Source organism: Halomonas alkaliantarctica (assembly GCF_029854215.1).
Taxonomy (GTDB): Bacteria; Pseudomonadota; Gammaproteobacteria; order Pseudomonadales; family Halomonadaceae; genus Vreelandella; species Vreelandella alkaliantarctica_A.
Genome location: NZ_CP122961.1, coordinates 4,188,062 through 4,228,891, shown reverse-complemented (window position 1 = coordinate 4,228,891; position 40,830 = coordinate 4,188,062). Strand labels below are relative to the sequence as shown.

Genomic DNA, 40,830 nt, shown 5'->3' with positions numbered 1-40,830 from the left:
TCATCTCACCATCGGTTGAAAACGGCCGACCATTGTAGCGCCCAAAGCCTCGGTTATCCACACGGGTTTAACCCTCAATATTGACCTGTGGACAACTTGCCATGAGCTTATGGGAAAACCCTGTGGAGGGACGGGGATAATCGTTAATCACGCGCCTTACGCACGGGTTAACCACAACCAGCCAACACCTTTTGGACGGCTTATACGGAACTTACACACAGATTTTTAATTACTATAACTATATGAAATTTAATATTTAAAACCACTTATCCACAAATTGTATCCCCACTATTAATAACAACAGGTTTAGAACTACCTATTAGTAATAATAGTGACCTTATTGATCATTACTCTTGCCACATCAAGCAAGCTGGCTGCGGCGTGATAAGGCTTTTTGTGCAAGGAAAAATTGCACCCAGCAAAGGAAGTCTCTACAATTTCCGGTCTTGAATTGAATCTCCCCGGCTAGTTCCTCACTGGACCGGGCTTTTTGGAATTCACTTTCCGTCCTAAACCACGTGGGAATAACGAGTTATGAAACGCACTTTTCAACCTAGCGTTCTCAAGCGCAAGCGCGCGCATGGCTTCCGTGCTCGTATGGCAACCAAAAACGGTCGCGCCGTCCTCGCACGTCGCCGTGCCAAAGGCCGCAAGCGTCTGAGCGCCTGATTTCGGATTGCGTGTGCCGCAGCAAGGCTTTCCCCGGCAGTTACGGTTACTAAATGCTGGGGATTTTAGTCACGTGTTCGAGCAAGCCGACCTAAAAGTGCATGGCAAAGGTATGATGGCGTTAGTCCGCTTGAGTACTCGGGGACACCCCCGCCTTGGACTGGTGGTCAGCAAAAAGAATGTTAAACGCGCTGTAGATCGCAACCGTTTCAAGCGTCTGGTTAGAGAATCCGTTCGTCTTCGTCAAGATCACTTACCCTCTGTGGATATAGTGGTATTGGCACGACGTGGCGTTCAGGATATCGATAACGACACCTTACATCGCCAGTTGCACGGCATGTGGAAGCGACTTCAGCGTGACGCACAGGCGATGATCGCAGTACCAACGCCTAAGCGTGACACGTGACCTTTGGTGCACTCCTCGCCGCTCGACCTCGGCCTGCCAACTGGCAGGCTTTCGTGTGTCAAGAGTCGAGCAAATGACACTGCGCCATTAGCATGTTCACCACCCAGCGGGCAGAACCCTCATGGACGTAAAACGACTTTTATTACTGATTCCACTAGCCGTACTGGCGTACTTGCTAGTCATTGAGTGGAATCAGGATTACGGGCAGCCGAATTACGATTCAGTGCCTGAAGTAACTCAACGCAGCAATTCGGCGCCTACTAGTAATGTTGAAGATGATGAAGGGGGCTTAGCGGTTCCGAGTACGTCTTCACAGCAGAGTGCGGTGGGTGAAGGTATTCCTGATACCGAAAGCGAGACATCAAGCCGCGATTTCATTGCCGTCACCACCGACGTTCTCGATGTACGTATTGATCCACACGGTGGCGATATAGTTTATGCCGCGTTACCGCAGCACAAATTATCACTCGATTCAGACCGAAACTATGTTCTGTTATCCGATAACAGTAGCCGTAGCTACGTGGCTCGATCAGGTCTGCAGCTTGATGGCCAAGCTAGCCGCATCGCGTTCACGCCTGAAAACTCAGAGTATCGTTTAGGCGATAACGACAAAGAACTAAACGTTGATCTAACCGCTGACGTCAACGGCGTTGAGGTTATTAAGCGACTTACCTTTGAGCGCGGCAGCTACGCAGTCAATGTCAATTACTACTTAGCCAATAACACCGATGCACCGGTTAGTGCGCGCTTTATTGGTCAACTGGCACGCGACAATAGCCCTGATCCATCGAGCGGCGTTTCTATGGGCATGAAGTCCTATTTGGGGGCCGCTTACTCAACGCCGGAAGCTCGCTATGAGAAGATCGATTTCGAGGATATTCAAAGCAATAACTTTGAAAACCGCGAAGCGCAGGGCGGCTGGATAGCCATTATCCAGCACTACTTTGTATCGGCATGGGCACCCGAGCAGGACCAACAAAACCTTTACTACGTTACCACTGACTCCAGCAACCGCAGCGTCGTAGCCTTTGCTGGCCCCACTAGCACGGTTGCAGCTGATGGCGAAGCATCCCTGGGGGCAACCCTCTATATGGGGCCGAAGGTGCAGGACTACCTAGAGCAGGTTGCACCTAACCTTCGCTTAACCGTGGATTACGGTTGGCTATGGTTTATCGCCAACCCCCTCTTCTGGCTACTGGATCATATCCATGAAATCGTCGGCAACTGGGGTTGGTCGATTGTCCTATTGACCGTACTGGTCAAGACGGTGCTTTTCCCACTTTCCGCCAAAGCTTACAAATCCATGGGTCGGATGCGTAAACTTGGCCCGGAAATGCAGCGCCTGAAAGAGATGTATGGCGATGACCGGCAAAAAATGTCGCAAGAGATGATGAAGTTCTACCAGAAGGAAAAAATAAATCCGCTGGGAGGCTGTCTACCTATTGTGATTCAGATGCCTGTCTTCATCGCTCTCTACTGGATGTTGCTGGAGTCGGTTGAACTGCGTCACGCGCCATTTATCTTCTGGATTCAGGATCTATCGGTGAAGGATCCGTACTTCATTCTGCCGATTCTGATGGGCATTTCCATGTTCGTTCAACAGATGTTGAACCCAACACCTCCGGATCCTATGCAGGCGAAGATCATGAAGATGCTCCCCATCATCTTTACCTTCTTCTTCCTGTGGTTCCCGGCCGGCCTGGTTATCTACTGGGTGGTCAACAACATCATTTCGGTAGCGCAGCAATACTACATTACGCGTAAAATCGAAAATGATCCGAGTATCGGCAAGGGCATGAAAACCAAATAGACTGCCTTTGTCATTACCCTTCAGACCCCCGCCTTGAGCGGGGGTCTGGCGTTTTAAGGTCGACAAATCCAAACTATGTAGATCGATGCTAGATCGATCAAATGCTACTTCTGCCAATTGACTAAGAGATTCACCATGGCCGAACGTCTCTACACGCCTGATACCATTGCGGCGCTGGCAACCCCCCCAGGACGTGGCGGCGTGGGTATTATCCGCGTCTCCGGCCCCGCCTGCCGCGCAATCGCTCAAGCCATGGTAGGGCATTGCCCTACTCCACGATACGCTCACTATGGCCCCTTCCAAGGCGTAGAAGAGAGCATCGACGAAGGCATCGCCCTGTTCTTCAACGGTCCCCACTCGTTTACCGGTGAAGACGTACTCGAACTCCAGGGGCACGGCGGCCCGATCATTATGGACATGCTGCTTGAACGCTGTGTGGCCTTGGGTGCCCGTTTGGCACGGCCCGGAGAGTTTTCCGAGCGGGCGTTTTTGAACGACAAGCTCGACCTGGCCCAGGCGGAAGCGATTGCCGACCTCATCGATGCCACCTCACGCTCAGCAGCTGAAAACGCCGTGCGCTCACTACAGGGCGAGTTCTCAAAGCGTGTCTCTGCGCTGGTGCAGCGCTTGATCGAACTACGCGTGTACGTTGAAGCGGCAATCGACTTCCCCGAAGAGGAGATCGACTTTCTTGCCGACGGCCATGTTGCCCAGCACTTAAGCAGCGTCCAGCAAGCGCTGAGCGACGTACGCCAGGCAGCAGGCCAAGGTGCACTGTTGCGAGAAGGGATGAGCGTGGTCATTGCCGGGTGGCCTAATGCGGGTAAGTCGAGCCTGCTAAATGCGCTGACCGAACAAGATACCGCCATTGTGACGGATATCGCGGGGACGACCCGGGACGTACTCCGTGAGCATATTCATATCGACGGTATGCCGCTGCATATTATCGACACCGCAGGATTGCGCGATACGCCCGATGCGGTGGAAAAAATTGGTGTCGCCCGTGCCTGGGCCGAGATAGAAAAAGCCGATCGGGTGTTGCTACTCGTTGATGCCAGTACCACCACTTCCACCGACCCCATGGCTATCTGGCCCGAGTTTGTCGCTCGCCTACCCGACCAGACACGCTTAACCCTGGTGCGAAATAAAATAGATACCAGTGCCGAACCGGCGGGTATTGATTTATCCACAACCACGCCTATCGTCAGGCTCTCGGCAAAAACCGGTACGGGTGTGGATAACTTAAAGGCTCATCTGAAGGATGTGATGGGCTTTGCCGCCACCACTGAGGGTCGCTTCTCCGCTCGCCGGCGCCACCTGGACGCCCTAGACCGTGCCATGGCAGCCCTTGATACCGGCCGCGCTCAGTTGGATGGCTATGGCGCAGGCGAACTGCTGGCAGAAGATTTGCGCGACGCCCAACAGGCCTTAGGCGAGATCACTGGCGAATTCAGCGCCGATGATTTACTGGGCGAGATTTTCGGCAGTTTTTGTATCGGCAAATAGCGCTACATGTTTACAACCACTACTCTCCCACCCACCAATCCGACTGATAGCGACTGTCGGCACCTAGCAGCGGGGTAATTTCCGCCATCGCTGCTGCCAGGCGGTTATCCAACCCCCAGGGCGGATTAATCACCAGCATACCGCTACCGAACATGCCATGGGCCTGCTCCCCTGATTCGCGCAGCAGCAGCTCGCTGCGCCATATCTTGCGTATTCCGCTCTCCGCAAGGTTGCTTAATAGCGTGTAATGATGGCCTACTGGTAACAGCGGATACCAAATCAATACCACCCCATGGCGCGCTTTTTCTAGCGTATAAACCACTGTGTCAGCAACTTCCTGGTACTCCGCTTTACGCTCATAGCTGGGATCGATCAGCACACACAACCGCGGGGATGGAGCGGGCAACATAGCTTTTAGTCCGGCCAAACCGTCACCAAACACGCGCTTTGCGTGCGGTGGTAACCCTTGAGTACTCAGCTGCTCATGCTCGCCAGGATGTAGTTCAAACAGCGTTAGTCGATCTTGTTCACGCAGAGAGTGACTTAACCACCAAGGAGAACCAGGGTAATGCGTCAGTGATGCTGGAGAAGATTGAGCACTTGTTAACACCGCTTTCCAGGCGCTCAGTAACGTGTCATTCAGTCCTGTATGAGCTTGCCAGAGTGGCCAAATACCCTCGCGATACTCTTGCAGCCGTTGTGTCTCTTGGGCATTAAGCGGATAGAGGCCTCTACCCGCATGAGTATCAACATATGTAATAGCGGTTTTTTTACGTAATAAGTGCTCAATCACCGCATATAGGGTCAGATGTTTATGCACATCGGCAAAATTACCGGCATGGTAGGCATGTTGGTAAGACAGCATGGAGACTCATCGACAGGTAAATGAAAAAAAGCCCGCTATGTGAGCATAGCGGGCTATAAGCAGCAATAGCTAGATTAAACTAACAGTGTATTAACCTTGGCCATCGCCGGTTGCAGTTAGAGTAATCTCTACACGACGGTTCTGAGCACGGCCCTGCTCATTGTCGTTGCTAGCGACCGGCTGAGTGGCACCATAGCCAGAGGTAATAAGGCGCGAGGATGAAACCCCATTTTGAGATAAGTAACTACCCACTGCTTGAGCGCGACGCTCGGAGAGACGCTGATTATAGCTAGCATCGCCGGTGCTATCGGTGTGGCCTGCGATACTAACGCGAGTGTCTTGGTACTGAGTGAGAACATTAGCGACTTCATTAAGAGAACCGCGCGCTTCACTGGTCAGCTCAGCTGAGTCAAAACCAAAGGTGACACCGCTAGGCATATTGAGCACGATATCGTCGCCACGGCGATCAATCTCAATGCGTGAACCTTGCAAGTTTTCACGCAATTGCTGCTCCTGGCGATCCATGTAGACACCAATGCCAGCACCGGCAGCCGCACCTACGGCAGCACCAATTAATGCACGGTCACGGCGGCTAGTACTACCGTCGCCAGACAGAGCACCGGCAGCAGCACCCACAGCAGCACCAATACCAGTACCCATCGCGGTGCTAGAGCGCTGCGTTTGGCCACCGTAAGGGTCCGATGTGGCACAACCTGCTAATAAAATAGCGGCTGCCAGCGGTGTCAGTAGTCGAGAAATACGCATCACTCACTCCTTGTTTATATTAGGGACATCTTTGTTTCATTACTGGTCAATCTTCACTAATTAAAGCCAGCAACTCATTCAAGAATAATAGACCTTGAGGCGAAGCACGCAGTTTTTCAGGCATTTGCATCAAAAGTCCTTTTTTCTCCGCGGATTGTAAACGCGTGAGTAACATTGCCGGAGCCTGCCCAGTGTTGGCCCTCCATGTATCCAACGCAACCCCGTCAGTAAGCCGTAGAGCGTTCATGGCAAACTCCAACGGCAGCTCATCCGCTTTTATCGGCTGCTTCCCGGCGATAAAGCCACGCAGATCATCTGTGCGTTTTAAATAAGCGTCCGGCTGGCGAGTTTTCCAGCGCCGCTCTATGCGCCACAACCCATTTTCGTCAATGTGGCTAAGCTTGCCGTGGGCTCCAGCGCCAATTCCCAGATAGTCACCAAACTGCCAGTAGTTAAGATTATGGCGGCTCTGGTGACCAGCGCTAGCGTAAGCCGAAATCTCGTAGCGCTTAAAGCCCGCCTGCTCCAAAAGCTGATGCCCCGTGTCCTGAATATCCCAAAGCGCCTCTTCCTCTGGCAGTACAGGAGGCTGGGAGTGAAAGGCGGTGTTCGGCTCAAGGGTCAATTGATACCAAGAGAGATGTTCAGGTGCCAATGCCAGCGCTTGCGCAATATCATCCATCGCCAACTGGGGTGTTTGGTCGGGCAAACCGTGCATAAGGTCAATATTAATGTTGGTAAAGCCTGCCTGGCGCGCCTGTGCTACCGCCGTGATCGCTTCGTCACCGCTATGTATACGCCCCAGAGCATGCAGTTGATCGGGCTGAAAACTTTGAATACCCAGCGAGAGGCGATTTATGCCTGCTGTCCGGTAACCAATGAAACGCTCTTGCTCCGTGGTACCTGGATTCGCCTCTAAGGTAATCTCAATACTATTCGCAAAGGGTAAACGGGCTTCGATCTCTTTCAATAATCGGTCATAAAACGCAGGCGACAGCAGGCTGGGTGTCCCACCGCCAATAAAGATCGTCTGAATTTCCCGGCCAGCCGCCAGATTAAGATCGTTATCCAAATCTTGTAACAGCGCCTCTAAATAGGCAGCTTCAGGTAAATCCCGTGGTGTAAAACCGTGCGTGCCCGGTTCATGAGAATTGAAATCACAATATGGGCATTTACGGACACACCAGGGCGTGTGGATATAGAGAGAGAGTGGCGGCAGCGTATCAGCCATGCGCCACCTTCAGCAGCTCCACTAACCCCTGCAACGCGCGACCACGATGGCTAAGGCGATTTTTGCTTTCGCTGGGCAGCTCGGCAACGCTCATGCCCTGATCGGGTAACCAGAAAAGCGGATCATAGCCGAATCCTTCCTTCCCACGGGGATGAGCAAGTACCTCACCTTCCCAACTGCGTTGCACGATGATCGGTACCGGATCTTTCGGATGGCGCAAATAAACAAGCACACACCAGTAACGTGCGCTTCGTTGGCCTTCCGCAAAGTCACTTAGCGCGGCTAACAGGGTTTGATTATTTTTCTCATCACTTCTGGGCTCACCGCCATAGCGGGCGGAATAGATTCCAGGTGCACCGTTCAGTGCGTCTACTTCAAGCCCCGAATCGTCGGCTAATGCGGGTAATCCACTTATAAGGCTCGCTTCACGCGCTTTTAAAAGTGCATTTTCGACAAAGGTAAGCCCCGTCTCTTCCACATCCGTAACGCCAAAATCCGCTTGGGGGCGAATATCGAACCCCAAGGGTGAAAGTAATTGATTGAATTCTATTAATTTTCCTGCATTGCCACTGGCAAGAACAAGGGTATTGACGGCGGCCATGGTACGCACTCCATACAGTGGAACATCAGTTTACGCGCTCAGTGGTCGTACCAAAAGCCATCATCATGTTACTCAACGTATCTAAAAAATATCTGTTAAACCATTTGCTAATTTAAATGTTAATACTTGTTTTAAAAGTAAAAAATAATCGTACGAAAACATGATCGACTAATATAAATTGTTTTTACCATATTTTTAATAACAAAACTTTACGTTTCGTATCTTATGGTCAACAATTCAAAGGGTACCTGCTCACTCTTTCTTTCCACGAGGGCACCCCAATGTCGCAGGAAAAGTCTACCGGAACGGTTTATGTCGTTACCGAAAGAAGTCCCCAAGCTCAGCTGTTCGCTGAATACTTGAACAAGCACACCGGCTGTCAAATTAGTATCCACTCTCCCCACGCGACGTTACCTATTTCCGCTTCGGGCAACATGTTGATTCTGATTGATAGCGATCATATCGGCGTTGATGCACTGCCGGAGTGGCAAGATAAGTTACCCGATGCGTTAACGAAAACGCCTCTCGCCGCCTTCAACATTCACGATATGGATCACGCGCTTGAAGCACTGTCATGTGCGCAGCTAAAAGGCGTTTTTTATCGCAATGAAAGCCTTGAGGTGATCTGTAAAGGCATACACGCGCTGCTTGAAGGGGAGCTGTGGATGTCGCGGGATTTAATGGCGCGGTTGATTCTGTTTTATCGCAAATACCAAAGTAATGCCTTCCGCCCAGCCTGCGGGCTCACTAACCGGGAAATGGAGATTATTTCTTTGCTTAGCGCAGGCTCCTCCAATCAACAAATTGCTGAAAAGCTATTTGTTAGTGAGCACACCGTTAAGTCACATCTTTACAACATTTTCCGCAAAATTAACGTTCACAACCGTATCCAAGCGCTCAATTGGATTCATCAAAATTTGGGTCCGATTCTGCCCAATATTGAAACCGCGCGCAGCCTACAGCGGCATCGTCCCCGCTAAAGAGAAAGGTAAGGGTAACTGTTATGTCATCAATACACCGTCTATCAACCAGCTTTCTCATCCTGGCGATGTGGGTCATGTCATCTTTAGTAGTGGCAGTGGCAAATGAACCAACGGGTGCGTTACCCACCAACGAACAAGAAGCGATTGACGCTATTAATCAGCTCTCGAGCCCAGATGGACCTAAAGTGCAAGGCAACACTAACGGGGGAAGCGAGCTGACAGGTGTGTTGGTAGATCGAACGATCACCATGGCGGGTAAAACCTTCTATCGCGCCTTTAGCCAACGAGCACTGGATAACCTGATTATCGGCAATGCCACTATCACCATTAAAGAGCGACCGGATGCACGCTGGGGTAGCCAAATATGGGTGATGGAAGGCAACCGCATGTATTTCCGTACACAGCTCTCCCCTAGGATCAGCGAAGCTGACCGGGCCGCAGGAGAAGCCGTGCAGACCGTCGAAGAAGCATTACTGCGCCAACAGTTGGCATCAGCGCTTAATTCAGACAAAGACTTGGGAACAGAGGAGCTACGTTAATGAAAAACATATTAAAGAAAGCAGCAGGTAGTGCCCTTGCAACCGGCCTCCTAGTAAGTGTGATAGCACCGCAAGCAAATGCCGGGGAGCTAGTTTATCAGCCGCTTAACCCATCGTTTGGCGGTGACCCCTTTATGGGTAGCTATTTACTCGGTAAAGCACAGTCGCAAGACACCAATACGGACCCTAACGCGAGAGGTATTGAGTCACTCTCATCCACTGAACGACTTATCCAAAGTCTCGAAAGTCGGTTGATCTCCCAGCTCATCAGTGACGTTGGTGCTGGTGAAGTCGATGAAGGCGCATTTGATAGCGGTGAATTCAGCGTAGTGGTTCGCGATGAAGGCGGACAACTCGTTGTCAGGGTAGTCGATAAAGTGACGGGAGATGTTACCAATATCAGCGTGGGGGGCTTGTTTAACCCTTAATATGTTACCTGTTTTTAAACTAAGAAAAACTAATAAAGCTGTTAGTCAGCCTACTTAATACGATGTGGGATTCAGGGGATCATCATGAAAATTATCGCTACGCTACTCATGGTCAGCTTACTCAGCGGCTGTGCCGGTATGGTTGCAACGTCTGAAAACTTGGAAGGCGCGCAAGCAACGCTGACACCAAGAGGGGCAACATACCAAGATCTGGTCTCTTTGCCACCGCCGGCAGGGCGTATATTTGTATCTGTTTATGACTTTCGAGATCAAACGGGTCAGTATCGACCTGCTCCGGCCAGCACTTTCTCAACTGCTGTAACGCAAGGCGCAGCGGCCATGCTCACCGGTGCATTGGCGGACTCGGGCTGGTTTATACCGCTCGAGCGGGTTGGTTTACAAAACCTGCTTACTGAAAGACGCATTATCCGTGCAGAGTTTGAGCGCTTCGGCCAGCCCGATACGCTGCCATCATTACGCGCTGCTTCAGTGATGCTGGAAGGCGGTATTATTGCCTATGAATCCAACGTTAGAACGGGGGGGGCCGGCGCGGAGTATTTTGGGATTGGCGCATCCGGCCAGTATCAAGTTGACCAGGTAACGGTGAATTTGCGCGCGGTTGAAATATCAACAGGTGAAGTACTAGCGAACGTTACCACCACGAAAACAATTTACTCTAAAGAGATGCGAGCAGGGGTATATCGCTTTATCGATTTTCGTCGTTTGCTAGAAGCTGAAGTGGGACTTACCACGAATGAACCCGTACAACTCGCAGTCATGTCCGCAATTGAATCAGCAGTAATTCATCTGGTAGCACGTGGAGTGGAAAGTAACCTCTGGAACCTTGGTAACAATGTTAATTTTCAAGATACCATTTTGGCTGACTACTTAGATGCCCCAGTTCCTTTGTTATAAAAGAGCTAAAGTATTTAATTAAAAATAAGATAATGCTAATAAAAATTCAAAAAATAGGTAAGGGCTATGCAAATTGCATGGCCCTTTTTTTACCTCAAATATCTTTATCTAAGTATTAGAAAACTAGTTCTTAGATTAATTTAAAACATGGAAAAATACACCATACAAATAAGAAAACATCTGATAGCGGAAATTTTCAATTAGTCCAAACTCAACACAAGAAATACAAATTGATACAAAGTGTTTCAGAGGGAAATATTATGAAACTGAATTACTCCTCAACCAAGCAAGCTGTGCTAGCAGTTATCCTGCTGACGTCAACCATTTCAGTTTCATCAACAATTAGCGCAGACAACAGCCGAGTTGAACAGTTTTCTAAGCAAGTTGCCGCTCAACACAACCAAGGTAACTACAGCATTATTGCGCAAATAGGTAACAACAATCGTACCCATGTTTCGCAATCGGCTAGTTATCAAGCGGGGAATTTCTCTAGCATCTATCAGCTAGGAAACTACAACACAGCAACAGTCACTCAAACCGGCGGCAATAACATTAGTAATATCTTACAAATAGGTAAAAATCATAAAGCAGATATTACTCAGTCAGGAAGGGCATCAAGAGAACTAAATTCTTATGTGCGTCAGCTTGGCAATCGGAGTGACGTTCAGATTTCACAATCGGGGAGTGGCTACCGTGGCATTAGTGTTGAACAACAAGCGTTTTCAAGCAATGCACGCCCAGTCACCGTCGAAACCTACTGAGCAACAAACGTTGTCTCAGTAATAACTAAAGCAAGCATGACATAATGGGGAAACACCATGAAAACTCAAATCACCACTATCGCTGCCGCCGTTGCCTTCGCTATGAGCACTGCTGCTTCCGCACAGTACTGGTCAGCTGGTAGCGATTCCACGATTTATCAAGATGGCAATAACAATACTAACGACGTTACCCAGTGGGGATCGCAAAACTCACGCATCTACCAAGAAGGTAGTTATAACTCTGCTACCATAAATCAAGATGACATCTCTGGTGTTGCTACAACGCTACCTGGTCTTAATGACTCTGGAGTAGAGCAATTTGGTAACGGTAACTCGGCTGACGTTACTCAATTAGGCACCATGAACGACTCGACAGTATATCAAGAGCGTAATAATAATAGTGCTTCCGTTGACCAAGAAGGTTATAAAAATGTTTCAGTAGTAGAGCAAATTGGCGACCAAAATAACGCTGATATTACTCAAGATGGTAAATTCAATGATAGCTACGCTTATATTGAAGGATTCGGTAACGACACTAACGTTAACCAAGATGGTATGGGAAACAAATCAGTAGTAGAACAAATCGGTAGTTTCAATGATGCTGAAATCACACAGAATGGCTCATATAATGATAGCTATGCCTACATGGATGGTAACGCCAATGACGCTATTGTTGGCCAAAGCGGTTACTCGCTAGAGAGTACTATTCTAGCCAATGGTGATAACAACACCTATAACGTAGCTCAATCCGGCTATGGTCATGAGTCTTACATCGAAACTTACGGCAGCTACAACACCAACACTGTTGATCAAAGCGGTACCTTCTGGGGTCAACATACCTCTAGCATTGTTACCTATGGCAATGGCAACGTTAACACTGTGAGCCAAGGCAATTAAGCAAAAAGATATTACATTAGATACTCACTCGATGTGCATGCAAACCGCCCCAAAGGGGGGCGGTTTGTTTATGGCTACCTGAAAAGGAGCCGTTAACGAATCATAAGCGTTAAGGTACCCCCCGCTCCTTGAGTAGACGAACGTGAGTGATTACTGCCTTTTTGAATATCCACCTCCAACCGCTCATCGTCAGTTAACAGTTTCACGGTGCCTTCAAGTTCTGTACCGGTAAAGGTGTACTCAGCAGGCACTGTCCCGCTCTCTTCAACGTGCTCGGTGGTTTCGCCTTCGTGGGTAATCCGCCAGTGGGCGGAAAACTCTGCGCCCGGCGAACCGCTCATGGTGATATGGATCTGGGTCATGTTCTGCTCCTGAGGCGTCTGTGCAGCGAGCGGCAAGCAGGCTAGCAGCCCCGCCGCGCAGATCACGTATCGCCAAGCTGCTGGTCGTATCATGAGTGTAACTCTCATCTAAGCAAGAGCCGCTCAAGGTGAGCGGCTCTTGCAGTATAGCGGGCTTTTTGTTACTTGCTGTTACATAACTGCAAAGGCTTTTTCTGCGGCATCCAGGGTGAACTGGATGTCTTCGGGTGTGTGCGCGCTGGACATAAAGCCTGCTTCGTAAGCAGAAGGCGCTAAATAAACACCGTGATCAAGCATCGCACCAAAGAAACGACGGAAGGCATCCGGGTTACAGGCGGTGGCTTGGGCAAAGTTATCTACACGGCTTTGAGAGGTAAAGAAGAGCCCAAACATACCGCCCGCCGACTGCGTCATCATCGGCACCCGTGCGGCATTGGCACGCTCCTGAAGGCCAGTACAAAGCGTGTTAACCCGCTGGGTAAGCGCATCGTGAAAGCCTGGTACCTGTAGCTTGGTAAGCAGTGCAACGCCTGCGGCCATGGCCAGCGGGTTACCCGACAATGTGCCCGCTTGGTAAATCGGCCCCAGGGGGGAGATGTTTTGCATTATCTCGCGCTTGCCACCAAAGGCGCCCACAGGCATGCCACCACCGACAATTTTTCCCAAGCAGGTTAGATCGGGCACTATACCGTAGTGGGCTTGGGCACCGCCCAATGCCACTCGAAAACCGGTCATCACTTCGTCAAAAATCAGCACGCTACCGTACTCGTTACATACCCGACGCAGTGTTTCCAAAAAGCCCGGTTGAGGCGGAATACAGTTCATATTGCCGGCAACGGGTTCAACGATAATGCAGGCAATCTGATCACCAATTTCGTTGAAACACGCCTCAACCCCTTCAGGGTCGTTAAACGAGAGAGTAATGGTGTGTTCAGCCAGCGACGCAGGCACGCCCGGCGAGCTGGGTTCGCCGTGGGTAAGCGCACCGGAGCCCGCTTTAACCAGCAGCGAATCAGAGTGGCCGTGGTAGTTACCCTCGAACTTAACGATCTTATCGCGGCCGGTGGTACCTCGTGCCAAGCGTATCGCGGACATAGTCGCTTCGGTGCCCGAGCTGGTCATACGCACCATATCCATGGAGGGAATCATTTCGCAGATCAAATCTGCCATGGTGGTTTCGACGGCGGTCGGGGTACCAAAAGAAAGGCCGTTGTCTAATCGCGCTCGCACGGCTGCCAATACGTCTTGGTCGGCATGCCCAGTGATCATGGGTCCCCAGGAGCCGACATAGTCCACGTAACGATTGCCTTCGACGTCAAACAGAAAGGCACCTTGAGCACGCTCCATAAAGACCGGCGGCCGGTGTAACCCTTTAAACGCCCGAACGGGTGAGTTTACCCCGCCCGGTATATGACGACTGGCAAGTTCAAACAGTTCAGCTGATGTAGTCATGGCATCCTCTCGGTCAATGGCGTACAGAAGATAGGATCAAAAACGGATAGCCCGTGGAATACGATGTGGCAAACACTGGCCGCTAGGCGGTTGAAATCCTTGGGACAGACTTTGCCAGGTAAAGCGCTGCGCCTGCTCACAAGCAGTTGGTAAACGCTCACCAACGGCAATACGGGCGGCAATGGCCGATGCCAGCGTGCAGCCAGAGCCATGGAACAGTTCGGGCAGGCGCGGCCACTGCCACTGGCGAGTGGTATCGGGCGAGTGCAGGGTGTGCACTACCTGCTGCTCATTGCCGGGCAGTGGCTCATCCGTGGCCGTGACCAGGATAGCTTGGCACCCCTGTGACATCAGTGCCACCGCGCGGGCCGTATCATCGAAAGGAGTGATGATGTCGGGCGTAAGCTGGGCTAACTCAGCACGATTCGGCGTTAATATATCCACAAGCGGTAGCAAACGATCAACAAACAGTTGACGCAAAGCAGGTGTGGATAACTCAGTTCCGCCACCGGCTTTAAAGACCGGATCGGCCACCACGGGAATGCCTGGAAAACGGCGAATAATTTGCTCCGCTGCGCGCAGGGTGTCTTCATCAGCGAGTAGACCAAGCTTAATCGCCGCGACCTGCATCTCACTAATTGCCTCTGCCATTTGGCGCATCGCAGTCGGATCAGCAGGGATCACGCGTGTCACATTATGACAATTTTGTACCGTCAGCGCAGTGGGGATCGTTACCGCCCAACCACCACAGGCTGCAATGGCTTCACTGTCAGCGATTAATCCTGCCCCACCAGTCGGATCATGCCCGGCGAGCACCAACACCACGGGAGGAAGTGGTTGACGCATCAAAAGGGCTTCACAACGGCGAGAATAATAATCGCCACCAGCGCAATCACCGGCGCTTCGTTAAACCAGCGGAAAAACACATGGCCTTTGGTACAGCGATCCTGGGCAAACTGCTTCAAATAGATCAAACAAACATGATGATAAGCGATAAGCAGAACCACCAGCGCCAGCTTGGCGTGCATCCAGCCCTGGCTGAACCATTCGGGCACTAGATAGAGCATCCAGCCACCAAAAATGAGCACCGCAATCATGGATGGAGTCATGATGCCACGGTAGAGCTTACGCTCCATGGTTTTGAAATAGTCGATGGCCTTTTCATCGCCGTTATCTCGCGCGGTGGCGTGATACACGTACAGGCGGGGTAAATAGAACAGCGCAGCGAACCACGTCACTACGGCCATTAAATGAATAGCCTTTACCCATAGGTACATTGTCGCTCCTTAAAGAGATGAATCCTGCTCGCGTTTATCAGTGCCAAGGGCATCGGCGCCGCGTGGGTCAGTGTAGTGATAATAACGCTCGATGGCCCCACGGGTGATAATACCTGAAATACGCCGTTGCTTTGGTCGATAGCCATGAACGACGTAGAGCGCCCCGAGGGCGTTATCCTGTAGTTTTAGAAACGCTTCAGAAAGTGTCGCCTGTAAACCAATGGGCGCCAGCTCCAAACGCTGCCCAGGGATTTCGAGTAGATCAATCAACTCATCTGCAGGCGGCTCTTCCCCCTGTAGCGCCTCATCGTGCTCAAGTAACCAGCGTGCCAGTTCAGCGGCTTTTAGCGCCAACACAGGTTTTTCTTCACTGGAGCGCTCGATCACTAACCACACCGGGTTGGTTTCTAATAAAAGTCGCGCTCGATCAGGTGTGATCATTCGCTCGGTGCGCACCAATTGACGCTCCATCACCGCAGGCACCGAGACCCGGGAAAGTGCCTGCATCAACGGCTGCTGAAGCGGGTGCAGCCCGTAGCGCACCGTGCTGATAAAAAAGCCTTCACAGCCAGTCAATTGACGCGAGGTTAAACACGCCACTACCACCGCCAACATGCCGGGAAGCATAATGCTCGGCGTATGGGTTAACTCCAAAAGCGCCATGAGCGCAGCCAGGGGCGCTTGTAACACCGCCCCCATCATTGCAGCCATACCTAGCATCGCGTAAATGCCCGGATCTGCGGCTTTATCGGACCAAAGCCAGCCCCCCAGTAAACCAAACAGCGCGCCTGTAGCAGAACCTATGACCAACACCGGGCCGATAATACCGATGGGAACACCGCCAGCGACCGTTAGCGCCGTAATCAGCAGCTTGATGATCATCAGTGCCAGCAGCACTTTAATTTCCAGTTGGTTATTGAGCGCCGCCGCCACGCTGTCGTAGCCGATACCCTGAACCTGGGGGAACCACCAAGCCACCGCGCCAGTTGACACCCCCACCAAACCAAGACGCACCCAAAGTGGCCACTGCATAATCCGCTGACTGCGTGAAATATGAATAAACAGCCCGGCTAGCAGCCCAATCACCAGTCCGGTAACCACAATCCACGGCAAGTTGATCAGTGAGCCCAATGCTATCTCGGGGATACGGAAAGCGGGTTCGTTGCCATACGCTAACTGCGCCACCAGTGCGCCCATGGTAGAAGCCAAAATCACGGGCATAAAGCTCATTAAGGTGTATTCCATCATCACCACTTCCATGGCAAAGATGACGCCCGCGATAGGCGTGTTAAAAGAGGCGGAAATAGCGGCTGCGGTACCGCACGCCACGAGTACTCTAAGGCTATTATTAGGCAAGCGTATCTGCTGACCAAGCCCGCTAGCCGCCGCTGCCCCCAAGTGAATCGCCGGCCCCTCACGGCCTGCGGAGAGACCACCCAGGACGGATATAACACCTACCCACCACTGGTTGAGCCAGTTACGCAGGGGAAAACGGCCTTGGTGGTAGCTAAGCCGCTCAATCACATGGCCAACACCAAGCTTACGTGCCGCCGGTTTTTGCCTATACAGCAGCACTCCTACTAGCGTTACTGCCAGCATGGGTAAAAGCGCGCGCAGCCACTTCGCCATGCTTTCAAACGCTTCTGGGTCTCCATCAGTCATGTAGAGCGCAGCGCCTGCTTCCAATAGCAGCCGAAACGCCACCATCACAGCGCCGGTAATAACACCCGAGACTAGCCCCAGTACACATAGCTGTGGAAGGGCGTCGACGTTGGCTAGCTGACGACGAAAACTCTCTAAGGTAAAATCCGATCGGGAAAAACGCGCCACAGCGACCTTCCTTGCTCTTGTATCGATACACTCTTGTGTATCATAGCTGGATACGCTTAAACAGCTTGGTGTCCTATGCTTAAGTTAATAGCGAATTTGGTTTTCTACTCAGCGGCATCCGTAAGGAGTGATTTGTGATTAAGGTCGGCATTGTGGGCGGTACAGGTTACACCGGCGTTGAACTACTACGGCTACTCGCCCAGCACCCCCAAGTTAACGTCGCCATGATTACCTCGCGCTCGGAAACCGGCGTCAAGGTGTGCGATATGTACCCCAACCTGCGCGGCCATTACGATACCTTGGCGTTTAGCGAGCCGGACGCTAAACAGTTGGGCGCGTTGGATGCGGTATTTTTTGCCACACCCCATGGCGTTGCTCACGCACTAGCCGGTGAGCTACTCGAAAACGGCACTCGGGTGATTGATCTATCGGCCGATTTCCGGCTGCGCGATGCCGATGAGTGGAGCCGCTGGTACGGACAGGCCCACGGCGCCCCGGAATTGTTGCAAGAGGCAGTATATGGGCTGCCGGAAATGCACCGGGAGAAAATCAAAAACGCACGTTTAATTGCGGTTCCCGGTTGCTACCCCACCAGCGTTCAGTTGGGCTACCTGCCGCTTCTGGAAGCAGGTTTGATCGACCCAGGCCAACTCATTGCTGACTGCAAATCCGGCGTTACCGGCGCAGGCCGCGGCGCTAAAGTAGGCTCACTGCTCGCCGAAGCCAGCGAGTCGATGAAGGCCTACGGCGCCTCGGGCCACCGCCATTTGCCGGAAATTAGTCAAGGACTTAGGGATATCCAGCAATCCACGGTGGGTTTAACCTTTGTGCCGCACCTAACGCCGATGATTCGGGGTATTCACTCCACCCTTTACGGCCAGCTAACCGCTGACCCCGGCGATCTGCAGGCACTCTTTGAGCAGCGCTATGCCGACGAACCCTTTGTCGATGTGATGCCAGCGGGAAGCCATCCTGAAACGCGCAGTGTCAAAGGCATCAATACCTGCCGCCTGGCCGTCCATCGCCCCGGCAATGGCAACACCGTGGTCGTGCTATCGGTGATCGATAACCTGGTCAAAGGTGCTTCCGGCCAAGCGATCCAAAACCTCAACCTGATGTTCGGCTTTGACGAGAACACCGGCCTTACCGCACCAGCACTGATGCCCTAAGGTTTCACTAATTCCCAGCAATAGTTGACCAATTTGCTGGGAATTACCCATAATCACCCCCCAATGCCGATTTATTCGTTCTTTAAGCTCGCGGGAGGTACCCATGAGCGGTGCAGAAGCCTTTGTTCCTACTCCACTACTGCTCTCTGATAGCGCATGCAAACGTATTAATGCGCTGATTGCAGAAGAGAATAATCCATCCCTTAAACTGCGGGTCTACGTGACCGGTGGCGGCTGTTCTGGTTTTCAGTACGGTTTCGATTTTGCTGAAAACGTCGCTGATGATGACACCGTTATTGAATTTGGAAACGCTTCCTTAGTGGTTGACCCCCTCTCTTACCAGTATTTGGTAGGTTCCACCGTCGACTACGAAGAGGGTCTGGCGGGCGCACGTTTTCGTGTTCAGAACCCTAACGCCACCACCACCTGCGGCTGCGGCGCTTCCTTTATGGTCTAAACAGCGTTGGCCCGCAGCGCTCCTCGTGACTTGACGCCTTGACGGATTCTCGCCAAGGTTAATAGGTCAACAACGGCTTAAATAACGGTTTATAAAGAGCAACAAACGGTAAAACCGCTTTGTAACCCGCCACCAGCCACATAAAGCACGGGGAAATTTATGAAAGTAGCACTACCACTCAGCCTAACCAAAACAACGCTGGCGCTTGCACTGGGATTGGCCAGCGCCACTGCCGCCATGGCCCAAACGCCATCGGTGAACGTGGCCACTGATCCAAGCTTTGTGCCGTTCGAAATGATGGATCAAGAAACCGGCGAAATGGTCGGCTTCGATATGGATATCATCAACGAAGTCGCCGAGCGCGCAGGCTTTGAAGTCAACCTCACGACCATGGAGTTCTCCGGCATTATTCCCGCCGTGCAAACCGGTAGCCAGGAAATCGCCATTGCCGGTACCACCATTACGGAAGAACGTGCCGAAGTTGTCGACTTCTCCGACCCCTACTACGATTCCGGTCTTCGCATTATTGTGCGTGCCGATAATGACAGTGTCGAAACGCTAGAAGACCTTCAGGATCTAGCCGTTGGTACCAAAATTGGTTCCACCAGCTACGACTACCTGCAGCAAGAGCTTGGCGAAGAGGCTGACATCACCCCCTTCCCGGGTACTGCCGACATGTACATGGCGCTGCTAGGCCGCAACGTTGATGCGGTGCTCTATGACGCCCCTAACGTCGCCTACTTCTCGCAAACCCGTGGCGAAGACCGTACCAAGGTTGTTGGCCCGCTATATGAAGGCCAGCAGTACGGCATCGTCTTCCACAAAGGCAGCGAGTGGGTGGAACCCACCAACGAAGCCCTCGCCGCGATGAAGGAAGATGGCACTTACGATGAGATATACACCAAATGGTTTGGTGAAGCCCCCAGCGAAGAGTGAGTGTAAAACCTCAACAATAGCGTAACGCCATTACAGGGCCGGGTGGCCAAAACCCCCGGCCCTGCTGCGTTGATTATGTGTTTTTTGCCAACTGCTTTTTTGTTTCAGGAGTCTACGCGTGGACGTCAATTTTCAGTTTGATTGGTCGGCGGCGTTTGGGTCTATCCCTTACCTGCTGCCGGGTATTCCCTGGACGCTACTTATCTCATTTGGCGGCTTGGCCATTGGGTTTTTTATCGGCATATTCTTTGGTCTGTTACGCATTAGCCGCCTGCGCTGGCTACGCTGGCCGGCCATCATTTATGTCGAAGTGTTCCGCGGTACGCCGATTCTAGTCCAAGTGCTATTTATTTTTTACGGCTTACCACAGTTGCTGGGTGGGCCAATCAACGCCCTGGTCGCCGGTATTGCCGCGATCGCCGTTAACTCCGGCGCTTACATCTCTGAAATCGTGCGTGGCGGTGTCCAGTCGATTGAGCGCGGTCAAGGGGAAGCGTCGCTCTCTCTGGGTCTTTCCCGCACTCAAGCGTTTCGCTACGTTATCTGGCCCCAGGCGTTTCGGCGCATGATCCCTCCCCTTGGGAACCAGGGCATCATCAGCATCAAAGACACCTCCCTGTTCTCGGTGATTGGCGTGGGTGAGCTAGTGCGCCAAGGGCAAATCTATATCGCCACTACCTTCACGGCCCTTGAGGTCTATTTCATGGTCGCATTGATGTATCTAGCGATCACTTGGACCCTATCAATCATCCTCCGCCAGCTTGAGATCAGAGGCCTGGCAGGACAATAAGGACACGCGCAATGAGCGAGACAATGAACGACGCAACGCAACCCATTGTGCGTATGCAGCAGCTCAATAAGCACTTTGGCAGCCTGCACGTACTCAACGATATTGATCTAACGATTGTACCCGGTGAAGTGGTGGTGATTATCGGTGCCAGTGGCTCTGGCAAATCGACGCTAATTCGCTGTATTAACGGTTTGGAAGAGTTCCAATCGGGCAGTCTGGTCGTCGACAGCAACGAGCTACTGCCCCATGGCAAGAGCACCCAAGCGCTGCAAACCATTCGTACCGAAGTGGGTATGGTGTTTCAGCAGTTCAACCTTTTTCCCCATCTCAGCGTGATCGATAACGTCACCCTGGCACCGATGAAAGTACGTGGCTTAAGCCGTGAAGACGCGGTCAGCAACGCCAAACGACTGCTTGATCGGGTAGGTATCGCCGATCAGGCCGATAAGTACCCTAGCCAGCTCTCAGGTGGCCAACAGCAGCGTGTGGCGCTGGCCCGCGCCTTGGCGATGGAACCACGCCTAATGCTGTTCGACGAGCCCACATCGGCGCTTGATCCGGAAATGATCGGTGAAGTACTGGATGCCATGCGTGAGTTAGCCAAAGAAGGCATGACCATGGTGATTGTTACCCATGAAATGGGTTTTGCCCGCGAGGTCGCCGACCGGGTTATTTTTATCCATAAAGGCGAGATTACTGAGCAGGGACATCCAGAGAAACTGTTCGATACGCCGCAACACGAACGCACCCAATCCTTCCTGGCGCGCGTGCTTAAACATTAAATTGAACGCCCTTTCGCGCTTTAAAATAACCGCTAATTCACGCTGAATAACGCTTTTTTACCGGCCTGTCGACACGACAGGCCATTTTTTTGCCTGTGGATAACCTTTTTTTACTTTCATCGCTCTTATCACCTTAAGGCCTACTGTGGCCGTCTCTTAGCATTAGCTCCACACCCAGTGATGGTTGTTCACAGGTGCGGTAACAACCCAGGTACTGGACGGTGGATAAGCCGTGCCTAATTACATCTGTGGATAAAGCACTATTCCATCCACAGGCTTAACACCCTTTCTGCCCAGGAACTCCCGCCTTCAAGCATGTAGAAGTCAACAATATAAGCGCATGAAATTATTAAGGATAAATCGCTTATACACAGAAATTGTCCACACTAGTAATTACAACATTTACAGAACTTCTCTTATTTTATATTTATGTTGTTATTAATAGAGGCTGTTTAACGATTCGGGGTGTGGAAAAACCTGACGGTTACCCACAGGGGGTTTATACTTGCCGCCTCATTGATCTAAGGTGGCTGCGTCTAGAATCGACTGCCTGGCCACATCATCCGTGCCAATTGGCACAAGACGAGGTGTCTCTTGAATTACCCCGACCGCTTTGACGTGATAGTCATCGGCGGTGGCCATGCGGGAACCGAAGCCGCACTGGCCTCTGCCCGCATGGGCTGTCAGACCCTGCTGCTCACCCATAACATCGAAACTCTGGGCCAAATGTCGTGTAATCCCGCCATCGGCGGCATCGGCAAAAGTCACTTGGTCAAGGAAATCGATGCACTGGGCGGCGCCATGGGGCTTGCTACGGACTTGGGCGGCATCCAGTTTCGCGTGCTCAATGCCAGCAAAGGGCCCGCCGTTCGGGCCACCCGTGCCCAGGCTGACCGCATCCGTTACAAGGCAGCGATCCGCGGAATGCTGGAAAAACAGCCCAACTTAACGATCTTCCAGCAAGCCGCTGGCGATCTGATTGTGGATAACGACACCGTACGAGGCGTCGTCACGGAAACCGGCATCCGCTTTCATGCCGACAGCGTCGTGCTGTGTACCGGGACATTTTTGGGTGGCGTGATTCACATTGGTTTGGATCAAAGCAAAGGTGGCCGAGCGGGCGATCCGCCCTCCAACGCGCTGGCCGAACGTCTGCGCGCACTGCCGTTTCGGGTTGACCGCCTAAAAACCGGCACACCACCGCGGATTGATGCCAAAACCGTGGATTTTTCACAGTTGGAAGAGCAGCCCGGCGATAGCCCAACGCCGGTTATGTCCTACCTGGGATCACGGGAAATGCACCCTCAGCAGGTGAGTTGTCATATTGCTCACACTAATCAGCAGACTCACGATCTGATTCTGGCCAACCTTGATCGCTCGCCGATGTATTCCGGCGTTATCGAAGGCATCGGGCCGCGTTACTGCCCATCGATTGAAGACAAGGTTCATCGCTTTGCCGATAAATCCAGCCACCAGGTGTTTATCGAACCCGAAGGCTTGGATACACATGAGCTCTACCCCAACGGCATTTCGACTTCGCTGCCGTTTGACGTGCAGATTCAGGTGGTGCGCTCCATCAAAGGTTTGGAAAACGCCCATATCACCCGGCCTGGCTACGCGATTGAGTACGACTTTTTTGATCCGCGGGATTTAAAACACTCGCTGGAAACAAAATTTATCCACAACCTGTTTTTTGCCGGCCAGATCAACGGCACCACCGGCTACGAAGAAGCCGGTGCACAAGGTTTGCTGGCAGGCCTGAATGCTGCCCGTCGCGCTCAAGAGCTGGACGCCTGGTATCCCCGCCGCGATGAAGCCTATCTCGGTGTGCTGGTCGATGACCTGATCACTATGGGCACCAAAGAGCCCTACCGCATGTTTACTTCCCGTGCGGAGTATCGCTTGATGCTGCGGGAAGACAACGCGGATCTGCGCTTAACCGAAGCGGGCCGTAAATTAGGTCTTGTCGACGACACGCGCTGGGCAGCGTTTAGCCAAAAACGCGAGGCTATCGAACAAGAGAGCGCGCGGCTAAGCACCCTGTGGATACAACCGGGAAGCCCAGCGGCTGAACAAGTGGCCGAAAAAACCGGCGCACCGCTCACTCGCGAGTATTGCCTGAGTGATCTGCTTAAACGCCCTGAATTGAATTACAGCGATTTGGCCAATCTACCCGGCATCGAGGGCACCCTGGTCACTGACCCGGCAGTCGCCGAGCAGGTGCAGATTCAGGCCAAGTATCAAGGCTATATCGATCGCCAGCAGCATGAGATTGATAAGCTCAAGCGCCACGAAGCCACGCCACTGCCTGCGGAGCTGGATTATTTAAAAGTGGAAGGCTTGTCTAACGAAATTCGCCAAAAGCTGGCTGAAGCGCGGCCAGAAACGCTTGCCCATGCGGCGCGGATTTCAGGCGTCACCCCGGCGGCCGTCTCTATTTTGCTGGTGCATCTGAAAAAGCGCCGATTGGTGGCAGCGGCTGAGGTAGTTAACGGATGAGTTCGTTGAACCCACTGTTGAAAACTCTGCCTGCAAGCGTTGCGCCACGGCTGGATCAAGGGCTTAGCCAGTTAGGCATCGCCGTTGACGAACATCAACGCCAGCAGCTGCTAGGCTTATTGGCACTGTTGCACAAGTGGAACCGGGCTTATAACCTCACAGCGGTACGCGAGGTGGATGACATGGTGTCGCGCCACGTGTTGGATAGCGCCGCTGTGTTGCCCTATGTGCAGGGGCCGCGGCTACTGGATGTGGGCGCGGGCCCTGGACTTCCTGGTATCGTATTAGCGATATTAGCCCCCCAGCTTGATGTGACACTGCTGGACAGCAATGGCAAAAAGGTGCGCTTTCAGCGCCAGGCGGTAATGGAGCTCGGGCTTGAAAACGTCACTCCCGTACAGGCGCGGGTGGAACAGTTTGAAGCCGCCGCTTTTGATCAGGTGATTTCCCGGGCATTTGCCAGCTTGGTCGATTTTGTCACCTTGACCCGCCAGCTACCCAGCACTGATGGCCAGTGGTTAGCCATGAAAGGCCCTGGGGCGGATGATGAACTGCGCGACCTGCCTGCCGGCATACGTCTACACCAGCGTCATTTGTTGGAAGTACCCTTTGAAGCAGCCCAGCGGCAGCTGCTGATCTTGGATGTTGAAAGCTAAATGTGAAAGCTGAATATTGATTGAAAGCTGAACGTTGATTCTGACCCCCAGAAGGAGTTGAGCAAGTGAGCCAGATCATTGCCCTGACCAACCAAAAAGGCGGCGTGGGCAAGACCACCTCGGCCGTTAACCTGGCGGCCAGTCTCGCTGCGCTCGACCGTCGCGTACTGCTGGTGGATCTTGACCCCCAAGGCCATGCCAGCATGGGCAGCGGCATCGATAAGTACGAGCTCAATAAAAGCGTGCTTGACGTTCTACTGGGTGAAGCAACGGCCGCTGATACGATTGTCAAAAAGCTGGCGGTTAAGTACGACGTACTACCGGGTAACGGTGATCTCACCGCCGCCGAAGTCGAGCTGCTGGATCGCGATAAAAGCGAGAGCTGCTTAACCAACGCACTGGCTTCGGTCTCGGATGCCTATGACGTAGTGTTGATCGACTGCCCGCCCTCTTTGAACATGCTAACCGTGAATGCATTAACGGCTTCCGATAGCGTGCTGATCCCTCTTCAGTGTGAGTTCTACGCCCTGGAGGGGCTGTCGGCCCTGCTCGATACCGTTGAGCAGATTAAGCAAAATGTGAATCCTGATCTGGCCATTGCGGGCATTTTGCGCACTATGTACGACAAGCGCACCAGCCTAACGCGGGAAGTGGATAAGCAGTTGCGAGACTATTTTGGCGACATGCTGTTGAAAACGACCATTCCTCGCAACGTAAAAGTTGCCGAAGCGCCGAGCCACGGGTTACCCGTTACGCAATATGCCCGGTTTTCCCGGGGTAGCCAGGCCTATCGTGTGTTGGCGAAAGAGATGATTCGTCGCCTAGCGTTATAAAATGAGGAAAAGCGAATGACGCGTAAACCCGCGCTGGGACGTGGCCTGGATGCCCTGATTGGTGCCGGTGCCCGTCGCCGTGACAGCTTAGAACTTGCCGGTAGCGGCACTCCGTTGGAGCTTACTGACGCAGCGCACACCGCCGCGGCTGCCGATGTTACCGAGGATCGCCTTGAGCGCCTGCCGTTAGGGCAATTAACACGGGGTAAATATCAGCCGCGCCGGGATATTCAGCCCGAAGCGTTAGAAGAGCTGGCAGACTCCATTCGCGCACAGGGCGTGATGCAGCCCATCGTCGTGCGCCCAATCGGCGTGGATCGCTACGAAATTATTGCCGGTGAGCGCCGCTGGCGGGCAGCCCAACTTGCCGAGCTGGACGTCATTCCGGCAGTAATCCGGGAAGTGAGCGATGAAGTTGCCCTGGCACTAGCGCTGATTGAAAACATTCAGCGTGAAAACCTCAACGCCATCGAAGAAGCCATGGCGCTCAAGCGCCTGGGCGATGAGTTTGAGCTTACCCAGCAGCAGATTGCCGACGCAGTGGGTAAGTCGCGCACCCAGGTGGCCAACCTGTTACGTCTGCTGGCGCTAGATCCGGAAGTGCAAACCCTCCTCGAACGGGGTGACCTGGATATGGGCCACGCAAGAGCGTTGCTGACGCTGAACAGTACCCAGCAGCGGCAGGTGGCTCATGAGGTGGTCAATAACGATATGACAGTGCGGGCCACCGAAGCCCTGGTGAAAAAAGTCCAAACCAGCCAAACGTCAATCAAAACGTCTAGCCGGCAAAGCAAACAGCCCGATGTAGCCAAGCTTGAAACCCATCTTGGCGAACTGCTCGGTGCACCTGTCTCCATTGATCATGGTCAAAAAGGCAAAGGTAAGTTAACGATACGCTATACCAGCCTCGAAGAATTGGACGGCATCTTAAATCACATTAAATAGCAGGCTATTCAAAACAGCGTAAGAAGCGCGCACGTTTTCCCCCTTTGGTCGCAAATAAGCCCTTAAACGGGCAAAATCGGTGCGACTTCGGTTGAAGGTGTGATAGCGCTTCCCTATAATCGCGCAAGATTTGTGCAGGTTGCCTTGGTTTGTCTAGCTATTAGCTTGTCGAGGTATTGGTTTTTATCAGTGAGGCTGGGCCGGTATGCAGCGATACGAAACCCAGCGTCGAAAAGCCTACATCGTTCGACTCACGCTCGCACAGCTGATAATGACGGTTATAGGTATGCTGACCGCCTATCTAGTCGCCGATTTGGAAGGCGTGTCATCGGTTTTTAAAGGAGCGCTGGTAGCTTTATTACCTCACGCCTTTTTTATCAAGCGAATGGGGGTTTTGCGTGCAAGCAGTCCTTCAAAAGCTGCGATGAGACTGTTTCGCGCCGAGGCAGGCAAGTTTGGTTTGACGGTGGCACTGTTTATTGCAGTGTTCGTGATAGCGCCCCCCTCAAACCCTACTTTCTTTTTTTATGCTTATGTTGCGATTGTTCTAACGCATTGGCTTACACCTTGGTTAATGCCAAAAAACGCGAATGCCTAGAAAATTGCACAACTGATTGAGGTGACACATCCATGGCCGCAGGAAACGAAGTCTCAACGACTTACTATATCCAGCACCACTTGCAGAATTTGACCTTTGGCAACCACCCTGAAAATGGCTGGTCGCTGGCACATTCAGCCGAAGAAGCAAGTGAAATGGGCTTTTGGGCCATCCACCTGGATACCATGGGCTGGTCGATTGCCATGGGGCTGCTGTTTATCTGGATTTTCCGCAAAGCGGGCAAAATGGCCACTACCGGCGTGCCCTCTGGACTGCAAAATGCGGTTGAAATGGTGTTTGAGTTCATCGAAAACATGATCCGCGGCACATTTAAAGGGCATAACCCGATTATTGCCCCCCTGGCCTTAACGCTGTTTGTTTGGATATTCCTGATGAACACGCTGAAAATAATTCCGGTGGATTACTTCCCGGTCTTATTTGCCAAGCTCGGTGTCGATTACATGAAAATCGTCCCCACTACGGATGTCAATGCCACTCTCGGCATGGCGTTGGGCGTTTTCTGCCTGATTCTCTACTACAGCTTTAAGGTTAAAGGCGTGGGTGGTTTCGCCAAAGAGCTGTCACTGACACCGTTTAACCACTGGGCATTGATTCCCTTTAACCTGGTGTTGGAAATCGTCGCTTTGTTGGTTAAACCGTTTAGCTTGGCGATGCGTCTGTTCGGCAATATGTTTGCCGGGGAAGTGATTTTCATCTTGATCGCCATGCTGCCGTTCTGGGCTATCTGGGTGCTGGATGTGCCGTGGGCCATTTTCCATATTTTGATCGTTACGTTGCAGGCATTCATCTTTACCGTGCTGACCGTGGTGTACCTAAGCGCTGCACACGAGCATCACTAACCCGAGCATTGTTTTAACCCTTAACCTCAACCCTCAAGCTTTAACTTGAAAAACTAGGAGCATTACCATGGAACTTATCTACATTGCTGCTTCCATCATGATCGGTCTCGGCGCACTAGGTACCGGCATTGGCTTTGCCATTTTGGGTGGCAAACTGTTGGAATCTACGGCGCGTCAGCCTGAGCTAGGTGACCAGCTGCAAACCAAAACCTTCCTAATGGCAGGTCTGTTGGATGCCGTTCCGATGATCGGTGTTGGTATCGCAATGTACCTGATCTTCGTTGTTGCCGGTTAATGACAGCTCAGCCGGGCGTTGAACGCTCGGTTTTGTTTCACTCCGGTCGCCACGAACTTGTCAGAGGTACATCCCTGTGAATATCAACATGACGCTAATCGGGCAGACGATCGCCTTCGCGATCTTTGTCTGGTTTTGCATAAAGTATGTGTGGCCTCCGATCAGCAACGCGCTTCATGAGCGTCAGAAGAAAATTGCTGATGGCTTGGATGCAGCCAGCCGCGCTAACCGTGATCTTGAGCTTGCTCAAGAGCGGGCGGAACAGATGCTGCGCGAAAGCAAGGAGCAAGCTTCTCAAATTCTTGAGCAGGCCAACAAACGCTCTGCCCAGATAGTTGAAGAAGCCCGTGAACAGGCCCGCGCCGAAGGCGAACGCCTAGTAGCGAGTGCACGTTCCGAGATTGAGCAAGAAGTGAATCGCGCTAAGGATGAACTTCGTGCCCAGGTCTCTTCTCTCGCCGTTATGGGTGCCGAGCGTGTTCTTGAAGCGTCGGTCGACGAACAAGCCCATCGCAAGTTACTCGATGAGCTTGCTGCTGAACTGTAAGGAGGTGAACCATGGCGGAATTACTTACCGTCGCTCGTCCTTACGCTAAGGCAGCGTTTGAATACGCGCGTGATCATGAGGCGCTTGATAGCTGGTCACAAGCGCTGAGTTTTTTAAGTGTTGCGGTAGCAGATGACGTCGTTCGCCATCGGCTAAACAGTCCCAAATTAGACAGCGAGCAAAAAGTCTCGCTGCTTGTCGAGCTTATTCCTGAGCAACAGGATGAAGCTTTACAGCGATTTTTGACTGTTTTGGCTGACCAAGGCCGCTTGATGGCGTTGGCATCCATTGCTGATCAGTTCGAGCACCTGCGTGCCGAACACGAGCAGCGGGTTGAAGTGGATGTCACCTCTGCTTACGAGCTCGATAGTCAGCAAGAAACGAAGCTAGCGAACGCGCTTAAGAAACGTCTGAATCGCGAAATCTCTATTACTACTCAGGTGGACAAGTCGCTTATCGGCGGTGTCATCCTGCGTGCTGGCGATACCGTCATTGACGGCTCCGTACGTGGTCGATTGAACCGCCTTTTTGACGCGCTAACCGCTTGAGTCTGAGGGACATGGCATGCAGCAACTGAATCCTTCCGAGATCAGCGACATCATCAAGCAGCGAATTGAAAAGCTTGACGTCGCATCCGAAGCCCATAATCAGGGCACCATCGTCACCGTTTCCGACGGTATCGTGAAAATTCACGGCCTCGAAGACGCGATGTTTGGTGAAATGATCGAATTCCCCAACAGCATCTTTGGCATGGTACTCAACCTGGAGCGTGACTCCGTAGGTGCCGTAGTGCTGGGTGACTACCTGCAGCTCGAAGAGGGCATGACCGCCAAGTGTACCGGTCGTATTCTCGAAGTGCCGGTAGGCCCTGAGCTGATTGGTCGTGTGGTCGATGCGCTGGGTAACCCCATCGATGGCAAAGGGGACATCAACACCACCCTAACCGACGCCGTTGAGAAAGTGGCGCCGGGTGTTATTACCCGTCAATCCGTCGATGAGCCGATTCAAACCGGTCTTAAATCGATCGACGCCATGGTGCCGATCGGCCGTGGTCAGCGTGAGCTGATCATCGGTGACCGCCAGATCGGTAAGTCCGCCATTGCCATTGATGCGATCATCAACCAGAAAGGCAAAGGCGTGACCTGTGTCTACGTGGCGATCGGTCAGAAGCAGTCGACCATTGCCAACGTGGTACGCAAGCTCGAAGAGCATGGCGCCATGGAGCACACTATCGTTGTCGCCGCTGGCGCCGCCGATCCTGCGCCGATGCAGTTCCTGGCCGCTTACTCTGGCTGCACCATGGGCGAATACTTCCGCGACCGCGGTGAGAACGCCCTGATTGTGTACGACGATCTTTCCAAACAGGCCGTTGCCTACCGTCAGGTATCGCTCCTGCTGCGTCGTCCGCCCGGTCGTGAAGCTTATCCTGGCGACGTTTTCTACCTCCACTCGCGTCTACTTGAGCGTGCTGCGCGGGTTAACGTCGACTACGTTGAGAAGTTCACCAACGGCGAAGTGAAAGGCAAAACCGGTTCGTTAACCGCGCTGCCGATCATTGAAACCCAGGGTGGCGACGTTTCTGCGTTCGTACCGACCAACGTGATCTCGATCACCGATGGTCAGATCTTCCTGGAAACCAACCTGTTTAACTCCGGTATTCGTCCGGCGATTAACGCAGGTCTGTCGGTTTCTCGTGTGGGTGGTTCGGCGCAAACCAAAATCATCAAAAAGCTGGGCGGTAGTGTACGTCTAGCGCTGGCTCAGTACCGTGAACTGGCGGCCTTCTCGCAGTTTGCCTCTGATCTTGATGAAGCGACGCGTAAGCAGCTTGAGCACGGTCAGCGTGTGACTGAGCTGATGAAGCAGAACCAGTACTCGCCAATGTCGGTTGCTGAAATGGCGCTCTCGCTGTATGCCGCCAACGAAGGTTACCTGGACGACGTCGACGTGAACAAAGTGTTGGACTTCGAGCGTGCACTGCACGACTACATGAAGTCAGAGCACGGTGATCTACTCGACAAGATCAACCAGAGCGGCGACTACAACGGTGAGATCCAAGACAGCTTGAAGTCGGGTCTCGAGAAGTTCAAGGCGACTCAGAGCTGGTAATGTCTGGCCCGCCTGCGGGCGGGTTTGCATGCTTTCTGAGAGCCACGAACGAAGGGTAGATCGCTATGGCAGCTGCAAAAGAGATACGCACCCAGATCGGGAGCATTAAAAATACGCAGAAGATCACCAGCGCCATGGAAATGGTGGCTGCATCGAAAATGCGTAAAGCGCAAGATCTGATGAGAGCAAGTCAGCCTTACGCTAAGCAGATCCGTAATGTGGTTGGCCACATTGCCGACGCGAACCCCGAGTACAGGCACGACTATATGGTCGAGCGTAGCGAGGTTAAGCGCGTTGGTTACATTGTGGTCTCTACAGACCGTGGTCTGTGCGGTGGCTTGAACCACAACCTCTTCAAAGCCTTACTCAAACAGGCCAGCGAGTGGAAGAAGCAGGGCGCAGAGCAGGATTTTTGTGCCCTGGGCGCTAAAGCCAGCACCTTTTTCCGTAACTACGGTGGCAATTTGGTGGCGGCGAAGAGCGGTTTAGGCGAAGCCCCGACCGTTGAAGGTTTGATTGGCAGTATTAAGGTCATGCTCGAAGCGTACGATGAAGGACGTCTCGACCGGCTTTACGTGGTGCACAACGAGTTTGTGAACACCATGACGCAAAAGCCAGTGGTTCGTCAGCTTCTTCCGCTGTCGCCTGATATGGGCGCAGACGCTGAGCAAGACGACGAAAACGCCCGTCCCGGAAGCTGGGACTACCTGTATGAACCGGATGCCAAGGCGTTGCTCGATAGCCTGCTGGTTCGTTTCATCGAATCGCAGGTGTATCAGGCGGTAGTGGAAAACGGCGCTTGTGAACAAGCTGCCCGAATGATCGCTATGAAAAGTGCCACTGATAACGCAGGCGGCCTTATCGACGATCTGGAGATGGTCTACAACAAGGCCCGTCAGGCCGCCATCACCCAGGAAATTTCTGAGATCGTCGGCGGCGCTGCTGCCGTATAACGCCTAGGGAGCCGCTCTTTGAAGCAGCTCCCGGCAGACAGGTTTCATTTGCAGGTTTTAGAGAGGAACCAAGATGAGCGGACGTATCGTACAAATCATCGGCGCGGTGATTGACGTAGAGTTTCCGCGGGACTCTGTGCCCAAGGTCTACGACGCGCTGAAGGTCTCCGAAGTTGAGACCGTCCTTGAAGTCCAGCAGCAGTTGGGCGACGGCGTGGTGCGCACCATCGCCATGGGCTCCACAGAGGGCTTAAAGCGTGGCATGGACGTGACCAGCACAGGTGCCGCTATTTCCGTACCGGTAGGTAAGGAAACGCTGGGCCGTATTATGAACGTACTCGGCGAGCCGATCGACGAAGCGGGACCGATCGGCGAGCAAGAGCGTATGCCGATTCACCGTAAAGCACCCAGCTATGCCGACCAAGCGGCCTCTAACGAGCTGCTGGAAACCGGTATCAAGGTTATCGACTTGGTCTGCCCGTTCGCTAAGGGTGGTAAAGTGGGCCTGTTCGGCGGCGCCGGTGTCGGTAAAACCGTTAACATGATGGAGCTTATCCGCAACATCGCCACCGAGCACAGCGGCTACTCTGTATTCGCCGGTGTGGGTGAGCGTACGCGTGAGGGTAACGACTTCTATCACGAAATGACGGAATCCAACGTTATCGATAAGGTATCGCTGGTTTACGGTCAGATGAACGAGCCCCCGGGTAACCGTCTGCGCGTAGCGTTGACCGGCCTGACCATCGCTGAGAAATTCCGTGATGAAGGCCGCGACGTTCTGTTGTTCGTCGATAACATCTACCGCTACACCCTGGCAGGTACCGAAGTATCGGCACTGTTGGGTCGTATGCCTTCAGCGGTAGGTTATCAGCCGACGCTGGCTGAAGAGATGGGCGTTCTGCAGGAGCGTATTACCTCGACGAAAACCGGCTCAATCACCTCGGTACAGGCCGTTTACGTACCTGCGGATGACTTGACCGACCCGTCGCCGGCGACCACCTTCTCGCACCTGGATGCTACCGTGGTATTGGCACGTTCTATCGCCGAACTGGGTATCTATCCGGCGATCGACCCGCTGGACTCCACCTCGCGTCAGTTGGATCCGCTGGTCGTCGGTGAAGAGCACTACGCCACCGCCCGCGGTGTGCAGAACGTTCTGCAGCGCTACAAAGAGCTTAAGGATATTATCGCCATTCTGGGTATGGACGAGCTGTCTGATGAAGATAAGCTGGCCGTTTCCCGGGCGCGTAAAATCCAGCGCTTCTTGTCGCAGCCGTTCTTCGTGGCCGAAGTATTTACCGGTTCACCAGGTAAGTATGTCTCACTGAAAGACACTATCAGTGGCTTCCAGGGCATTCTTGCTGGCGAATACGACGATATGCCGGAACAGGCCTTCTATATGGTCGGTTCAATCGACGAAGCCGTCGAGAAAGCCAACCAGATGAAGAAGTAATCCCGTCCATTAGGGGGATTCGCTATGGCGAATAGCTTTACTTGCAATATCGTCAGCGCTGAAGCATCGATCTTCTCAGGTACCGTTGAGCAGGTGATTGCTTCCGGGATTATGGGTGACCTGGGCGTTTTGCCCGGTCACGCTCCGCTGCTGACCGAGCTTCAGCCGGGTCCGGTTCGTGTGATCCATGATGGTGGCTCGGAAGAGAATTTCTACGTCACGGGTGGCTTCATGGAAGTCCAACCGGATGTCGTGACGATTCTGGCCGACTCTGCGTTGCGTGCCAGCGACCTCAACGAGGCCGCTGCCGAAGAAGCACGTCAGCAGGCGCTGAAAGCCTTTAATGAGAAGTCATCGGAGCTCGATTATACTCGCGCTGCCGCTGAACTTGCCGAAGCCGTTGCACAGCTGCGAACGATTCAGCAGCTGCGTAAAAAGGCGGGTAAAGGCTAACACCCACGCACTTGGCGTGTGTCCAACGCCCCTTAAACCCGCTACCAGGGTTTAAGGGGCGTTTTTTTGTTTGGCAGACAGATAAGTAAGTATGATGAGCTTGGTCAGTAGGATGGGCCGGGCGATGGATGAGTTCGGCAGCACGACGCTTTTAAGCGCGAGGAGGAGAGCCATGGCACTGAATGATGAAAGCTTACAGGCATTAAAAGCCGAACTGCTCGACGAGTTGGCCAAGGAATCGCCCAGTAAATCGGTGCTCTCTTTGCGTTTGGCCGAAAACCGCTCCGCGGATATCGGTGAAGTGCTCGAGGAGATGATTGAAGACGATGAGGAGCTGCCCGCAGCGCTCGCGTTGCTGGATATTCTGTCTGCCGAGCGTGCTGCAAATGTACTGGGTTACTTGCCCGGTGAAAGCCAGCTTGAGGTAGTCGGGGAGTTGGACGACAGTCAGGTACTCAAGCTGCTGGAGGAGATGGGTTCGGACGAACGCGCCGACCTGTTTAATCTACTCAGTGAAGACCGCCGTGAAGCACTGCTGCGTCGTATGGCCCACCGCGAGCGGGAAGATCTCAAGCGGCTTGCTAGCTACGAAGAAGGTACCGCCGGCGCCATCATGACCTCTGACTATGTATCCATAGCCAGTGGCATGACGGTGTCGCAGGCGATGATGCGGGTACGCCAGACCGCCCCCGACGCGGAAACGGTTTATCAGCTCTATATTCTGGATAGCGACGGTCAATTGATCGGAACCATGTCGCTGCGTCAGCTTATGGTGGCACGCCCCGGCGCCATTGTTGATGACATTATGATCAAGGATGTCATCAGTACCCGGGTTGATAATGCCCAGGAAGATGTCGCCCGTATTGTGGCGAAGTATGACTTGTTGGCGCTACCAGTGATCGATGCCGATGAACGCATGGTCGGTATCGTGACCCACGATGACGCGATGGATGTCGCTGAATCCGAGGCGACAGAGGATTTCCACAAAGGGATGTCGATCGGCCAACTGGAAGATGGCGTAAGCCGAGTGAAGCTTTGGAGCCTCTACCGTAAGCGGGTGTTTTGGCTGGTATTGCTGGTATTTGCTAACCTGTTCTCGGGCGCCGGGATTGCCTATTTTGAAGAGACCATTGCCGCCCAGGTGGCGCTGGTGTTCTTTTTACCGCTGTTGATCGGTAGTGGCGGTAATGCTGGGGCCCAGGCCGCCACGCTGATGGTGCGCGGTATGGCCACCGGTGACGTAGGTGTCAAAGATTGGGGCAAGCTACTGGGCCGCGAGCTACTTGTCGCCGGATCACTGGGTATCACCATGGCCATCGCGGTAACGCCGATTGGCATAATGCGTGGGGGCGAAGCGCTGGCGATGGTCGTGGCCTTTAGCATGGTCACCATCGTCCTGTTCGGCAGCCTGTTGGGGATGTGCCTGCCGTTCGTGCTTGAGCGCTTTAAGGTTGACCCTGCGACGGCCTCTGCCCCGCTGGTGACCACGCTGATTGACGCCTCTGGGGTCGTGATCTACTTCAGTATTGCCACGCTGCTGCTCTCGTGACGAGGTAAGTCATTGAGGGCTTAGCGCATTGAGCTACTGGCGGCGCGGGTGATAAACAGCACCTCGACGTGACCCAGCCACTCGATATCGCTAGCCAGCGCTTTTAACTGGCTAGCGAGGCACTGGGGTGGCTGTTGGACTGCGTCATCAATGATCAGCGATACCGAGACCTTATCGTCCAAATAGTGCAGCTGAAGCTCGTTGAGCGTGCGCCATACGGGATGCTTATACCAGCGCGCATCCAGCGCGGCCTCTACTTCAGGACGCAGCGGAAGGCCGGGAAGGCGGCTAGGATCACCCGCTCCGGCGTCGTCTTCGGGGTCAACGTGGAAGATCACGTCGGTGAGCGCGGGAAATTCATGGCGTAGGCGGCGGCTTACTTCGTTACCGATTTCGTGGGCTTCCGACACGGTAATCTTAGGCCCGACCACCACGTGTAGATCGACCATTACCCAGCCTGCCGACTGTCGGGTACGCAGGTCGTGGACGCTATCCACACCCGGCACGCTACAGGCCACATCGTGCATCTGGTTCTGCGCATCCACCGGCAGCGCGGTATCGACCAGTTCCCGTGCCGACTCCCACAGCAAGTCCAAACCTACTTTGCCGACCAATAAACCCACGATAATGGCGGCCACGGCATCCAACCAACCCAAGCCAAACTGAGCACCCACCAAGGCTACCAGCACCACGGCGGTGGAGAGAGCATCGCTACGTGAGTGCCAAGCGTTGGCTTCGAGTAGTTTTGATTTTACCCGCTTGGCGACCCGCATGGTGTAGCGAAAAATCCACTCTTTGCTAAACAGCGCAATCACCGTAATCACGATCGCCAGTGCGCCAGGAGCGTTAACGTCGGTACCGCTAAACAGGCGATCAAGGCTCGACCAGGCTATCGCGCCTGCCACGAAAATCAGTACGCTTCCCAGTAGCAGGGTGGTTAGGGTTTCGATCCGGCCGTGGCCGTAGTGGTGGTCTTTATCGGGTTCCTGGCGCCCATAGTGAATGGCCGCCAGGACAAAACCGTCGGTGACTAAATCAGATAGGGAGTGAATCCCGTCGGCGATTAACGCCGCAGAACCGACCATAAAACCAATGGTGACTTTGATGATGCTCAACAGGGCATCCAACCACGCACCGATGTAGGTGACACGCTTGGCCTCTTGGCTAAGTCGCGCTTGGTCGTGAACCACTGGCGTTTCTATGGTCTGAGTCATGGGTACCTTGCAAGGAAGCACGCAATCAATAGACGCTTATTGTAGCGCACTCCTTATATCCTCTATAGCCTCCACTGCTTTCAGGCCGTGAAACGACACCTTTGCGTGTCAGTGCAGGCTAGTGTCAGCAAAGGCAATGGCGGACAACGAATAAGCGGATGTGTATCCTTAAGCGCCATTGCAAACCATTAAATTGTTTCTCTATACAGGATTTTTTATGGATTGGCTCCAGGTAGTGGTGTTAGCGGTAGTTCAGGGAGTGTCAGAATTTTTACCCGTTTCAAGCTCTGCCCACCTAATCTTGGTGCCTGTGCTGACCGAGTGGCAAGATCAAGGCCTAGCCTTTGATGTTGCCCTGCATTTAGGCAGCCTCTCCGCGGTGATTATCTATTTTCGGCAGGAAATTTGGCAGATGGTGGTGAGCAGTCTGGCTGCGATCAGCGGTAAAGGGGTGAACGAAGACGCACGATTGGCTTTATGGGTGACGTTAGCGACCATCCCTGTGGGGCTTATTGGTTTGCTACTGCACGATGTTATTTCTCACTTTATGCGCTCTACGCTGATTATCGGCGTCAGTTTAATTGGTTTCGGACTATTGTTGGGGTATGCCGATTGGCGTAAGGCGGGAACGCGAAACGAGTACCAACTGTGTTGGAAGGATGTGCTGATTATTGGCGGAGCCCAGGCGCTGGCGTTGATTCCCGGCACCTCGCGCTCGGGTATTACCATTACCGCAGCGCTGATGGTAGGGATGAGCCGAGAAGGTGCCTCGCGCTTCTCTTTTTTACTGTCAATCCCGGTGATTGTGCTGGCAGGTGGGCTAGAAGCAGTAGGATTGTTTAGCGCTTCGCAGTCGATTGATTGGGTCGCGATGTTGGCGGGTACCCTGCTATCGGGAATAAGCGCGTATTTATGTATTCACTATTTTCTGGTGGTTATAAAAAAATTAGGAATGCAGCCCTTTGTTATATATCGAGTGCTGTTCGGCGCCTGGCTGCTGTGGTTCTTTTATTTTTAGGGTAAAGCAACGATGAAAAAGGCTGTTGAGCACACAGCAAGTTGGGGACGTGCACTGATCGTAACGGGCTCACTGCTGGGTTTGGGGTTAGGCGTGGCAGGTTGCTCAGAGAGTGATCGGCCGATGGAATCGCCGGTACGCTTCGATGGCAATATTTTTGGCACCTTTTATCAGGTGACCATTATGGATCCGCTCACTCAGGGCGAGTCTCTTGACTTGGAAGAGGGCTTCAAAGCAGAGCTGGAGAACGTTGATCAGGCAATGTCCACCTATCGTGATGATGCCGAACTGATCGCTTTTAACGAGGCTCCGCTGGAGGAGTGGCAGCCCCTCTCCAATGAGCTTATTGAGGTATTGGCGATTAGCCAATCCGTCGCTGAAGCCAGCCACGGAGCCTTTGATATTACCGTGGGCGACCTGGTCAATTTGTGGAGCTTCGGCCCCGGTGCGCGGCCAGAAGAGGTACCTGCCGATGATGTTCTTGCCGAACAGTTGGCCCAGGTAGGTTATGACGCTTTAGAGGTCGATACTCAAAATATGCAGGCGCGGCGCATCCGCGATGTGTTCGTCGACCTTTCTGGCGTGGCCAAAGGCCATGGAACTGACCGGGTCGCTGCTTACCTGGAGCAGCAGGGGCTGGAGCACTACTTAGTCAATATTGGCGGAGAACTGATCGCCCGCGGCCTGCGTGATGAGGAAGAGCAAACGCCTTGGAAGATTGGCATTGAGGTGCCTGAAAATGGCCAGCAGCGTGCTCAGCATATTATCCCGCTAGAGAGTATGTCGGTGGCCACCTCAGGTGATTACCGCAACTATTTTGAAGTAGATGGCCAGCGCTTTTCTCACACCATTGATCCGCGCACGGGTCGACCGGTGACGCACCAGCTTGCCTCGGTGTCGGTTTTTCATCCCTCCAATGCTTGGGCGGATGCCTGGGCGACGGCGCTGCTAGTGGTTGGCGAACAGGAAGCGATGCAACTGGCCATTGATAATAACCTTAAGGTGCTTTTGCTCGTGCGCGATGGCGGGCAGTGGCGCAGCATTGCTAGCCCGGAATTTGTTAATTATTTTGGGGAAACGCTGGTTAATGAATTAGGCATTGAACACCGCAGAACCCCTGCGACCAACATCCCCGCCACAGCCCACCAAGTGCCCGCTGATCCAACCGTAATAGGTGAATAGTATGCAAGAACTGGATATTGTCATTCTCGCCGCCGGCAAAGGCACGCGGATGCGTTCTCAAATTCCTAAAGTGCTTCACACCCTGGCGGGCAAGCCTATGGTGCAGCATGTGCTGGATACCGCCTCTGGGCTGAAGCCTGATCGCACTCATGTCGTGATTGGTCATGGCGCTGAACAGCTGCGTGAAGCGTTGGCAGGAAATGCCGTGCAGTTTGCCGTACAGGCCGAGCAGAAAGGCACCGGGCACGCGGTGGCGCAAGCGCTTGAGCAGCTGGGTAGCGGCAAGGTGTTAATCCTTTACGGCGATGTACCGCTGCTGCAGCGGGAATCCTTAAGCGAGCTGTTGGCCCATGTGGATGAGCAGCACATGGGACTATTGACGGTAACGCTAGCCGACCCTACCGGCTATGGGCGGATTGAGCGCAACGATGCAGGCGATGCGGTGGCGATTGTTGAGCAAAAAGATGCCAGCAGCGCCCAGCTTGCCATCACTGAATGCAATACCGGCATTATGGCCATGACGAGTGCCCAGCTTAAACGCTGGTTGCCGCAGCTCTCCGCAGAAAATGCCCAGGGCGAGTATTACCTAACCGATGTAATAGCCATGGCAGCGGCAGAAGGCATCAAGGTATGCACTGCCCAACCGGACACAGCAGTAGAAGTGGAAGGCGTCAATAACCGAGCGCAAATGGCCCGCTTGGAGCGCGTTTATCAACGCCAGTTGGCCGATAAGTTGATGGCGCAGGGGGTAGCACTTGTTGACCCTGAACGGCTCGATGTGCGCGGGCGTTTAACCTGCGGGCATGATGTATTTATCGATGTGGGCTGCGTGTTTGAAGGTGAGGTTGAGTTAGGCGAAGGGGTTCGGGTTGGCCCCTACTGCGTGATCAAAAACAGCACCATTGGTGCAGAAAGCGTGATAGATACCCATAGTGTAATAGAAGGCACCGTGGCAGCGGGCCTAAACCAGATTGGCCCTTTCGCGCGGTTACGCCCCGGTACGCGAATGGCGGTAAAAGCCAAGGTGGGCAATTTTGTTGAAACCAAAAACGCGGATGTGGGAGAGGGCAGTAAGATTAATCACTTAAGCTACGTCGGCGATGCCCGTCTAGGCCGGGATGTTAATGTGGGTGCAGGCACTATTACCTGTAACTACGATGGGGCTAATAAACACCGTACTGATATTGGCGATAATGCCTTTATTGGCTCTAACTCGGCGTTGGTAGCACCTGTTACGATAGGTAAAGGCGCCACTGTCGGGGCTGGTTCTACGATTGCTAAAGACGTCACCGACTATGCGTTAGTGGTAACCCGAGGCCGCCAGTTAGAAAAAATTGATTGGCTGCGCCCTAGCAAGTGTAAAGAACCATAGTACTTAAAAAAGTATTAAAAATAGTTCTAAACATCGTTCATAGAATCATTAAAAATCCGTATTCATATATCCATGCCGTCGATTTACCTTTATGCGGATTGGTTGAGTAGCTTTTTGAAGTGCTCTGGTTAATAACCTGGGAGAGTAAACATGTGTGGGATTGTAGCTGCCGTTGCCCAGCGCAACGTTCAAGAAATTTTATTAGAAGGGCTAAGGCGCCTGGAATATCGCGGCTACGATTCGGCCGGTATGACGGTATTTAGTGATGGGGTATTAACCCGTCATCGTGCGCTTGGAAAAGTAGCGGCGCTTGCCGCAGAGTTGGATAAAGCCGCGCTGCCGGGTTTATCGGGCATCGCGCACACTCGCTGGGCAACTCACGGGAAACCCTCTGAAGCCAACGCACATCCGCATCACAGTGGTAGCCATGTTCAGGAAAACCAGGTGGCCGTGGTTCACAATGGCATTATTGAGAACTACGAGGCGATAAAAAATAACCTGCAGCGCAACGGCTATGCGTTTAACTCTGAAACCGACACCGAAGTGATTGCTCACTTACTTTCCGAAAAGCTGGCCGATGGCCTTACCTTATTTGCTGCCACGCAGCAGATCGTAAACGGCTTAGGTGGCGCCTACGCGCTGGGGGTAATGAGTGCCAAAGAGCCAGGGGTCGTAGTTGGTGCTCGCCAGGGTAGCCCACTGGTGGTTGGTGTGGGGATTAATGAAGCCTTTTTAGCCTCTGACCCGCTAGCGCTGCTACCGGTGACGGATCGCTTTATTTACCTTGAAGAGGGCGACTTGGTTGAGCTGCGTGAGCAGGGTGCCATTCGTATTGTAGATCGCGACGGTAACGACGTTGAGCG

43 protein-coding genes (1 of these 43 running past the window's edge) are annotated in these 40,830 nt (G+C 53.0%); 33 read left to right on the top strand and 10 right to left on the bottom strand.

Going from position 1 to position 40,830, the window contains the following annotated elements; genetic code table 11:
* Nucleotides 1-534: 534 nt before the first annotated feature.
* The 4 genes from rpmH (at nucleotide 535) to mnmE (ending at nucleotide 4,391) form a co-directional block, all read left to right on the top strand.
* Nucleotides 535-669: a 50S ribosomal protein L34 gene (rpmH, locus tag QEN58_RS19460; RefSeq protein ID WP_008959105.1), complete on the top strand. Its 135-nt coding sequence runs from the start codon at nucleotides 535-537 to the stop codon at nucleotides 667-669.
* Between the two features lie 13 nt (nucleotides 670-682).
* Nucleotides 683-1,075: a ribonuclease P protein component gene (gene rnpA, locus QEN58_RS19455; protein ID WP_071694872.1), complete on the top strand. Its 393-nt coding sequence runs from the start codon at nucleotides 683-685 to the stop codon at nucleotides 1,073-1,075.
* A 121-nt stretch (nucleotides 1,076-1,196) separates the two neighbouring features.
* Nucleotides 1,197-2,885: a membrane protein insertase YidC gene (yidC, locus tag QEN58_RS19450; RefSeq protein WP_280105226.1), complete on the top strand. Its 1,689-nt coding sequence runs from the start codon at nucleotides 1,197-1,199 to the stop codon at nucleotides 2,883-2,885.
* Between the two features lie 135 nt (nucleotides 2,886-3,020).
* Nucleotides 3,021-4,391, top strand: coding sequence for a tRNA uridine-5-carboxymethylaminomethyl(34) synthesis GTPase MnmE (mnmE, locus tag QEN58_RS19445; RefSeq protein WP_280105225.1), 1,371 nt, complete (start codon nucleotides 3,021-3,023; stop codon nucleotides 4,389-4,391).
* Nucleotides 4,392-4,410: 19 nt separating this feature from the next.
* On the opposite strand, the gene QEN58_RS19440 is transcribed toward mnmE, so the two are convergent.
* From QEN58_RS19440 to rdgB, 4 genes are all read right to left on the bottom strand, one after another.
* Complete coding sequence (locus QEN58_RS19440; RefSeq protein WP_280105224.1) at nucleotides 4,411-5,256, bottom strand: 23S rRNA (adenine(2030)-N(6))-methyltransferase RlmJ; 846 nt, start codon at nucleotides 5,254-5,256, stop codon at nucleotides 4,411-4,413.
* Between the two features lie 90 nt (nucleotides 5,257-5,346).
* Nucleotides 5,347-6,021 carry a YiaD family glycine zipper/OmpA-like lipoprotein gene (locus QEN58_RS19435; protein WP_280105223.1) on the bottom strand — a complete coding sequence of 225 codons (675 nt, stop codon included), beginning with the start codon at nucleotides 6,019-6,021 and terminating at the stop codon, nucleotides 5,347-5,349.
* Nucleotides 6,022-6,067: 46 nt separating this feature from the next.
* Nucleotides 6,068-7,252, bottom strand: coding sequence for a radical SAM family heme chaperone HemW (hemW, locus tag QEN58_RS19430; protein ID WP_280105222.1), 1,185 nt, complete (start codon nucleotides 7,250-7,252; stop codon nucleotides 6,068-6,070).
* The gene (rdgB, locus tag QEN58_RS19425; RefSeq protein WP_280105221.1) at nucleotides 7,245-7,853 is read right to left on the bottom strand and encodes an RdgB/HAM1 family non-canonical purine NTP pyrophosphatase; all 609 of its coding nucleotides are present in this window, start codon (nucleotides 7,851-7,853) and stop codon (nucleotides 7,245-7,247) included. The genes hemW and rdgB overlap by 8 nt, the downstream gene beginning before the upstream one ends.
* A 281-nt stretch (nucleotides 7,854-8,134) precedes the next feature.
* On the opposite strand from rdgB, the gene QEN58_RS19420 reads away from it, so the two are divergent.
* The 6 genes from QEN58_RS19420 (at nucleotide 8,135) to QEN58_RS19395 (ending at nucleotide 12,376) form a co-directional block, all read left to right on the top strand.
* The gene (locus QEN58_RS19420) at nucleotides 8,135-8,833 is read left to right on the top strand and encodes a LuxR C-terminal-related transcriptional regulator (protein WP_280105220.1); all 699 of its coding nucleotides are present in this window, start codon (nucleotides 8,135-8,137) and stop codon (nucleotides 8,831-8,833) included.
* A 23-nt stretch (nucleotides 8,834-8,856) separates the two neighbouring features.
* Entirely contained in the window at nucleotides 8,857-9,375 is a 519-nt protein-coding gene (locus QEN58_RS19415; protein WP_280105219.1) for a CsgE family curli-type amyloid fiber assembly protein, read from the top strand.
* Nucleotides 9,375-9,803, top strand: a complete 429-nt coding sequence (locus tag QEN58_RS19410; protein ID WP_280105218.1) for a curli assembly protein CsgF — start codon at nucleotides 9,375-9,377, stop codon at nucleotides 9,801-9,803. Before QEN58_RS19415 ends, QEN58_RS19410 begins: the two co-directional genes overlap by 1 nt.
* Nucleotides 9,804-9,887: 84 nt before the next feature.
* Nucleotides 9,888-10,718, top strand: a complete 831-nt coding sequence (locus QEN58_RS19405; RefSeq protein ID WP_280105217.1) for a CsgG/HfaB family protein — start codon at nucleotides 9,888-9,890, stop codon at nucleotides 10,716-10,718.
* A 260-nt stretch (nucleotides 10,719-10,978) separates the two neighbouring features.
* Nucleotides 10,979-11,479: a hypothetical protein gene (locus QEN58_RS19400; protein WP_280105216.1), complete on the top strand. Its 501-nt coding sequence runs from the start codon at nucleotides 10,979-10,981 to the stop codon at nucleotides 11,477-11,479.
* Nucleotides 11,480-11,536: 57 nt separating this feature from the next.
* Nucleotides 11,537-12,376, top strand: a complete 840-nt coding sequence (locus tag QEN58_RS19395; RefSeq protein WP_280105215.1) for a curlin subunit CsgB — start codon at nucleotides 11,537-11,539, stop codon at nucleotides 12,374-12,376.
* 92 nt (nucleotides 12,377-12,468) lie between these two features.
* On the opposite strand, the gene QEN58_RS19390 is transcribed toward QEN58_RS19395, so the two are convergent.
* The 5 genes from QEN58_RS19390 to QEN58_RS19370 form a co-directional block, all read right to left on the bottom strand.
* Nucleotides 12,469-12,738: a hypothetical protein gene (locus QEN58_RS19390; protein WP_280105214.1), complete on the bottom strand. Its 270-nt coding sequence runs from the start codon at nucleotides 12,736-12,738 to the stop codon at nucleotides 12,469-12,471.
* A gap of 171 nt (nucleotides 12,739-12,909) precedes the next feature.
* Nucleotides 12,910-14,190: a glutamate-1-semialdehyde 2,1-aminomutase gene (hemL, locus tag QEN58_RS19385; RefSeq protein WP_280105213.1), complete on the bottom strand. Its 1,281-nt coding sequence runs from the start codon at nucleotides 14,188-14,190 to the stop codon at nucleotides 12,910-12,912.
* 36 nt (nucleotides 14,191-14,226) lie between these two features.
* Nucleotides 14,227-15,036 carry a bifunctional hydroxymethylpyrimidine kinase/phosphomethylpyrimidine kinase gene (gene thiD / locus QEN58_RS19380; RefSeq protein WP_280105212.1) on the bottom strand — a complete coding sequence of 270 codons (810 nt, stop codon included), beginning with the start codon at nucleotides 15,034-15,036 and terminating at the stop codon, nucleotides 14,227-14,229.
* On the bottom strand, nucleotides 15,036-15,467 hold the full coding sequence (gene hemJ, locus QEN58_RS19375) for a protoporphyrinogen oxidase HemJ (protein ID WP_280105211.1): 432 nt from the start codon (nucleotides 15,465-15,467) through the stop codon (nucleotides 15,036-15,038). Before hemJ ends, thiD begins: the two co-directional genes overlap by 1 nt.
* A gap of 9 nt (nucleotides 15,468-15,476) precedes the next feature.
* Nucleotides 15,477-17,297 carry a chloride channel protein gene (locus QEN58_RS19370; protein WP_280105210.1) on the bottom strand — a complete coding sequence of 607 codons (1,821 nt, stop codon included), beginning with the start codon at nucleotides 17,295-17,297 and terminating at the stop codon, nucleotides 15,477-15,479.
* 134 nt (nucleotides 17,298-17,431) lie between these two features.
* On the opposite strand from QEN58_RS19370, the gene argC reads away from it, so the two are divergent.
* The 19 genes from argC (at nucleotide 17,432) to mgtE (ending at nucleotide 35,181) form a co-directional block, all read left to right on the top strand.
* Complete coding sequence (gene argC / locus QEN58_RS19365; RefSeq protein WP_280105209.1) at nucleotides 17,432-18,466, top strand: N-acetyl-gamma-glutamyl-phosphate reductase; 1,035 nt, start codon at nucleotides 17,432-17,434, stop codon at nucleotides 18,464-18,466.
* Nucleotides 18,467-18,569: 103 nt separating this feature from the next.
* Nucleotides 18,570-18,923: an iron-sulfur cluster insertion protein ErpA gene (gene erpA, locus QEN58_RS19360; RefSeq protein ID WP_280105208.1), complete on the top strand. Its 354-nt coding sequence runs from the start codon at nucleotides 18,570-18,572 to the stop codon at nucleotides 18,921-18,923.
* Nucleotides 18,924-19,082: 159 nt separating this feature from the next.
* A complete protein-coding gene (locus QEN58_RS19355) occupies nucleotides 19,083-19,859 on the top strand; it encodes a transporter substrate-binding domain-containing protein (RefSeq protein WP_280105207.1) in 777 nt (258 codons plus the stop codon).
* Nucleotides 19,860-19,977: 118 nt separating this feature from the next.
* Complete coding sequence (locus tag QEN58_RS19350; protein ID WP_280105206.1) at nucleotides 19,978-20,649, top strand: amino acid ABC transporter permease; 672 nt, start codon at nucleotides 19,978-19,980, stop codon at nucleotides 20,647-20,649.
* A 23-nt stretch (nucleotides 20,650-20,672) separates the two neighbouring features.
* A complete protein-coding gene (locus QEN58_RS19345) occupies nucleotides 20,673-21,431 on the top strand; it encodes an amino acid ABC transporter ATP-binding protein (RefSeq protein ID WP_425270337.1) in 759 nt (252 codons plus the stop codon).
* Nucleotides 21,432-22,025: 594 nt separating this feature from the next.
* Nucleotides 22,026-23,930, top strand: a complete 1,905-nt coding sequence (mnmG, locus tag QEN58_RS19340) for a tRNA uridine-5-carboxymethylaminomethyl(34) synthesis enzyme MnmG (protein ID WP_280105204.1) — start codon at nucleotides 22,026-22,028, stop codon at nucleotides 23,928-23,930.
* Nucleotides 23,927-24,586, top strand: a complete 660-nt coding sequence (rsmG, locus tag QEN58_RS19335; protein WP_280105203.1) for a 16S rRNA (guanine(527)-N(7))-methyltransferase RsmG — start codon at nucleotides 23,927-23,929, stop codon at nucleotides 24,584-24,586. Before mnmG ends, rsmG begins: the two co-directional genes overlap by 4 nt.
* A gap of 65 nt (nucleotides 24,587-24,651) precedes the next feature.
* The gene (locus tag QEN58_RS19330) at nucleotides 24,652-25,419 is read left to right on the top strand and encodes a ParA family protein (protein ID WP_280105202.1); all 768 of its coding nucleotides are present in this window, start codon (nucleotides 24,652-24,654) and stop codon (nucleotides 25,417-25,419) included.
* Nucleotides 25,420-25,434: 15 nt separating this feature from the next.
* Nucleotides 25,435-26,364 (top strand): ParB/RepB/Spo0J family partition protein, encoded by a 930-nt coding sequence (locus tag QEN58_RS19325; protein ID WP_280105201.1) that lies wholly within the window; start codon nucleotides 25,435-25,437, stop codon nucleotides 26,362-26,364.
* A gap of 205 nt (nucleotides 26,365-26,569) precedes the next feature.
* A complete protein-coding gene (locus QEN58_RS19320) occupies nucleotides 26,570-26,962 on the top strand; it encodes an ATP synthase subunit I (RefSeq protein WP_280105200.1) in 393 nt (130 codons plus the stop codon).
* 32 nt (nucleotides 26,963-26,994) lie between these two features.
* The gene (gene atpB / locus QEN58_RS19315) at nucleotides 26,995-27,822 is read left to right on the top strand and encodes a F0F1 ATP synthase subunit A (RefSeq protein ID WP_280105199.1); all 828 of its coding nucleotides are present in this window, start codon (nucleotides 26,995-26,997) and stop codon (nucleotides 27,820-27,822) included.
* Nucleotides 27,823-27,889: 67 nt separating this feature from the next.
* The gene (gene atpE / locus QEN58_RS19310; protein WP_022521051.1) at nucleotides 27,890-28,117 is read left to right on the top strand and encodes a F0F1 ATP synthase subunit C; all 228 of its coding nucleotides are present in this window, start codon (nucleotides 27,890-27,892) and stop codon (nucleotides 28,115-28,117) included.
* A 76-nt stretch (nucleotides 28,118-28,193) separates the two neighbouring features.
* Nucleotides 28,194-28,664, top strand: coding sequence for a F0F1 ATP synthase subunit B (locus QEN58_RS19305; RefSeq protein WP_280105198.1), 471 nt, complete (start codon nucleotides 28,194-28,196; stop codon nucleotides 28,662-28,664).
* Between the two features lie 11 nt (nucleotides 28,665-28,675).
* On the top strand, nucleotides 28,676-29,212 hold the full coding sequence (locus tag QEN58_RS19300; protein ID WP_280105197.1) for a F0F1 ATP synthase subunit delta: 537 nt from the start codon (nucleotides 28,676-28,678) through the stop codon (nucleotides 29,210-29,212).
* 16 nt (nucleotides 29,213-29,228) lie between these two features.
* Nucleotides 29,229-30,773: a F0F1 ATP synthase subunit alpha gene (atpA, locus tag QEN58_RS19295; protein ID WP_280105196.1), complete on the top strand. Its 1,545-nt coding sequence runs from the start codon at nucleotides 29,229-29,231 to the stop codon at nucleotides 30,771-30,773.
* Between the two features lie 65 nt (nucleotides 30,774-30,838).
* Nucleotides 30,839-31,726, top strand: a complete 888-nt coding sequence (atpG, locus tag QEN58_RS19290; RefSeq protein ID WP_009286339.1) for a F0F1 ATP synthase subunit gamma — start codon at nucleotides 30,839-30,841, stop codon at nucleotides 31,724-31,726.
* Nucleotides 31,727-31,799: 73 nt separating this feature from the next.
* Nucleotides 31,800-33,179, top strand: a complete 1,380-nt coding sequence (gene atpD, locus QEN58_RS19285; protein WP_280105195.1) for a F0F1 ATP synthase subunit beta — start codon at nucleotides 31,800-31,802, stop codon at nucleotides 33,177-33,179.
* A gap of 24 nt (nucleotides 33,180-33,203) precedes the next feature.
* A complete protein-coding gene (locus tag QEN58_RS19280; RefSeq protein ID WP_280105194.1) occupies nucleotides 33,204-33,632 on the top strand; it encodes a F0F1 ATP synthase subunit epsilon in 429 nt (142 codons plus the stop codon).
* Nucleotides 33,633-33,804: 172 nt separating this feature from the next.
* On the top strand, nucleotides 33,805-35,181 hold the full coding sequence (gene mgtE / locus QEN58_RS19275; RefSeq protein WP_280105193.1) for a magnesium transporter: 1,377 nt from the start codon (nucleotides 33,805-33,807) through the stop codon (nucleotides 35,179-35,181).
* A 20-nt stretch (nucleotides 35,182-35,201) separates the two neighbouring features.
* On the opposite strand, the gene QEN58_RS19270 is transcribed toward mgtE, so the two are convergent.
* Entirely contained in the window at nucleotides 35,202-36,395 is a 1,194-nt protein-coding gene (locus QEN58_RS19270) for a cation diffusion facilitator family transporter (protein ID WP_280105192.1), read from the bottom strand.
* A gap of 217 nt (nucleotides 36,396-36,612) precedes the next feature.
* Between QEN58_RS19270 and QEN58_RS19265 the strand changes: the two genes are divergently transcribed.
* From QEN58_RS19265 to glmS, 4 genes are all read left to right on the top strand, one after another.
* Nucleotides 36,613-37,413 carry an undecaprenyl-diphosphate phosphatase gene (locus QEN58_RS19265; protein WP_280105191.1) on the top strand — a complete coding sequence of 267 codons (801 nt, stop codon included), beginning with the start codon at nucleotides 36,613-36,615 and terminating at the stop codon, nucleotides 37,411-37,413.
* A gap of 12 nt (nucleotides 37,414-37,425) precedes the next feature.
* Nucleotides 37,426-38,595 (top strand): FAD:protein FMN transferase, encoded by a 1,170-nt coding sequence (locus tag QEN58_RS19260; protein WP_280105190.1) that lies wholly within the window; start codon nucleotides 37,426-37,428, stop codon nucleotides 38,593-38,595.
* Nucleotide 38,596: 1 nt separating this feature from the next.
* A complete protein-coding gene (gene glmU, locus QEN58_RS19255) occupies nucleotides 38,597-39,967 on the top strand; it encodes a bifunctional UDP-N-acetylglucosamine diphosphorylase/glucosamine-1-phosphate N-acetyltransferase GlmU (RefSeq protein WP_280105189.1) in 1,371 nt (456 codons plus the stop codon).
* Between the two features lie 150 nt (nucleotides 39,968-40,117).
* Nucleotides 40,118-40,830, top strand: partial view of a glutamine--fructose-6-phosphate transaminase (isomerizing) gene (glmS, locus tag QEN58_RS19250; RefSeq protein ID WP_280105188.1) — the beginning only. It continues 1,129 nt past the right edge of the window; only the first 713 of its 1,842 coding nucleotides appear in the window; its start codon is at nucleotides 40,118-40,120; the stop codon falls past the right edge of the window.

Excerpts from the sequence above, each read along its gene's own strand:
- QEN58_RS19260 (WP_280105190.1), top strand. The coding sequence starts at position 37,426 with ATGAAAAAGGCTGTTGAGCACACAGCAAGTTGGGGACGTGCACTGATC.
- rsmG (WP_280105203.1), top strand. The coding sequence starts at position 23,927 with ATGAGTTCGTTGAACCCACTGTTGAAAACTCTGCCTGCAAGCGTTGCG.
- QEN58_RS19280 (WP_280105194.1), top strand. The coding sequence starts at position 33,204 with ATGGCGAATAGCTTTACTTGCAATATCGTCAGCGCTGAAGCATCGATC.
- QEN58_RS19415 (WP_280105219.1), top strand. The coding sequence starts at position 8,857 with ATGTCATCAATACACCGTCTATCAACCAGCTTTCTCATCCTGGCGATG.
- QEN58_RS19395 (WP_280105215.1), top strand. The coding sequence starts at position 11,537 with ATGAAAACTCAAATCACCACTATCGCTGCCGCCGTTGCCTTCGCTATG.
- hemL (WP_280105213.1), bottom strand. The coding sequence starts at position 14,190 with ATGACTACATCAGCTGAACTGTTTGAACTTGCCAGTCGTCATATACCG.
- rpmH (WP_008959105.1), top strand. The coding sequence starts at position 535 with ATGAAACGCACTTTTCAACCTAGCGTTCTCAAGCGCAAGCGCGCGCAT.
- erpA (WP_280105208.1), top strand. The coding sequence starts at position 18,570 with ATGAGCGGTGCAGAAGCCTTTGTTCCTACTCCACTACTGCTCTCTGAT.
- QEN58_RS19405 (WP_280105217.1), top strand. The coding sequence starts at position 9,888 with ATGAAAATTATCGCTACGCTACTCATGGTCAGCTTACTCAGCGGCTGT.
- QEN58_RS19355 (WP_280105207.1), top strand. The coding sequence starts at position 19,083 with ATGAAAGTAGCACTACCACTCAGCCTAACCAAAACAACGCTGGCGCTT.
- QEN58_RS19390 (WP_280105214.1), bottom strand. The coding sequence starts at position 12,738 with ATGACCCAGATCCATATCACCATGAGCGGTTCGCCGGGCGCAGAGTTT.
- glmU (WP_280105189.1), top strand. The coding sequence starts at position 38,597 with ATGCAAGAACTGGATATTGTCATTCTCGCCGCCGGCAAAGGCACGCGG.
- QEN58_RS19440 (WP_280105224.1), bottom strand. The coding sequence starts at position 5,256 with ATGCTGTCTTACCAACATGCCTACCATGCCGGTAATTTTGCCGATGTG.
- rdgB (WP_280105221.1), bottom strand. The coding sequence starts at position 7,853 with ATGGCCGCCGTCAATACCCTTGTTCTTGCCAGTGGCAATGCAGGAAAA.
- QEN58_RS19270 (WP_280105192.1), bottom strand. The coding sequence starts at position 36,395 with ATGACTCAGACCATAGAAACGCCAGTGGTTCACGACCAAGCGCGACTT.
- QEN58_RS19410 (WP_280105218.1), top strand. The coding sequence starts at position 9,375 with ATGAAAAACATATTAAAGAAAGCAGCAGGTAGTGCCCTTGCAACCGGC.
- QEN58_RS19300 (WP_280105197.1), top strand. The coding sequence starts at position 28,676 with ATGGCGGAATTACTTACCGTCGCTCGTCCTTACGCTAAGGCAGCGTTT.
- atpG (WP_009286339.1), top strand. The coding sequence starts at position 30,839 with ATGGCAGCTGCAAAAGAGATACGCACCCAGATCGGGAGCATTAAAAAT.
- hemW (WP_280105222.1), bottom strand. The coding sequence starts at position 7,252 with ATGGCTGATACGCTGCCGCCACTCTCTCTCTATATCCACACGCCCTGG.
- atpD (WP_280105195.1), top strand. The coding sequence starts at position 31,800 with ATGAGCGGACGTATCGTACAAATCATCGGCGCGGTGATTGACGTAGAG.
- mnmE (WP_280105225.1), top strand. The coding sequence starts at position 3,021 with ATGGCCGAACGTCTCTACACGCCTGATACCATTGCGGCGCTGGCAACC.
- hemJ (WP_280105211.1), bottom strand. The coding sequence starts at position 15,467 with ATGTACCTATGGGTAAAGGCTATTCATTTAATGGCCGTAGTGACGTGG.
- yidC (WP_280105226.1), top strand. The coding sequence starts at position 1,197 with ATGGACGTAAAACGACTTTTATTACTGATTCCACTAGCCGTACTGGCG.
- QEN58_RS19345 (WP_425270337.1), top strand. The coding sequence starts at position 20,673 with ATGAACGACGCAACGCAACCCATTGTGCGTATGCAGCAGCTCAATAAG.
- QEN58_RS19325 (WP_280105201.1), top strand. The coding sequence starts at position 25,435 with ATGACGCGTAAACCCGCGCTGGGACGTGGCCTGGATGCCCTGATTGGT.
- atpB (WP_280105199.1), top strand. The coding sequence starts at position 26,995 with ATGGCCGCAGGAAACGAAGTCTCAACGACTTACTATATCCAGCACCAC.
- thiD (WP_280105212.1), bottom strand. The coding sequence starts at position 15,036 with ATGCGTCAACCACTTCCTCCCGTGGTGTTGGTGCTCGCCGGGCATGAT.
- atpE (WP_022521051.1), top strand. The coding sequence starts at position 27,890 with ATGGAACTTATCTACATTGCTGCTTCCATCATGATCGGTCTCGGCGCA.
- QEN58_RS19420 (WP_280105220.1), top strand. The coding sequence starts at position 8,135 with ATGTCGCAGGAAAAGTCTACCGGAACGGTTTATGTCGTTACCGAAAGA.
- QEN58_RS19400 (WP_280105216.1), top strand. The coding sequence starts at position 10,979 with ATGAAACTGAATTACTCCTCAACCAAGCAAGCTGTGCTAGCAGTTATC.
- QEN58_RS19435 (WP_280105223.1), bottom strand. The coding sequence starts at position 6,021 with ATGCGTATTTCTCGACTACTGACACCGCTGGCAGCCGCTATTTTATTA.
- mgtE (WP_280105193.1), top strand. The coding sequence starts at position 33,805 with ATGGCACTGAATGATGAAAGCTTACAGGCATTAAAAGCCGAACTGCTC.
- atpA (WP_280105196.1), top strand. The coding sequence starts at position 29,229 with ATGCAGCAACTGAATCCTTCCGAGATCAGCGACATCATCAAGCAGCGA.
- QEN58_RS19320 (WP_280105200.1), top strand. The coding sequence starts at position 26,570 with ATGCAGCGATACGAAACCCAGCGTCGAAAAGCCTACATCGTTCGACTC.
- QEN58_RS19265 (WP_280105191.1), top strand. The coding sequence starts at position 36,613 with ATGGATTGGCTCCAGGTAGTGGTGTTAGCGGTAGTTCAGGGAGTGTCA.